General features: G+C 30.4%; 70 protein-coding genes and 2 pseudogenes (1 of these 72 running past the window's edge). 31 read left to right on the top strand and 41 right to left on the bottom strand.

Annotated elements, in window-relative coordinates:
- Window positions 1-26 precede the first annotated feature (26 nt).
- Genes pyrC through DZ68_RS0104110 form a run of 4 tightly spaced genes read right to left on the bottom strand, consistent with a single transcriptional unit; the run spans window position 27 to window position 1,857 of the window.
- The gene (pyrC, locus tag DZ68_RS0104125; RefSeq protein WP_162147226.1) at window positions 27-995 is read right to left on the bottom strand and encodes a dihydroorotase; all 969 of its coding nucleotides are present in this window, start codon (window positions 993-995) and stop codon (window positions 27-29) included.
- Between the two features lie 9 nt (window positions 996-1,004).
- Window positions 1,005-1,409: a type II toxin-antitoxin system VapC family toxin gene (locus DZ68_RS0104120; RefSeq protein ID WP_024787380.1), complete on the bottom strand. Its 405-nt coding sequence runs from the start codon at window positions 1,407-1,409 to the stop codon at window positions 1,005-1,007.
- Window positions 1,396-1,608 (bottom strand): hypothetical protein, encoded by a 213-nt coding sequence (locus DZ68_RS0104115; protein WP_024787379.1) that lies wholly within the window; start codon window positions 1,606-1,608, stop codon window positions 1,396-1,398. Before DZ68_RS0104115 ends, DZ68_RS0104120 begins: the two co-directional genes overlap by 14 nt.
- Window positions 1,609-1,617: 9 nt before the next feature.
- On the bottom strand, window positions 1,618-1,857 hold the full coding sequence (locus DZ68_RS0104110; protein ID WP_024787378.1) for a DUF493 domain-containing protein: 240 nt from the start codon (window positions 1,855-1,857) through the stop codon (window positions 1,618-1,620).
- A 56-nt stretch (window positions 1,858-1,913) separates the two neighbouring features.
- On the opposite strand from DZ68_RS0104110, the pseudogene DZ68_RS11340 reads away from it, so the two are divergent.
- A pseudogene (locus tag DZ68_RS11340) lies at window positions 1,914-3,487 on the top strand (transporter substrate-binding domain-containing protein); the annotation flags it as partial.
- A 114-nt stretch (window positions 3,488-3,601) separates the two neighbouring features.
- Window positions 3,602-4,135 (top strand): GGDEF domain-containing protein, encoded by a 534-nt coding sequence (locus DZ68_RS11335; protein ID WP_369792401.1) that lies wholly within the window; start codon window positions 3,602-3,604, stop codon window positions 4,133-4,135.
- Here the strand turns inward: DZ68_RS11335 and DZ68_RS0104095 are convergent.
- Window positions 4,123-5,979 carry a ribonuclease J gene (locus DZ68_RS0104095; protein ID WP_024787376.1) on the bottom strand — a complete coding sequence of 619 codons (1,857 nt, stop codon included), beginning with the start codon at window positions 5,977-5,979 and terminating at the stop codon, window positions 4,123-4,125. The two genes, DZ68_RS11335 and DZ68_RS0104095, sit on opposite strands and share 13 nt — an antisense overlap.
- Window positions 5,948-6,667 (bottom strand): 16S rRNA (adenine(1518)-N(6)/adenine(1519)-N(6))-dimethyltransferase RsmA, encoded by a 720-nt coding sequence (gene rsmA / locus DZ68_RS0104090; protein WP_236617344.1) that lies wholly within the window; start codon window positions 6,665-6,667, stop codon window positions 5,948-5,950. Before rsmA ends, DZ68_RS0104095 begins: the two co-directional genes overlap by 32 nt.
- 110 nt (window positions 6,668-6,777) lie before the next feature.
- On the opposite strand from rsmA, the gene hisF reads away from it, so the two are divergent.
- Genes hisF through DZ68_RS0104065 form a run of 5 tightly spaced genes read left to right on the top strand, consistent with a single transcriptional unit; the run spans window position 6,778 to window position 9,999 of the window.
- On the top strand, window positions 6,778-7,539 hold the full coding sequence (gene hisF, locus DZ68_RS0104085) for an imidazole glycerol phosphate synthase subunit HisF (RefSeq protein WP_024790751.1): 762 nt from the start codon (window positions 6,778-6,780) through the stop codon (window positions 7,537-7,539).
- 14 nt (window positions 7,540-7,553) lie between these two features.
- Window positions 7,554-8,027 (top strand): hypothetical protein, encoded by a 474-nt coding sequence (locus DZ68_RS0104080; protein ID WP_024790750.1) that lies wholly within the window; start codon window positions 7,554-7,556, stop codon window positions 8,025-8,027.
- A gap of 41 nt (window positions 8,028-8,068) precedes the next feature.
- The gene (locus tag DZ68_RS0104075) at window positions 8,069-8,626 is read left to right on the top strand and encodes a purine-nucleoside phosphorylase (RefSeq protein ID WP_024790749.1); all 558 of its coding nucleotides are present in this window, start codon (window positions 8,069-8,071) and stop codon (window positions 8,624-8,626) included.
- A complete protein-coding gene (gene rlmN, locus DZ68_RS10000; protein WP_035908141.1) occupies window positions 8,619-9,662 on the top strand; it encodes a 23S rRNA (adenine(2503)-C(2))-methyltransferase RlmN in 1,044 nt (347 codons plus the stop codon). The genes DZ68_RS0104075 and rlmN overlap by 8 nt, the downstream gene beginning before the upstream one ends.
- Window positions 9,655-9,999 (top strand): DUF3343 domain-containing protein, encoded by a 345-nt coding sequence (locus DZ68_RS0104065; RefSeq protein ID WP_024787370.1) that lies wholly within the window; start codon window positions 9,655-9,657, stop codon window positions 9,997-9,999. The genes rlmN and DZ68_RS0104065 overlap by 8 nt, the downstream gene beginning before the upstream one ends.
- Here the strand turns inward: DZ68_RS0104065 and DZ68_RS0104060 are convergent.
- Genes DZ68_RS0104060 through DZ68_RS10435 form a run of 5 tightly spaced genes read right to left on the bottom strand, consistent with a single transcriptional unit; the run spans window position 9,992 to window position 14,816 of the window.
- Window positions 9,992-10,807 carry a hypothetical protein gene (locus DZ68_RS0104060; RefSeq protein ID WP_024790748.1) on the bottom strand — a complete coding sequence of 272 codons (816 nt, stop codon included), beginning with the start codon at window positions 10,805-10,807 and terminating at the stop codon, window positions 9,992-9,994. The two genes, DZ68_RS0104065 and DZ68_RS0104060, sit on opposite strands and share 8 nt — an antisense overlap.
- A 1-nt stretch (window position 10,808) precedes the next feature.
- Window positions 10,809-11,228 carry a MarR family winged helix-turn-helix transcriptional regulator gene (locus tag DZ68_RS0104055; protein WP_024790747.1) on the bottom strand — a complete coding sequence of 140 codons (420 nt, stop codon included), beginning with the start codon at window positions 11,226-11,228 and terminating at the stop codon, window positions 10,809-10,811.
- 48 nt (window positions 11,229-11,276) lie between these two features.
- Window positions 11,277-12,008 (bottom strand): TIGR01458 family HAD-type hydrolase, encoded by a 732-nt coding sequence (locus DZ68_RS0104050; protein WP_024790746.1) that lies wholly within the window; start codon window positions 12,006-12,008, stop codon window positions 11,277-11,279.
- Window positions 11,989-12,747, bottom strand: coding sequence for a diaminopimelate epimerase (gene dapF, locus DZ68_RS0104045; protein WP_024790745.1), 759 nt, complete (start codon window positions 12,745-12,747; stop codon window positions 11,989-11,991). The genes DZ68_RS0104050 and dapF overlap by 20 nt, the downstream gene beginning before the upstream one ends.
- Entirely contained in the window at window positions 12,747-14,816 is a 2,070-nt protein-coding gene (locus DZ68_RS10435; protein WP_024790744.1) for an EAL domain-containing protein, read from the bottom strand. Before DZ68_RS10435 ends, dapF begins: the two co-directional genes overlap by 1 nt.
- Window positions 14,817-14,854: 38 nt before the next feature.
- Between DZ68_RS10435 and kdsA the strand changes: the two are divergent.
- From kdsA to nusB, 3 genes and pseudogenes are all read left to right on the top strand, one after another.
- Window positions 14,855-15,652 (top strand): annotated as a pseudogene (gene kdsA, locus DZ68_RS0104035) (3-deoxy-8-phosphooctulonate synthase); the annotation flags it as partial.
- Between the two features lie 33 nt (window positions 15,653-15,685).
- Complete coding sequence (gene ribH, locus DZ68_RS0104030; RefSeq protein WP_024787363.1) at window positions 15,686-16,156, top strand: 6,7-dimethyl-8-ribityllumazine synthase; 471 nt, start codon at window positions 15,686-15,688, stop codon at window positions 16,154-16,156.
- A complete protein-coding gene (gene nusB / locus DZ68_RS0104025; RefSeq protein ID WP_024790742.1) occupies window positions 16,157-16,579 on the top strand; it encodes a transcription antitermination factor NusB in 423 nt (140 codons plus the stop codon).
- Here the strand turns inward: nusB and DZ68_RS0104020 are convergent.
- Genes DZ68_RS0104020 through ruvC form a run of 3 tightly spaced genes read right to left on the bottom strand, consistent with a single transcriptional unit; the run spans window position 16,557 to window position 18,096 of the window.
- Window positions 16,557-17,030 carry a host attachment protein gene (locus DZ68_RS0104020; protein ID WP_024790741.1) on the bottom strand — a complete coding sequence of 158 codons (474 nt, stop codon included), beginning with the start codon at window positions 17,028-17,030 and terminating at the stop codon, window positions 16,557-16,559. The genes nusB and DZ68_RS0104020 overlap by 23 nt on opposite strands.
- Window positions 17,031-17,056: 26 nt before the next feature.
- Complete coding sequence (locus tag DZ68_RS0104015; protein ID WP_024790740.1) at window positions 17,057-17,638, bottom strand: trimeric intracellular cation channel family protein; 582 nt, start codon at window positions 17,636-17,638, stop codon at window positions 17,057-17,059.
- Entirely contained in the window at window positions 17,632-18,096 is a 465-nt protein-coding gene (ruvC, locus tag DZ68_RS0104010) for a crossover junction endodeoxyribonuclease RuvC (protein WP_024787359.1), read from the bottom strand. The genes DZ68_RS0104015 and ruvC overlap by 7 nt, the downstream gene beginning before the upstream one ends.
- 169 nt (window positions 18,097-18,265) lie before the next feature.
- Here ruvC and dnaA point away from each other — a divergent pair, with 169 nt between their 5' ends.
- From dnaA to DZ68_RS0103960, 9 genes are all read left to right on the top strand, one after another.
- Window positions 18,266-19,576: a chromosomal replication initiator protein DnaA gene (gene dnaA, locus DZ68_RS0104005; RefSeq protein ID WP_024787358.1), complete on the top strand. Its 1,311-nt coding sequence runs from the start codon at window positions 18,266-18,268 to the stop codon at window positions 19,574-19,576.
- Between the two features lie 120 nt (window positions 19,577-19,696).
- Window positions 19,697-20,749 carry a DNA polymerase III subunit beta gene (gene dnaN / locus DZ68_RS0104000; protein ID WP_024787357.1) on the top strand — a complete coding sequence of 351 codons (1,053 nt, stop codon included), beginning with the start codon at window positions 19,697-19,699 and terminating at the stop codon, window positions 20,747-20,749.
- 39 nt (window positions 20,750-20,788) lie between these two features.
- On the top strand, window positions 20,789-23,065 hold the full coding sequence (gene gyrB / locus DZ68_RS0103995) for a DNA topoisomerase (ATP-hydrolyzing) subunit B (protein ID WP_024790739.1): 2,277 nt from the start codon (window positions 20,789-20,791) through the stop codon (window positions 23,063-23,065).
- Window positions 23,066-23,073: 8 nt separating this feature from the next.
- Entirely contained in the window at window positions 23,074-23,301 is a 228-nt protein-coding gene (locus tag DZ68_RS0103990) for a hypothetical protein (RefSeq protein ID WP_024790738.1), read from the top strand.
- Window positions 23,285-23,695, top strand: a complete 411-nt coding sequence (locus DZ68_RS0103985) for a PIN domain-containing protein (RefSeq protein ID WP_024787355.1) — start codon at window positions 23,285-23,287, stop codon at window positions 23,693-23,695. Before DZ68_RS0103990 ends, DZ68_RS0103985 begins: the two co-directional genes overlap by 17 nt.
- The gene (gene queF / locus DZ68_RS0103980; protein WP_024787354.1) at window positions 23,692-24,078 is read left to right on the top strand and encodes a preQ(1) synthase; all 387 of its coding nucleotides are present in this window, start codon (window positions 23,692-23,694) and stop codon (window positions 24,076-24,078) included. The genes DZ68_RS0103985 and queF overlap by 4 nt, the downstream gene beginning before the upstream one ends.
- Window positions 24,079-24,311: 233 nt before the next feature.
- Window positions 24,312-25,655 carry an FAD-dependent thymidylate synthase gene (locus DZ68_RS0103970; RefSeq protein ID WP_024787353.1) on the top strand — a complete coding sequence of 448 codons (1,344 nt, stop codon included), beginning with the start codon at window positions 24,312-24,314 and terminating at the stop codon, window positions 25,653-25,655.
- Complete coding sequence (locus DZ68_RS0103965; protein WP_024787352.1) at window positions 25,655-26,041, top strand: Hpt domain-containing protein; 387 nt, start codon at window positions 25,655-25,657, stop codon at window positions 26,039-26,041. Before DZ68_RS0103970 ends, DZ68_RS0103965 begins: the two co-directional genes overlap by 1 nt.
- 1 nt (window position 26,042) lies before the next feature.
- Window positions 26,043-26,930: an RsmB/NOP family class I SAM-dependent RNA methyltransferase gene (locus DZ68_RS0103960; protein ID WP_024787351.1), complete on the top strand. Its 888-nt coding sequence runs from the start codon at window positions 26,043-26,045 to the stop codon at window positions 26,928-26,930.
- Here DZ68_RS0103960 and DZ68_RS0103955 read toward each other — a convergent pair.
- Genes DZ68_RS0103955 through DZ68_RS0103945 form a run of 3 tightly spaced genes read right to left on the bottom strand, consistent with a single transcriptional unit; the run spans window position 26,927 to window position 28,245 of the window.
- Window positions 26,927-27,157, bottom strand: a complete 231-nt coding sequence (locus tag DZ68_RS0103955; protein ID WP_024787350.1) for a hypothetical protein — start codon at window positions 27,155-27,157, stop codon at window positions 26,927-26,929. The genes DZ68_RS0103960 and DZ68_RS0103955 overlap by 4 nt on opposite strands.
- A 22-nt stretch (window positions 27,158-27,179) precedes the next feature.
- A complete protein-coding gene (gene coaE / locus DZ68_RS0103950) occupies window positions 27,180-27,749 on the bottom strand; it encodes a dephospho-CoA kinase (protein WP_024790737.1) in 570 nt (189 codons plus the stop codon).
- A 1-nt stretch (window position 27,750) separates the two neighbouring features.
- The gene (locus DZ68_RS0103945; RefSeq protein ID WP_024787348.1) at window positions 27,751-28,245 is read right to left on the bottom strand and encodes a spermidine synthase; all 495 of its coding nucleotides are present in this window, start codon (window positions 28,243-28,245) and stop codon (window positions 27,751-27,753) included.
- Between the two features lie 94 nt (window positions 28,246-28,339).
- Here DZ68_RS0103945 and DZ68_RS0103940 point away from each other — a divergent pair, with 94 nt between their 5' ends.
- From DZ68_RS0103940 to DZ68_RS0103905, 8 genes are read left to right on the top strand one after another with little or no spacing between them, the layout of a single operon-like run.
- Complete coding sequence (locus DZ68_RS0103940; protein ID WP_024787347.1) at window positions 28,340-28,561, top strand: hypothetical protein; 222 nt, start codon at window positions 28,340-28,342, stop codon at window positions 28,559-28,561.
- 46 nt (window positions 28,562-28,607) lie between these two features.
- Window positions 28,608-29,681, top strand: coding sequence for an epoxyqueuosine reductase QueH (locus DZ68_RS0103935; protein WP_024787346.1), 1,074 nt, complete (start codon window positions 28,608-28,610; stop codon window positions 29,679-29,681).
- Window positions 29,682-29,701: 20 nt separating this feature from the next.
- The gene (gene fabZ / locus DZ68_RS0103930; RefSeq protein WP_024787345.1) at window positions 29,702-30,142 is read left to right on the top strand and encodes a 3-hydroxyacyl-ACP dehydratase FabZ; all 441 of its coding nucleotides are present in this window, start codon (window positions 29,702-29,704) and stop codon (window positions 30,140-30,142) included.
- Window positions 30,142-30,903 (top strand): acyl-ACP--UDP-N-acetylglucosamine O-acyltransferase, encoded by a 762-nt coding sequence (gene lpxA, locus DZ68_RS0103925; RefSeq protein ID WP_024787344.1) that lies wholly within the window; start codon window positions 30,142-30,144, stop codon window positions 30,901-30,903. Before fabZ ends, lpxA begins: the two co-directional genes overlap by 1 nt.
- On the top strand, window positions 30,887-32,113 hold the full coding sequence (clpX, locus tag DZ68_RS0103920; protein WP_024787343.1) for an ATP-dependent Clp protease ATP-binding subunit ClpX: 1,227 nt from the start codon (window positions 30,887-30,889) through the stop codon (window positions 32,111-32,113). Before lpxA ends, clpX begins: the two co-directional genes overlap by 17 nt.
- A complete protein-coding gene (locus DZ68_RS0103915) occupies window positions 32,103-33,128 on the top strand; it encodes a rod shape-determining protein (RefSeq protein WP_024787342.1) in 1,026 nt (341 codons plus the stop codon). The genes clpX and DZ68_RS0103915 overlap by 11 nt, the downstream gene beginning before the upstream one ends.
- Window positions 33,121-33,858: a rod shape-determining protein MreC gene (gene mreC / locus DZ68_RS0103910; RefSeq protein WP_024790736.1), complete on the top strand. Its 738-nt coding sequence runs from the start codon at window positions 33,121-33,123 to the stop codon at window positions 33,856-33,858. The genes DZ68_RS0103915 and mreC overlap by 8 nt, the downstream gene beginning before the upstream one ends.
- Window positions 33,848-34,387: a hypothetical protein gene (locus tag DZ68_RS0103905; protein WP_024787339.1), complete on the top strand. Its 540-nt coding sequence runs from the start codon at window positions 33,848-33,850 to the stop codon at window positions 34,385-34,387. The genes mreC and DZ68_RS0103905 overlap by 11 nt, the downstream gene beginning before the upstream one ends.
- Here DZ68_RS0103905 and DZ68_RS0103900 read toward each other — a convergent pair.
- The 13 genes from DZ68_RS0103900 to dcd all read right to left on the bottom strand — a co-directional run bounded on the left by DZ68_RS0103900 (window position 34,384) and on the right by dcd (window position 44,049).
- On the bottom strand, window positions 34,384-35,079 hold the full coding sequence (locus DZ68_RS0103900) for a YaaA family protein (protein ID WP_024787338.1): 696 nt from the start codon (window positions 35,077-35,079) through the stop codon (window positions 34,384-34,386). The genes DZ68_RS0103905 and DZ68_RS0103900 overlap by 4 nt on opposite strands.
- Window positions 35,076-36,458 carry a Do family serine endopeptidase gene (locus DZ68_RS0103895; protein WP_024787337.1) on the bottom strand — a complete coding sequence of 461 codons (1,383 nt, stop codon included), beginning with the start codon at window positions 36,456-36,458 and terminating at the stop codon, window positions 35,076-35,078. The genes DZ68_RS0103900 and DZ68_RS0103895 overlap by 4 nt, the downstream gene beginning before the upstream one ends.
- 139 nt (window positions 36,459-36,597) lie before the next feature.
- A complete protein-coding gene (gene ribE, locus DZ68_RS0103890; RefSeq protein WP_024787336.1) occupies window positions 36,598-37,200 on the bottom strand; it encodes a riboflavin synthase in 603 nt (200 codons plus the stop codon).
- Complete coding sequence (locus DZ68_RS0103885; RefSeq protein WP_024787335.1) at window positions 37,200-38,126, bottom strand: tRNA-dihydrouridine synthase; 927 nt, start codon at window positions 38,124-38,126, stop codon at window positions 37,200-37,202. Before DZ68_RS0103885 ends, ribE begins: the two co-directional genes overlap by 1 nt.
- Window positions 38,101-39,021 (bottom strand): hypothetical protein, encoded by a 921-nt coding sequence (locus DZ68_RS0103880; protein ID WP_024787334.1) that lies wholly within the window; start codon window positions 39,019-39,021, stop codon window positions 38,101-38,103. Before DZ68_RS0103880 ends, DZ68_RS0103885 begins: the two co-directional genes overlap by 26 nt.
- On the bottom strand, window positions 39,018-39,380 hold the full coding sequence (gene dksA, locus DZ68_RS0103875; RefSeq protein WP_024787333.1) for an RNA polymerase-binding protein DksA: 363 nt from the start codon (window positions 39,378-39,380) through the stop codon (window positions 39,018-39,020). The genes DZ68_RS0103880 and dksA overlap by 4 nt, the downstream gene beginning before the upstream one ends.
- Before the next feature lie 114 nt (window positions 39,381-39,494).
- Window positions 39,495-39,926 carry a 23S rRNA (pseudouridine(1915)-N(3))-methyltransferase RlmH gene (locus DZ68_RS0103870; RefSeq protein ID WP_024787332.1) on the bottom strand — a complete coding sequence of 144 codons (432 nt, stop codon included), beginning with the start codon at window positions 39,924-39,926 and terminating at the stop codon, window positions 39,495-39,497.
- Window positions 39,860-40,522, bottom strand: coding sequence for a thiamine phosphate synthase (locus tag DZ68_RS0103865; RefSeq protein ID WP_024787331.1), 663 nt, complete (start codon window positions 40,520-40,522; stop codon window positions 39,860-39,862). The genes DZ68_RS0103870 and DZ68_RS0103865 overlap by 67 nt, the downstream gene beginning before the upstream one ends.
- On the bottom strand, window positions 40,522-41,370 hold the full coding sequence (gene accD, locus DZ68_RS0103860) for an acetyl-CoA carboxylase, carboxyltransferase subunit beta (protein ID WP_024787330.1): 849 nt from the start codon (window positions 41,368-41,370) through the stop codon (window positions 40,522-40,524). Before accD ends, DZ68_RS0103865 begins: the two co-directional genes overlap by 1 nt.
- 1 nt (window position 41,371) lies before the next feature.
- Window positions 41,372-42,061: a suhb gene (locus DZ68_RS0103855; RefSeq protein ID WP_024787329.1), complete on the bottom strand. Its 690-nt coding sequence runs from the start codon at window positions 42,059-42,061 to the stop codon at window positions 41,372-41,374.
- Window positions 42,058-42,795 (bottom strand): thioredoxin fold domain-containing protein, encoded by a 738-nt coding sequence (locus DZ68_RS0103850; RefSeq protein ID WP_024790735.1) that lies wholly within the window; start codon window positions 42,793-42,795, stop codon window positions 42,058-42,060. Before DZ68_RS0103850 ends, DZ68_RS0103855 begins: the two co-directional genes overlap by 4 nt.
- Complete coding sequence (pyrF, locus tag DZ68_RS0103845; protein WP_024787327.1) at window positions 42,795-43,487, bottom strand: orotidine-5'-phosphate decarboxylase; 693 nt, start codon at window positions 43,485-43,487, stop codon at window positions 42,795-42,797. Before pyrF ends, DZ68_RS0103850 begins: the two co-directional genes overlap by 1 nt.
- Before the next feature lies 1 nt (window position 43,488).
- Window positions 43,489-44,049: a dCTP deaminase gene (gene dcd, locus DZ68_RS0103840; protein ID WP_024787326.1), complete on the bottom strand. Its 561-nt coding sequence runs from the start codon at window positions 44,047-44,049 to the stop codon at window positions 43,489-43,491.
- A gap of 76 nt (window positions 44,050-44,125) precedes the next feature.
- On the opposite strand from dcd, the gene accB reads away from it, so the two are divergent.
- Both accB and DZ68_RS0103830 read left to right on the top strand, forming a co-directional pair.
- A complete protein-coding gene (gene accB / locus DZ68_RS0103835) occupies window positions 44,126-44,572 on the top strand; it encodes an acetyl-CoA carboxylase biotin carboxyl carrier protein (RefSeq protein WP_024787325.1) in 447 nt (148 codons plus the stop codon).
- Window positions 44,569-45,903 carry an acetyl-CoA carboxylase biotin carboxylase subunit gene (locus DZ68_RS0103830; RefSeq protein ID WP_024787324.1) on the top strand — a complete coding sequence of 445 codons (1,335 nt, stop codon included), beginning with the start codon at window positions 44,569-44,571 and terminating at the stop codon, window positions 45,901-45,903. Before accB ends, DZ68_RS0103830 begins: the two co-directional genes overlap by 4 nt.
- On the opposite strand, the gene DZ68_RS0103825 is transcribed toward DZ68_RS0103830, so the two are convergent.
- Window positions 45,887-46,591, bottom strand: coding sequence for a DUF3108 domain-containing protein (locus DZ68_RS0103825; RefSeq protein ID WP_024787323.1), 705 nt, complete (start codon window positions 46,589-46,591; stop codon window positions 45,887-45,889). The two genes, DZ68_RS0103830 and DZ68_RS0103825, sit on opposite strands and share 17 nt — an antisense overlap.
- A gap of 37 nt (window positions 46,592-46,628) precedes the next feature.
- On the opposite strand from DZ68_RS0103825, the gene DZ68_RS0103820 reads away from it, so the two are divergent.
- Window positions 46,629-47,549: a D-2-hydroxyacid dehydrogenase gene (locus DZ68_RS0103820; RefSeq protein ID WP_024787322.1), complete on the top strand. Its 921-nt coding sequence runs from the start codon at window positions 46,629-46,631 to the stop codon at window positions 47,547-47,549.
- Here the strand turns inward: DZ68_RS0103820 and DZ68_RS0103815 are convergent.
- The 10 genes from DZ68_RS0103815 to secG form a co-directional block, all read right to left on the bottom strand.
- Window positions 47,546-48,343: a mechanosensitive ion channel family protein gene (locus DZ68_RS0103815; RefSeq protein ID WP_024787321.1), complete on the bottom strand. Its 798-nt coding sequence runs from the start codon at window positions 48,341-48,343 to the stop codon at window positions 47,546-47,548. The two genes, DZ68_RS0103820 and DZ68_RS0103815, sit on opposite strands and share 4 nt — an antisense overlap.
- A 64-nt stretch (window positions 48,344-48,407) precedes the next feature.
- On the bottom strand, window positions 48,408-49,115 hold the full coding sequence (locus DZ68_RS0103810) for a glucosaminidase domain-containing protein (RefSeq protein ID WP_024787320.1): 708 nt from the start codon (window positions 49,113-49,115) through the stop codon (window positions 48,408-48,410).
- A gap of 7 nt (window positions 49,116-49,122) precedes the next feature.
- Window positions 49,123-49,695, bottom strand: a complete 573-nt coding sequence (locus DZ68_RS0103805) for a ribonuclease HII (RefSeq protein ID WP_024787319.1) — start codon at window positions 49,693-49,695, stop codon at window positions 49,123-49,125.
- On the bottom strand, window positions 49,677-50,642 hold the full coding sequence (locus DZ68_RS0103800; protein ID WP_024790734.1) for an ATP-binding protein: 966 nt from the start codon (window positions 50,640-50,642) through the stop codon (window positions 49,677-49,679). The genes DZ68_RS0103805 and DZ68_RS0103800 overlap by 19 nt, the downstream gene beginning before the upstream one ends.
- Window positions 50,643-50,660: 18 nt before the next feature.
- Window positions 50,661-51,701 carry an MFS transporter gene (locus DZ68_RS0103795; RefSeq protein ID WP_024787318.1) on the bottom strand — a complete coding sequence of 347 codons (1,041 nt, stop codon included), beginning with the start codon at window positions 51,699-51,701 and terminating at the stop codon, window positions 50,661-50,663.
- On the bottom strand, window positions 51,683-52,084 hold the full coding sequence (locus tag DZ68_RS0103790; protein WP_024787317.1) for an HIT family protein: 402 nt from the start codon (window positions 52,082-52,084) through the stop codon (window positions 51,683-51,685). Before DZ68_RS0103790 ends, DZ68_RS0103795 begins: the two co-directional genes overlap by 19 nt.
- A complete protein-coding gene (gene pyrE / locus DZ68_RS0103785; RefSeq protein WP_024787316.1) occupies window positions 52,084-52,692 on the bottom strand; it encodes an orotate phosphoribosyltransferase in 609 nt (202 codons plus the stop codon). The genes DZ68_RS0103790 and pyrE overlap by 1 nt, the downstream gene beginning before the upstream one ends.
- Window positions 52,693-52,718: 26 nt before the next feature.
- Complete coding sequence (gene frr, locus DZ68_RS0103780) at window positions 52,719-53,273, bottom strand: ribosome recycling factor (RefSeq protein WP_035907071.1); 555 nt, start codon at window positions 53,271-53,273, stop codon at window positions 52,719-52,721.
- 11 nt (window positions 53,274-53,284) lie between these two features.
- Complete coding sequence (locus DZ68_RS0103775; protein WP_024787314.1) at window positions 53,285-54,211, bottom strand: polysaccharide deacetylase family protein; 927 nt, start codon at window positions 54,209-54,211, stop codon at window positions 53,285-53,287.
- Window positions 54,208-54,504: a preprotein translocase subunit SecG gene (secG, locus tag DZ68_RS0103770; RefSeq protein WP_024787313.1), complete on the bottom strand. Its 297-nt coding sequence runs from the start codon at window positions 54,502-54,504 to the stop codon at window positions 54,208-54,210. The genes DZ68_RS0103775 and secG overlap by 4 nt, the downstream gene beginning before the upstream one ends.
- A gap of 53 nt (window positions 54,505-54,557) precedes the next feature.
- On the opposite strand from secG, the gene DZ68_RS0103765 reads away from it, so the two are divergent.
- Window positions 54,558-54,607, top strand: the beginning of a protein-coding gene (locus DZ68_RS0103765) for a class I SAM-dependent methyltransferase (protein WP_024787312.1). Its footprint extends 613 nt past the window's final position; 50 of the gene's 663 nt are visible here — the first part of the coding sequence; it begins with the start codon at window positions 54,558-54,560; its stop codon lies off the right edge, out of view.

Here is a 54,607-nt window from a genome sequence, read left to right as displayed (position 1 = left end):
CAATCATTCATTCCCTATATTGGGGCTTAAGAAACCACTTTATATTTAAAAATTTTTCCTGCAAACATCGGTTTAATTTCACCCACAATATATGGGGCTGTCCATTCCTCTTTTATTAATTTTACTTTTTTCTCCGGCACATCAATATTGAAATTTTCTCTTGCATTGTTGCTTACAAATTTTTGAAGTGTTTCTATATCTTCTTCAAAAAATTCGGCAAGTGCCGGAAGTATTATAGGGGCGCTGAAAATTCCCGCTGCACCTTTTAATTTGTTTTTTATCGGATGAGGGGCCGAATCGCTTCCAAACATAACTTTTTTATGACCGGATTTTACAAATTTTTGGATTGCATTCCTGTCTTTTGGAGTTTTGACAACAGGCTTGCAAAAATAATGGGGATTTAGCATTCCACCTGCAACCTCATCAAGCGTTAAAAGAAGATGATGAAGCGTGATGGTCGCATACAAATTCTCATATTTATCAAGCAAATCCAATGTTTGGGCAGTTCCGACATGCTCCATTATAATTTTTAATTTTGGAAAATCACGGGCCAGTTTTTCATAAACTGGAATAAATTCTCTTTCCCTCTCCATTACAAATCCGTGGGTTTCACCATGAATACTGAGAGGAATTCCAAGTTCCTGCATCATTTCAAGTACCGGATAAACCGTTTCAATTCCCCTGACACCGCCTTCACTGTTAGTTGTAATTCCGGCGGGATAAAGTTTTACAGCAAAAATAAACTCTTTTAATTCTTTTAATTCTTTTTCTGAATATTCTCTCATAAAAACATTCATTAAAGGAGTAAAATCTTTGGAACTGCTTAAAATTTTCTCTTTATATGAAAGAAGTCTTTCCTTATTATCAACGGGCGGTACTAAATTCGGCATAACAACTGCCGCTGCAAACTGACTTTCAGTGTAAGGTAAAACATCTTTTAATATTTTGCCCTCTCTTAAATGCAAATGCATATCAATCGGAGTATTTAAAATCATTATTATCCTTTATTTTACAATTTCAATTTCTATATTATAAAATTTTTCTAAATTTTTAAAATCAAAATCAAATGTAATAATCTTTTTACAAAACTTATTTGCCGTTTCTAAATGAATAAAATCATTAATATTTCTACATTTATTTAATTTTATACATTTTTGATAAGCATTTAAAACATCATGTTTATTAAAAGTAAATTGACAAAATTTAGAATAAAAATCAATATGTTCCCTACATTCATTAATAATTTTTAGTTTTGATAAAGTAAAAATATATTCACTTATTACAAGAGAAGAAATTACAAACTCATCGTGTTCTAAGGCATCTTTTATCAATTTTTCAGCCAATAAATATTTTTCTTCATCTTGATTTAGCGTATTATAAATTAAAACATTAGTATCAAAATAAATCATTATTTACCTCATTTTCCATACCTTTATAATATGAAACTTTGGGTTTAACTCTTTTTTTAGTAATTTGTTTAAATTCTTCTAAATCATTTTTATTTTCATTCTTTGGAAAAATTAAAATTTCAATTTCTTTTCCAATATATTCTTTTGGTATATGAATAATTAATTTTTCTTTATCTGGCTTTACAATTTCTCTAATCATTATATACCTTTACAAAACAAATTTTATATCTTTATGTTTATTGAGACGCTTAAAAAATTCATTTCTTTCTTCCTCACATGTAACATAAACCTCAAATTTTTGTGAGTGGTATTTTCCGTGCGATTTTGAATCTTTAATTTCACATTCCTGGTTGTTTATACACTCTTTTACGGCTTTTTTCATTTTTTCTTTATCTTCTCCAATAATAGTATATCCCCATATTCTCGGATATTCTATCTTTTTTTCCATATTACTCCTTTAATTTTATATTAATTTATTATATAATTATATCATAAAGGGGAGAGATGCCTGTAATAATCTTGTTTATATTACTTTCAATTCTTAGCGCCGAAAATATTACACTGGATTTAAAATGGAAAAACGCTTTTCAGTTTGCCGGTTTTTATATGGCCAAAGAAAAAGGATTTTACAAAAAATATGATTTAAATGTAACTTTTAAAGAACTTAGTGATAATAATCCTATAAGCGATGTTTTAAATAACAAAGCTCAGTTTGGAATTGCAAATTCCTCTTTAATTTATTATAAACTAAAAGGAAAACATGTAGTTGCCCTTATGCCTGTTTTTGAGAATACCCCTATTGCAATTGTTTCAACCGACCCTAAAGTAAAAACACTTAAAGATTTAAAAAGAAAAATAATACATACCCCTAAAATGGCATTTTATAACATCGCTATCATCGGAATGTTAAAAAAAGCCGGTATAGACTTTAAAAAAATTAAAATTACCAATAAGATTTTTAGCGAAACAGATTTAAAAAAAAAGGGTGTTTATATTATTTACATAACCGACCAATTATATTGGCTTGAAAAAACAAAATTCCATACAAACTCTTTTCGCCTTTAAATGAAGGCATCGATGCTTATGGTGATGTATTGTTTACATCCGAAAGTTATTTAAAAAATAATCCCAAAACAGTTAAAAATTTTGTAAAAGCCACCAAAAAAGGGTGGGAGTATACAAAAACCCATATAGATGAAACTGTAAAAACAATTCTCAGAAAATACAATACACAGCATTTCACTTATAAAAAATTAAAAAATGAAGCATATAAAACTATCCCGTTTTTATCGGAAAATTATCTTTTTAACAGAGACAAAATAAATCAGCTTAAACTATTATACCAGTTAATTTTTAATATAAAAAACGATTTTGATTTTTTTGATTTTGTATATTCCCCTTATATCACAGAGAAAACAGAAAAAACCTTTATAGAAAACAACCTCATTCATTGTATATCCACTTCAACCTGGCCGCCTTTTAATTTTTTACAAAATAATGAATTAACGGGAATATCTATAGATTTTTGGAAAAATATCAGTAATAAAATCTATCTAAAAAAATTTTGTGAAATTGCACCTGATTTTACGACTGAATTAAATAAAGTAAAAAACAAAGAAGCAGATGTTATTCCAAATACAACCGATACCCCGGAAAGAAAAAAATACGCTATTTTTACAAAGGCATATGTAAGTTATCCCATTGTGATAGCTACAAAAAACAATGTAAATGTTATTTTAAATATGGAAGATTTATATAACAAAAAAATTGCCGTAGGAAAAAATTATACGGCATATGAATTAATTAAAAAATATTATCCAAAAATCAAAATTGTTCCTGTAAAAGATTCCGAAGAAGGTTTAAAACTTTTGGAAAAAGGGGAAATTTTCGGAGTTATTGATATTTTCCCCACACTGGCATATTATATATCCAAACATAAATATTTAAATATTTCTATAAAAGGAATAACACCTTTTTCTTTCCCTCTGAAATTTATGATAAGAAATGATTACAACACATTAAAAAATATTTTAAATAAAGTTATAAACGATATTCCAGCAAAAGAAAAAGTAAATATATTAAATAAATATGTTTCGGTAAACATTTATGAAGGAATACCATACGAAAAAGTAAAAAAAAGATATTTAATAGGTGCTGTTATAATAGCAAGCTTATCGTTAATACTGGTTTTATTGGTAATTTTGTTTTTTAAAATAAAAAAAATAAAAAACAAATTGGAAATAATTGCAACTCATGACAAACTTATTACAGAAATTTATAACAGACTGGAAATGAACAAAAGATTAATTGAGGAAATTGAAAGAGCAAAAAGATATAAAACACCGTTATCTATCATTTATTTTGATATAGACTATTTCAAAAAAATTAATGACACTTATGGACATGAAAAAGGTGATTTTGTTTTAAAAGAAATTTCTAAACTTATAAAAGAAAATATTAGAAAAACAGATATATTTGGAAGGTGGGGAGGTGAAGAGTTTTTAATCATATTACCTTCCACCAAAGCAAAAGAAGCGGTTAAAATTTCTGAAAAATTAAGAAAAATTATACAAGAGCATAATTTTGACGGTTTAAATGTTACCATATCTTTCGGTATAGCTGAATTAAAAGAAAATGACGATAATATTTCAATAGTAAACAGAGCCGACAGAGCTCTTTATAAGGCAAAAGAAAAAGGAAGAAACATAGTTGTTTACATAAAATAGACAACAGGCACTATTGTAGGGTATTTTTTGGTTTTTCTGAAAACATGTTTTCTTATCACATTTCTGAGTTCATTTTCAAAAATTCTGTTTTTTTCATATACATAATCTTTCGCATGATCAATATAATTTACCAAAATATCTTCCATTTCTTTGGCAAATGCTTTATCCTGTCTGTCCGCGATAATTCCGTATGTTGTAACTCTCGGCCTTCCTATAAGTTTTTTATTTTGCCTATCTATTTGGGCAACAACCATAATAATCCCCTCATTTGCTAATTTTTGCCTGTCCAAAACAATATCTGTTTCAATCTGTTCGTTTATCTGGTTGTCAATATATATTTTTCCTGTTTTTACAGATTTTACCTTTCTGACCCTTTTTGGAGTTATTTCCCATTGTTCGCCGTCTTCCATTATAAAGATATTATTTTCATCCAATCCTGTTGTAAGAGCAGTTTCCCTGTGTTTCATCCTGTGGTTGTATTCTCCGTGAACCGGAAAAAAATATTTGGGCTTAACAAGCCTTATCATCAATTTTTGCTCTTCCTGAGAAGCATGTCCGCTTACATGTATTTCACTGAATTGTTGATAAGCGACTTTTGCGCCTTTTTTCATTAAAAAGTTTATCAGTTGGGAAACACTTGGCTCATTACCGGGTATGGCCCTTGCACTTAGCACAATCTGATCACCTTCTTTTATTTTAACGTGTCTGTGCTCGTCTATAGCCATTCTGTATAATGCACTCATGCTTTCCCCCTGGCTTCCAGTTGTTACAATCAATATTTCATTGTCCTGATATTTCCCTATTTCATAAGGGTCTATAAATATATCCCTTGGAAGTTTGATATAACCTAAATCCATTGCTACGTTTAAGTTCTGTTCCATACTTCTTCCGATAATACAAACTTTTCTTCCGTGTTTTATACCCCTTTCAATTGCCTGATAAACCCTGTGTATGTTGGAAGAAAATGTTGACATTATAACCCTGCCTTTGCTTTTCAAAAACAGATCGTCAAATGTGTTTCCAACTATGCTTTCACTCGGGGTAACACCCGGTTTATATGAATTTGTAGAATCGCTGAAAAGTGCAAGCACCCCTTTTTCACCGTAATATGCAATCCTGTTTAAATCAGGGGCGTATCCGTCAATCGGTGTATGGTCGATTTTAAAATCCCCGGTATGTATTACTGTCCCCGCCGGGGTCTGTATGGCAAGCGAAGATGAATCAATAATAGAATGTGTCATATGAATCCACTCTACTTTAAAATCCCCTATTTGAATAGGATGCCTTTTTTTTACGCTTCTGAAATAACTTTTGTATTGCAGAATTTTATGTTCTTTAAATTTGTTTTCTATCATGGCAAGAGGCAAACTTGTTCCATAAATTGGAAACTGCATTTCTTTAAAAAGATATGGCACGGCCCCTATATGGTCTTCGTGACCGTGTGTTATTATAAGCCCTTTTATTTTATGCCTAATTTCCCTTAAATATGTAAAATCTGGAATTAAAATATCAACTCCGTGCATATCCTCGCTCGGAAAACTCATCCCGCAGTCAATTATAATTGCACTGTGTTCTGTTTCAAGTACTGCACAGTTTCCCCCTATTTCATCAAGTCCGCCAAGCGGGGTAAACTTAATCCATCTTTTTGTATTTTCATTTATTTTATTAAATGTATTAAGCCTTGATTGGTGAATTTTTTCATTTTCATTAAAAGCTTTGTTCAAATCTTTAAACCATACAAAATTTTTTGGATCTGCTTTTTTTTGTGCAGATTTTAAATTTTGTTTTTGATTGCTGTTTTTATTATTCTGTTTACTGAGATTTTGGTTTTTGTTTTCTTCCATTCTTACTCCTTTCCTTTAGCGCGGAAAAGAGCCGGAAAAAAGTTAAGCCGTCTACCTGGTGAGGTCTTAATTTCGGATCAAGTTCAAAATCTTTCAAATTCAGCCCTGTTGCAGATAAATTCTTACTGAGTGTTTTTCTGGGATTACTAAATGCAATTTTTAAAAATTTAGCAAACTCTTCATCATAGTTTTTTTTAAATTTTTCAAATAAAATTACACTGCTTGTCACCTTCGGAGCAGGAACAAACGCCCCGGGAGGTATATCAAACAATTTTTTTACTTTTGCAACACTGCTTGCCAAAACAGCCAAAGAAGAATAATTTCTATTGCCTGTTTTCGCACTGAATTTATCTGCCACTTCCTTTTGAATTAAAACCAAAATATTTTTTGCGTTTTTATCTTTAAGGGCTTTTAAAATTATATTTGTTGCTATATAATATGGTAAATTTGCAATCAAATCATAATTTTCTTCAGCTAAAAAACCCTTTTTCCAAAATTCAAGAACATCACCACAAATTAGATTTAAGTTCGGAAATTTATCTTTTAAAATTTCACACAAATCTTTATCAATTTCTATTGCTGTCACTCTTCTTTTTTCCAGCAACTTTTCCGTTAAATCGCCTAAGCCAGGCCCAATCTCTATAATTAAATTTTGAGTATTGGGCATCGCTTCGACGATTTTTTCCAAATAATATTTATCTTTTAAAAAATTTTGACCAAATTTTTTCTTTGCTCTGATTATAACATATCCTTTTTATAATGTAAAGTATGTTAAAATTATAACAAAAAAGGTTTTTTATGGAATATTTTGCAAAAAGAATAATTCCCTGTCTTGATGTTAAAGAAGGAAGGGTTGTAAAAGGGGTAAATTTTGTAGGCTTGCGCGATGCCGGTGACCCTGTTGAAGCTGCAATAAGATATAATGATGAAGGAGCGGATGAACTGACTTTTCTTGATATTAACGCAAGCCATGAAAAAAGAAAACCTATAATTGATATTATCAAAAACGTGGCAAAAGAAGTTTTTATTCCTTTAACCGTGGGAGGGGGTATAAGCGAACTTGATGATATTTATAATTTATTAAACGTGGGATGCGATAAGGTTTCAGTAAATTCAGCCGCTGTAAAAAATCCGGATTTTATAAATGAAGGGGCAAAAAGATTCGGAAGCCAGTGTATAGTAGTTGCAATTGATGTAAAAAAAGTAGCGCCTCAAAAATGGAATGTTTTTATAAAAGGAGGCCGCGAAGACACAGGACTTGATGCTATTAACTGGGCAAAGGAGGTAGTAGACAGAGGTGCGGGGGAAATACTTTTAACATCAATGGATACAGACGGGACAAAAGCAGGATTTGATATTCAAATAACGGAAATTATTTCAAAAATGCTCAACGTACCTGTTATTGCCAGCGGAGGGGCAGGAAAAATGGAGCATTTCAAAGAAGTTTTTGAACACTCGGCAGATGCTGCATTAGCAGCAAGTATTTTTCATTTTAGAGAAATAGAGATAATGGACCTTAAAAAATATTTACAGCAAAACAATATAAGCGTGAGAATTTAAATGGAGAATGAAAAATGAAAAATGAGCTTTGCTCATCTGGCCGCTTAAAAAGCGGCTATAATGGAAAATGGAAAATAATTTTATTGTTACCTTTAATTTTAAATGCTTTTAATGTTAAATTTATAAAAATAGAAAAAAAATTTATTATTCCAAATGAAGATGCAGTTTTAATTCAGACAAAAGAAAATTTAATATTTCCTTTTAAATTTTACAGAACAAAAAACGGTTATATTATAAAAGATACCAGAGAAATTGAAAATTACCTGAATAATAAATTTTACGCCCCGAAAGACGCAAAATTTAAATACATTAAAATTGCTGTTGTTGATATGGACCAATTTCAGTATCAAATTATTAAAAAACTATCAAACATTTATAAATCATGTAAAATAAAAAATATTATTTTTTTAAATCCGGACGAGGAAAAAATTGTTTTAAAACCGACAGAAATAAAATTAAGATATAAAATTACATTGGATTGTAAATAAATGTTTCACGTGAAACTATTTATAATAAATGGAGAATAACAATGAAAAATAAAAAATCGGTAATTATTTCAGCCGGAAATCAAGAATTTTTTAATTTTGCTTATCCTATTGGTATAGGACTGATAGAAAGTGCTGTAAATTTGACAAGATTATGTCTTTTTGACAAACCTGATATTATAATATTCATAGGCAGTGCCGGAAGTTATGGAAAAATAAAACCTTTTGAAATAATAAAAACAAAAACCGCTTCAAATATAGAACACTGTTTTTTAAATCAAAAATGTTACACACCGATTGAAAATGTAATTTCTCTTTCTGTTTCACGTGAAACAATTATAAATTCATCAAATTATATAACAACAAGTAAAAAAATTTCAAAAAAATATCTTTCATTGAATATTGATGCTGAAAATATGGAATTTTTTTCCGTACTTAGAGTGGCAAAAGAATTTAATATTCCCGCAATTGGCATTTTTGTAATTACAAATTACTGCTTTAAAAATGCACATAAAGAATACAGCCAAAATATAAAAAAAGCAAAAGAAAAATTAATTAAATATCTAACTGATGAAAAAATAATAAAGGAAATTAATGCTTAAAAAACAGTTTATGGATTATTTACCTGAAGAACTGCTCGAAATGGGAATTGAGCCAAAATTCAGAATAAAACAATTATACCAGTGGATATACAGAAAATATACAGATGAATTTGAAAAAATGCAAAATATTCCAAAACTTTTAAGAGAAAAACTTTCAAAAGAATTTATGATAAATCCGTTTGAACTTATAAACCATGAAATTTCAAGTGATGAGACAGAAAAATTTTTATTTAAGTTAATTGACGGAAGAACGGTGGAAACAGTTCTAATTAAAATGAAAGAGAACAAATATACAGTATGTGTTTCAACTCAGGTGGGATGCAAAGTAGGCTGTGCTTTTTGTTTGACTGCAAAAGGGGGATTTGTCAGAAATTTAAGTGCAGGGGAAATTGTCGGACAAGTCTGGTGGATGAAAAAATTTAAAAATTTTGATGAAAACAAAGCACTAAATGTTGTTTATATGGGTATGGGCGAACCTCTTGATAATTATAATAATTTAATAAAAGCAATTAAAATTATTTCACATCCGGACGGGATGAATATTTCAACAAGAAGACAAACTGTCTCAACTTCCGGTATTGCACCAAAAATAAAAAAATTGGGGGAAGAAAATTTAGGGGTTAATTTGGCAATTTCCCTTCATGCTGTTGATGACGAAACAAGAGAAAAACTAATTCCTATGAATAAAGCATATAACATCAAAAGTGTTATAGACGCCATTAAAAAATTTCCTGTCGATAAAAGAAAAAAAGTTATGTTTGAATATTTAGTTATTAAAAATGTAAATGATGACATCAATGCCGCTAAAAAATTGGTAAAATTATTAAACGGAATTCCAAGTAAGGTTAATTTGATTTATTTTAACCCCTATCCAGGAACAGATTTTAAAAGGCCTGACGAAGAGAGTATGAAAAAATTTCAAGATTATCTGATAAATAAAGGAATTATGTGCACTATAAGAAAAAGTAAAGGAATGGATATTTCAGCTGCCTGCGGTCAACTGAGAGAAAAAAAATTAAAGGAAAAAAATGGCTGAGCTTAAATATTTAGCAGATGGAATCAGACTTCATTTAAAAGAATTTTATTATAAATTAACACATGATAATCTTAATGAGTATTATTATTTTCATTTTGATTCAATTGAATCAGGGTTAAAAGCTGAAAAAATTTTACAAAAAGAAAATATAAAATCAATTCCTGTCCCAAATGATATTTTTAAAGATTGCGGGGTGGCAATTCTAACAAAAGAAAAAGAAAAAATAAAAAATATTTTAAAAAACAGAGATATAAATTATGAAATTTATAAATATGAGAATAAAAAGCCTGTAAAAATAGAAGGAAATATAGAAGCTAAAAGCTGCAGGGTTAGTTAAATATTTCTATATCCGCCCTGTTTTTAAGCCTGTCAAAATATGTTTTTAAGATAACTTCCTGTTTTTGCTGGGCCAATTTTGAATAAATTAAATTTTTTACTTTTTCCAAAGGCATTGTTTTTTCACCTTCTTTTTTCACAACATAAAACATTGAGTAATTTGCCCCGTCGTTAAAAATCGGGGAATATCCGCCTTCTTTTATATCTTTTAAAATAAAAATAAGCGATAAAGGCATATTATCAGAATTTAAAACCAAATTTTTGGTACTTATCAAGGGATTGTTTATTAACGGATTTTCTTTTATCTTTTTTAAAAGTTCAGGATTATTGGCGGAATATTTTATAACCTGAATGGAATCAAAAATAGTAAAATCTTTTTTATGATTTTTATAATAATCCGTTATTTCGCTTGGTGCGATTCTAAGTTTGGTCTGAATAATCTGCTCAAACAATTTTCTTTTCAAAAGATTGTTTTTTATCTGTTTTCTTAATTTATTTAGTTCACCTTTTTGGGTCAATATATTTTTAAACTGAAACAAATCCATACCGTTTTGTTTTGCAATTTTCTCCATTTCATTTTCTATTTCAAAATCGTCTACATTTATTCCTCTTTTTTTTATTTCACTTTCGATTAATTTTTGATCAATCAAAACAGACAAAGCCTTTTCTTTAGAGAGATTACTGTTTTTGGCAAAACTGTTTAACTCATATGAAGTAATGGGCTCACCCTCCACATTGGCAATAACTTTATCAACTGTTTTGGCATTTAGACCCATAATCAACAATGCGATTAATAAATATTTTTTCATTTCATTCCTTCATTATTTTTTCTATTTTTTCCAATGTTTTAAACAAACACTCGATTTTTTCTTCCGGTATATTTTGTTCTATTTTTTTTCTAAATTCCAAAGCTTTTTTATCAACTTTATTTAAAATTTTTCTGCCTTTTTCTTTTAATATTAATTTATAAGAACGTTTATCTATATTTTCCTTTTTTATTAAATCTTTTTTTTCCAACGCAATAATAAATCTTGTTATGGCTGCTTTATCTTTATTTAAAATATCCGCAATTTCAGAAGGCGTTAAATTTTTAATGCTTATCAATTTAAGAAATGCATATTGCTCACTTGATATACCAAAATCTTTAATTTCCTTGTTAAAAGCTTTTCTTAAGGAATTGAGTGTATTGGATAATTTAAGAGCTATAGAATTTTCTATATTAAAATGCATAATTTCCCTTCGTCAATTTACTTAGAATTGTATCAAAAACAGAAAAATTTATAAAACTCTTACTATTTCTTTTATTGATTCAATTAAAAAGTCCGGTTTTGCTTTTTTCAAATCGTTTTTTTTAAATTTGCCTGTTTTTACCAAAACAGTTTTAATCCCGCATTTTTTAGCACCTGTTATATCGCTTTCAATATCATCTCCTACCATTATTACCTCGTTTTTATTTAATTCCATATCATCTATTGCTTCATTAAAAAATTCACAGCTTGGTTTTCCAAGTATTTTAGCCTCAATTTCGCTTGAATATTCCAATGCATTTACAAATGCCCCTGCATCAAGTGACAACCCGCCGTTATCTTTAAAATATCTGTTTTTATTCGTTGCCAGAAATTCGGCACCGTCCATTATTTTTCTAAAAGCAATATTCAAATTGTCATAAGAAAAATTTTTATATGCGTCCGCTATTACCACACTGCCCTCACCTTTTAACTCTTTTAAATATTCTTCCGCCTCGTCCGTTGCTATTATAAATGCTTTTTTGCCATGGTTAATTAAATATTTCTTAACTGCGTAAAGGGCTGTAAAAATTTCTTTTTTTTCAATATTGAATCCAAAATTTTTAAGTTTTTTATAAATTATTTCAGGTGTGTTTCTTGAAGAATTGGACAAAAATCTGATTTTATATTTTCTTTTTAAATAATCTATTGTCTCTATCGCCCCGTCAATTACTTTATTTCCTTCATATAAAACCCCTCCTATATCACATAAAATCCCTTTCATTTCTTCCCTCCAATACCGCAGTAAAACACTGTTTTACTTTTCCTTTTAAATAAAGTCTGTCATTATTTATAATAATTTCAAGCTCTTCCTTGCTTTTTGGATAAACCTTTAGACTATCCTTTATTAAATTATTATCTCTCGCAACCAAAAAGCTTGCACACATACCCGTACCGCATGCAAGTGTTTCATCTTCAACACCTCTTTCATAAGTTCTTACAAAAAGTTTATTATCCTTAACTTCGGCCCAGTTTACATTTGCATTATATTTTTCCCTAAGTTTTCTGGCTAAGTTTTTATCAAAATTATTTATGTTTTCCAAAATCACAATATGAGGAACCCCTGTATCATATATTGTAAATTTTTTTCCAAAATCTTCATATCTTTCAATAAATTTATAAGGACTTAACTGTGTTTTTACAATATTTCCTTCTACCTGCGCCTCTATAACTCCTGCAAGGGTTAAAAACCGCATTTTATTGTCTGCGAGATTATTATAATACGCATAATGAGCGGCCGCCCTGCTCCCGTTCCCACACATTTCAGCCTCACTTCCGTCTGAATTATAAAACTGCCATTCAAAATCATATTTGTCATGAGGTAAAATTACAATAAGACCGTCCGCTCCCATCCCTTTAAATCTGTCACATAAAGCTTTTGCCAAATTACTTCTGTTTATTTTTTTAAATGTGTGAAAAATTACAAAATCGTTTCCACTTGCATTATATTTATTTACAACCATTAAAATCCTTTTAGAAATTTTTCTTCAAATTCTTCTGCGTTAATCGGGGGAGAATACAAATATCCCTGAATAATGTCAACACCTTCCAATAATAAAAATTCCTTTTGTCTGTTTGTTTCAACCCCTTCTGCGACAATCGATAAATTAAGGACTCTTCCAAGTAAAATAATAATTCTCACTATTTCTTCGTCATCCCTGTCTATACCTATATCTTTTACAAAAGTTTTATCTATCTTCAACTCTGTTAATGGAAATTTTTTAAGGTATGATAAAGATGAATAATCCGTCCCAAAATCGTCAATGGAAATTCCTATTCCCAAATTTCTCAGCCTGTTTAAACCACCAACACTTTTTTGTGGATTTTTCATTATACTCTCTTCCGTGACTTCTAAAATCAAATTTTTAGAATCAAAATTATTATCGTTTAAAATAGCTTCTATTTGATTTATAAAATTATTGTCCTGCAAATCTATCATAGTAATATTGCAGCTGATTTTCCCGGGATTATATCCCTCTTCCTGCCATTTTATATATTGATTGACAGCTTTTTTCAGCACAATTAAATCAATATTCTTAATTAATTTTTTTTCATATGCGATTTGCAAAAATTTATCGGGAGTTAACAGACCTTTTTTGGGATGATTCCATCTTATCAGCACTTCACTTCCGTATAAGTGTTCATCTTTTGAAACTTTCGGCTGAAAATAAATATCAAACTCTTCATTTTCTATTGCTTTTATTAAATCCCTTTTTAATTCGGTTTTTTCTTTAATTTTTTCACCCAACTCTTTTTTATAAAATTCAAAATTCCCTTTACCTTTTCTTTTTGCTTCATACATTGCCATATCGGCATATTTAATCAAATCATTCAAATCTTCGCTGTCAACCGGATAAACAGAAACACCTATGCTCGAATCTATATTAATTTCTTTAGTGTTTATTAAAATTTTTTCTTTTATGGCCTTTTTAAGCCTGTCAATAACAATTAAAACCTCATCAATTTTATTATAAGGAATAAAAACAAGAAACTCATCCCCGCCGAATCTGATTAAAATATCGTCTTTTCTTAAAACATTTTTTAATCTTTTTGAAATTACCTTTAATAAGATATCTCCGTATTTATGTCCCAAAGTGTCATTAACTTCTTTAAAGTAATCCAAATCTATAAACAAAACGGCCAGTTTTTTATTTTCCCTTTTAATTTTTGCCTGTAAGATTCCAAATACATATTTTAAATAATTTCTGTTAAAAAGTCCCGTTAAATTGTCCGTAATGCTTTTTTCTCTTATTTTTAACTGTTCTTTTTCAATTTCTTTTTCATAATCCAAGAACATTTTTTGAACTATTTTTGCCAGAATATATGAAATAATTAAAGAAACAAATAAAATTAAAAAACTGAAAATTTTTAATTTTTTACTCATTTCTTTAAATAACTGCTGCTGTTTTTTTTGAAGTTTCACCAATCTTTTATTCAAAAAATTAATATATACCCCGCTTCCCACCAATGCGTCAAACGGTTTGAAAACTTTAACATAAGAAACTTTCCACACAGGCTTTTTGTTAAAATTGTATCCCAAATATTTTACATATGTCCCGCCGGGATGTTTTTTGGCTTCATTTACCAAAAGCTGAAACACTTTTATTCCGTTTCTTGTTAAATTCCATCTGTTTATTTTCATTAAACCATGATCGGGATGATATAATGTGTTTCCGTAAAAATCCAAAATAAAAATATAACCTTTATTGGGCCATCTGAAATTATCAAAAATTTTCACTATTTTTTTTAAAATTTTCTGTTTACAAATATTTTTTGAAATATGCTGTTTATTACATTTTTGAATTTCTTCATTATATATTGTGACTAAAATATTATAAGCTATATCAACCCTGATTTTGGTAGTTGTTTTAAGGTCTTTGAAAAATTCTTTTTGAGTTTGAATCTGCTGTTTTTTAAAATAACCCTCAAGCGTGATAAAAACAGAAACATAAGAAACAACAACCGCAAAAAGTGTCATTAAAATAGGCAATAAAAAAATCTGCAAAGATATCTTTTTAACTTTTTTGGTCATTCAGCTCCTTTTTATTATGTTATAATCATACCAAAAAAAGGCGGTTTATGATATTAATTTCAGGACCTTGCGTAATAGAAAGCAAAGAACAGATTTTTAAAATTGCGGAATATCTAAAACCATACAAAGAAAAATACGATTTTTATTTTAAAGCAAGCTTTGATAAAGCCAACAGAACTTCATTAAATTCCTATAGAGGCCCCGGAATTGACAAGGGGCTTGAGATACTAAATGCAGTAAAAGAAAAATTCGGATACAAACTTTTAACTGATGTTCATGAAACATGGCAGGTTCAAAAAGCAGCTGAGGTTGTGGATGTTCTTCAAATTCCGGCGTTTCTTTGCCGCCAGACGGATTTACTTGTAGAAGCAGCAAAAACAGATAAAATAGTTAATATTAAAAAAGGCCAGTTTATGAATCCGGCCGATATGAAATATTCTGTTTTAAAAGTGCTTGAAACAAGAGGGATAAAAGAAGCCGCATACGAAAATTCAAAAAAATACGGTGTATGGTTAACTGAAAGAGGCACCACATTCGGATATGGAAATTTAGTGGTTGATATGAGAAGTCTGATTATTATGAGAAATTACGCACCTGTTGTTTTTGATGCAACACACAGCGTTCAGATGCCAGGCGGCGCCGGAGGAAAAAGCAGCGGTAAAAGGGAATTCGTGCCATATTTAAGTAAAGCTGCCGCAGCAGTTGGGGTTGACGGATTTTTCTTTGAAACACATTACAATCCAGATGAGGCTTTAAGCGACGGACCTAATATGATTACACCTGAAATATTAGAAAATATTTTAAAAGACTTTGATTGTATAAAGAAATGCAAATAAATTAATAATGGAAAATTAAGAGAAAGGAACAGCATGAAAGTAATTGAAGGAAATTTACAATTAAAAGGTAGCGAAAAAATTGCAATAATAGCAAGCAGATTCAATCATTTAATTACGGACAGATTAGTAGAAGGGGCAAAAGATGCATTTTTAAGAAACGGGGGAAAGGAAGAAAATTTGAGCCTTATCTTGGTTCCAGGCGCATTTGAAATTCCGTTTACCCTAAAAAGAGCGCTAAAATTAAATAAATTTGACGGAATTGTTTGTGTGGGGGCGGTGATCAGGGGGGCAACCCCTCATTTTGATTATGTGGCGGCGGAAGCCACAAAAGGAATAGCAAATACCACCTTACATTCAAACACACCTGTGACATTTGGCCTCTTAACCACAGATACAATAGAACAGGCCATAGAAAGGGCAGGGACAAAAGCCGGAAACAAAGGTTTTGAAGCAATGACAGGACTTATTGAAATGATAAATTTATATAAAAATTTAGGAGAATAAATGGCCACAATCACACATGCAAGAGAAGCCGTCATTCAAACATTATATGCAAAAGAAATGGGAAATGACGATGCTTTTAACCAATTTGAAGAAATATTAAAGGATAAAAAAGTAAAAGATGCAAAAGCAGGATTTGCCAAAAAATTATTAAAAGGAATAACCGAAAATTTAGACAAAATAGATGAAATAATAAAAAATCATTTAATAGACTGGGATTTTGAGAGACTTGATAAAGTTGACAAACAGATTTTAAGACTTGGCGTTTATGAAATACTTTTTACCGACACACCTTATCAGATAGTTATAAACGAAGCGATTAAAATAGCCAAAAACTTCTCAGAAGACAAATCAAAAGGTTTCATTAACGGCATCTTGGATAAAGTGGCAAAAGAGAAAGAGATTATTTTAAAATCTCTGGCTTAAATTCTTCAGGTAATTTATTTTTATCTGTTTTTAAGAGATCTTTTTCAACTACTCTGAAAATTTTATCTTTATTTTTAAGTTTTTCCAAAATATCTTTAGCATAAATTTTAGGAAGTGATAAAAATACTTTTTTTTCTCCAAGTTCATTTATTATTAAATCAATATCTTCTGCCACATCTTTTACGGCTTCATTGATAATTTCCTGTTTTAGGGTGTGTTTTTCCCCGCTTGTGGCTCTGTCTAAAAATCCGGGCTTATATGTTGTTCCGGTTGTGTCTGTAATTAAATCCTGAAGTTTTTTATGTGATTCGACCACATCTATACCCCTTACAAAATCAAGTTTGATTTCTTCAGGTTTTAAACCGGCTTCGGCTTCCGGTGTTCTTGGAGAGGCAATATATGCTTTAATTTCTCCAAGTCCTGCAACTATAACTAAATCTCCTACTTTCATATTACTCCTTTTTTTTTAAATTATACTTAAATTTTTGGCAAATGCCAATCATAAACATATGCAAAAATTCTTAAAATTATTCCAAAAATAAAAATAAACGGTATCAAAAAATTATAATTAAAAAAATAAATTATAAAACCGATAATAATGCTGACGCTTCCGTAAAATTTTTCTTTTAATATAAAGGGAACCTCATTTATCATAATATCTCTTATCATCCCGCCGCCCACAGCTGTTATTAAAGCCAAAAAAACAACACCGAAAATATTAAACCCCGCATTTATTGCCGCTAAAGATCCGGAAATAGAAAAAGAGGAAAGCCCTATCGCATCGCTTAAAATAAAAATGGTTTTATTTTCAATATTTTTTTGATGAAATTTTAAATAAATTCCTATAATTACAACTATTAAAACCATGCTCCCTGCAAAAGAATTATTAAAAGCAAAAATATTTCTGTGAGTCAATAAATCCCTGATAATCCCTCCCCCGAGCGCTGTAAAAAAAGCGCTTAAAATTATTCCAAGCATATCAAGCCTGTTTTTAACGCCTATTATAAATCCGCTGACTGAAAAAGCTATTATACCTATAATATCCGCTATTTCTAACATTTTATCCTCTGAGCGTGGGTAATTGCCACAGCAATTGCATCAGTAATATCAAAAGGTTTGATTTCACTTTTTATACCCAGAATTTTTTTAACCATAAATGCAACCTGCTCTTTTGCGGCTTTTCCGTTTCCTGTTACAGCCCTTTTAACCTGGAGTGGGGTATATTCAAAAAAATTACCATGGATTTGCAAAATCCTAAGACTCAAAGCCCCTCTAAACTGGGCCAGTTTAAGAACGGTTTTCGGGTTAAACGCATAAAAAATATTTTCTATTGCGACATCATCTATATCATTTTGATATATATCATCAATCCCTTCTATAAGTTCGGACAATTGATACTGTAACTCTTTTTCTTTTATTTTTATAATTCCCGCATCTATCAGATGAATTTTTGGCTTTGTTTCAATAATTGCATATCCGCATCTGATGGTTCCGGGATCGATTCCCAATATTTTCATTATTTCCTTTCACAATTAATTCAGTTTTTATTCACATCTTTTTCACAATGTGAATAACTTATATAGACATTTATTTTAGGTTATGATAAAATTAAATTCACATAAATTTTCACAAATTTTTCAACATGTGAATAAAAAAATTTTCACAAAATTTATACAAAGGTTTAAATTGAACTTATTTGAAAAAATAAAAAAACACTTAAAAAGTGAAAATCCTGTGAATTATAATAAATTTTTAAAAAATTTAACACTCGATGAAGAAAATTCATCTTCATCGCATCTGATAATCAAAGCCGCAAATATTTTCATAGCAAGTTATATAAAAAGAAAATTTTTAAATAAAATAATTTCGCTTTATGAAAAAGAAACGGGAATAAAACCCAATATTGAAATTATAACCGGAAAAATAAAACCTAAAATTACAAATATTGAAGCCGCCCCTTCCCTTACCCAAATCAGTGTCCTGATTCCCGAATATACGTTTGAGAGTTTTATAGTTGGACCCTCAAACCAGTTTGCATACACAGCTGCAAAAAGTGTAGCTGAAAACCCCGGAAAAAATTACAACCCGCTGTTTATATACGGAGGCGTCGGACTCGGAAAAACACACCTGCTCCAGGCAATTGGAAATTACCTTAAAAACAGACTCAATGTATTGTATGTAACCAGCGAACAGTTTATGAATGAATTTATAGAAAACATAAGAATGAAGACACCTGAGAGATTTCATGAAAAATACAGAAACTGTGATGTGCTGCTTATCGACGATGTTCAGTTTTTTGCGGGGAAAGAACAAACCCAGGAAGAATTTTTCCATACATTCAATGAACTGTATAATCAAAAAAAACAAATCTGCCTAACAGCGGACAGACCTCCCAAAAAGCTTTATGACCTAGTAGACAGACTCAGAAGCAGATTTGAAGCCGGACTGATAGTGGATATCCAACCTCCTGAACTTGAAACAAAAATAGAAATAATAAGAAAAAAATGCGAATTAAACGGAATTTACCTTCCTGATGAAATAATAGAATATATTGCTACAAAACTCGATTCAAATATCAGAGAAATTGAAGGGATGATTACAAAAATAAATGCAATGTCCAAAATTCTCGGAGTAAACGAAATTACTCTCGATTTTGCAAAACAGGCGTTAAAAGAACATATAAAAGATAAAAAAGAAAATATTACACTCGAAGATATAATAGAATTAATTGCAAAAGAATTCAATATAAAACCAAGCGAAATAAGTTCAAAAAGCAGAAACAGAAATATTGTTCAGGCAAGAAGATGCGCCATTTACCTTGCAAGAGAATTTACCCAGGAATCAACTCCTAAAATTGCTAAATATTTTGGTCTCAAAGATCACAGTGCGGTAAGCCATGCTATAAAAAGTTTTAACAAAAAATTAAAAGAAGACGGGGATTTCAGAATGAAAATAGAAGAGCTCAAAAGTAAAATACAACTTAAAAAAAGTGAATAATGTGAACAAAAAAAATTTCACATTCACCAAGAAAAATTAGATATAATGGTAAAAAATAAAGTTTTTCACATATTAACGCTGCTTACTATTACTATTAAAGAAATTTAAAAAGGAGAAACAATGCATATCAAAATTGAAAAACCGTTAATGGAAAGCATATTATCAAATATAATGGGTTTTACTGAAAAAAAAGACAACACCCAGATAACATCACATATTTTATTAGAAGCAGACGAAGAACTGACGATAAAAGCTACAGATAAAGAAATAGGAATAAAACTATCAACAGAATGTGAAATATTAAAAAAAGGCAAAACAACATTAAATGCTAAAAAAATAAATGATATCGTAAAAGCCCTTAAAAACAAAGAAATTGAAATAATTTCCGAAAATGACAAAATAACAGTAATCCAAGACACCTCCGTATATAAGTTAATTTCATTCGATCCTAATCAATTTCCTGAATTTCCGACAACAGATAATTTGGAAGCAATAGATATAAATATAGATGAATTTCAGGATGCAATAAAAAAAATTTATCCGGTAATCGATACAAATAATCCGAAATATGAATTAAACGGTGCTTTATTTGATTTAAAAGAAAAATCAAATTTTGTTTCAACCGATACAAGAAGACTTGCTGTTTATTATTCAAATGCAAAAGCAAAAGAAAATAAAATAATAGTACCTAAACGTTCAATTGCAGAAATTAAAAGAATTATAAGAGATGATATGCAGATTTTTTATGACGAGACTTATTTAATTTTAAAAAACAAAAACATATTCTTTTTCACCAAACTGATAAATGGAAAATTTCCTACTTATGAAAAAATTATACCAAAAAATCTGATATATAAATTAAAAATTGATAAAAATGAATTTCTTTCCCATTTAAAACAGATAAGTATAGTATCCACAGAGGTAAAAATTACAATAAGAAAAGACAAAATTGAATTTGAAAGTATATCAGAAGAAAGTATGCAGGCTAAAACAAGTTTTGATTACAGCTGTGATATAGAAGAATTCACATTTGCCGTCAACAGCAGATATATAATAGATTTTTTAACGGTAATAGATACGGAAGAATTTATTTTGGGGTTAAACGAACCAAATATTCCGTTTATCTTAAACAGTGAGAATTTCCTGACAATAGTAATGCCTCTTAATATATGATATAATATTAATAAAATAAATATATTTTAAAGGTTATATATGGGTGAATACAAAGCTAAAAATATAAGAGTTTTAAAAGGACTTGAAGCTGTCAGAAAAAGACCTGGAATGTATATCGGGGATACCGGTGTAAGAGGTCTTCATCATCTGGTTTATGAAGTGGTTGATAATTCAATAGATGAAGCGATGGCAGGATATGCTAATAAGATAAAAGTAAAAATTCTTAGAGACGGCAGTGCGGAAATAGAAGACAACGGAAGAGGAATTCCCGTTGATATACATCCGGACGAAAAAATACCGGCAGCCACCGTTGTTTTAACGGTACTTCACGCCGGAGGAAAATTTGACAATAAAACATATAAAGTTTCGGGCGGACTTCACGGGGTAGGGGTGTCTGTAGTAAATGCCCTAAGTAAAAAACTGATAATGACTATTAAAAGAAACGGAAAAATATATAATCAGGAATTTGAAAGAGGCAAACCCGTAACCGATTTAGAAATAATAGGAGATACAAACAGAACAGGTACATCAATAAGATTTTGGCCTGATGATGAAATATTTGAAACCACTGAATTTAAAAGCGAAATTTTAAAAAAAAGACTAAAAGAATTAGCTTATCTTAATCCGAATATAACTATTTATTTTGAAAATGAAAATGACGGCGTTAAAGAAGTTTATCATTATGAAGGCGGAATAAAAGATTTTGTAAAAACTCTTACAAATAAAGAGTGCATTACAGATGTTATTTATACAAATGACCGTTATGAAGATGAAGAAAAAGCATTGGATTTGGAAATTGCTTTATGTTATGACAGCGGTTATGATGAAAAGGTTTTAAGTTTTGTAAACAATATTAAAACACCGGAGGGAGGAACGCATGAAAGCGGATTTAAAGCGGGGCTCTCTAAAGCGGTGATTAATTATATAAATAAAAATATGAAACTTAAAGACAATATAAAAATTACAGGTGATGATGTAAAAGAAGGAATCAATGCAATAATCAGCGTTAAAATGAGCGAGCCTCAGTTTGAAGGACAGACAAAAGGAAAACTTGGAAGTTCTTACGTAAAACCGATTACACAAAAAGTTACTTATGAATTTTTAACAAGATATTTTGAAGAAAATCCCAATGACGCAAAAATAATAGCGGATAAAGCAATAGCAGCATCAAGAAGTAGACTTGCCGCAAAAAGAGCAAGGGATCTGACAAGAAAACAGGCAAAAGTCGGTATCGGAACGCTTCCTGGAAAATTAGCGGACTGCCAAAGCAAAGATGCAGGTGAATCCGAATTGTATCTAGTTGAAGGAGACAGTGCAGGAGGTAGTGCAAAACAGGGACGTGACAGGGTTTTTCAGGCAATCCTTCCTCTTAGGGGAAAAATTTTAAATACTCAAAAATCTACGGATGCCAAGGCTCTGAGTTCTGAAGAGATTAAAAATATAATTACCGCACTTGGAACAGGTATAGGGGCTGATTTTGACATAGAAAAAATCAGATACAATAAAATTATTATAATGACCGATGCGGATGTGGACGGAAGCCATATCCAAACGCTTATTATGACATTTTTCTTTAATCATTTAAGAGAAGTAATCGAAAACGATTATTTATATATAGCCCAGCCTCCTTTATACAGATACAAAAAAGGTAAAATTGCAAAATATTTTAAAGACGAAAAAGAACTGAATGAATTTTTAATTGAGCAGGGTATAAATTCCATAGATATCACAGGAGTGGGAAAACCGGAACTCAAAGAATTACTCAAAAATGCGGCTTATTATAAACTGCTGCTTGAAAAACTTTCAATCAGGTTTAATATTCCTGAAGTCATAAGATATTTGGTAGAGCATGATTCAATTGAAGGTTTGGAAGAGTATTTAAAATCAATAGGATTTAATATTATTTCAAGTCATAACAACCATTTTTATATTCAAACAACAAGAGGACTTGAAGAGATAACAATTGATGAAAAACTTCTTAATCATCCTTTGTTTATAGAAGCTAAAAAAATTTTTAATAAATTAAAAGAATATAAAGATTTGATTGAAGGTGATTATTTGGAATTATTGGATGAGGTGGTTGCCAAAGCAAGAAAAGGTGCTAATATACAAAGATATAAAGGTTTAGGAGAAATGAACCCAGAACAGCTTTGGGAGACTACAATGAATCCTGAAAACAGGGTATTGGTGCAGGTAACTATGGAAGATGCCGAAGAAGCGGCCAAAAAATTTGAACTATTTATGGGAAGTGAAGTAGCCCCAAGAAGAGAATATATCCAGGCTAATGCAAAAGAAGTTGAAAATCTGGATGTGTAAGGAATAAAATGCAAATTTATTATAAAAATGGAAAATTGTTAATAGAAATTGATAAAGATATAGGTAATATTGAAGATATTATTGAATATCTAAGAATAAAAGAAATTTTTTATAAATCTAATAAATTAGATGAACAAGAAATTAACAAATTTTCTAATGAAATAAATGAAAATTATTATCGAAATTTTTTAAAAGATTTATTGGAAAAAAGAAATATTTATGAAAATAATAATTGATACAAATATTATTTTTTCTTCTTTGCTTTCTTCAAATGAAAAATATTTGAAATTATTTTTAAATAACAATTTTTATGCCCCTAATTATTTAGTGTATGAGATTTTTAAATATAAACCCAAAATAATAAAATATTCAAATTTAACTTTAAGAGAAATAGATGAGTTTTTTGCATTTGTATTAAAAAAAATCTATTTGGTAAATGAGGAAACATTATCAACACAATCGTTAAAAAAATCATATGAATTATGTAAAGATATTGACAGAAATGATATAAGTTTTGTAGCATTAACAATTGAATTGAATGGGCTTTTATTAACAGGGGATAAAAAACTTTTTAATGGATTAAAAAATAAAAAATTTAATAAATTAATTACTTTAGAGGAGATTTTATGAAATACGGAGAAAAAGAGATTGTTGAATTTAATCCTGAAAATATGGAAATATGGCCGAATAAAAACAAAAAAAATTATTTAATTAAAATCACCTTGCCAGAGTTTATGTGTAAGTGTCCAAGAAGCGGATATCCCGATTTTGCAACAGTTTATCTTGAATATATTCCTGATGAATGGGTGGTTGAGCTTAAAGCCCTAAAGCTTTATATAAATTCTTTTATGAACAGATACATTTCACATGAAGACAGTGCAAATGAAATTTTTGACACGCTTTATAACAAACTGAAACCAAAATATATGAAAATTACAATGGATTTTAATCCGAGGGGGAATGTTCATACCGTTATTGAAATAGACAGTGAAAAAATTAATAAAGAAAAATAAAAAATTTTATTATTTTTCCTCTTTTTTATCAGCAAATATATATAATTATTTAATTATGTCTACAAAGCTTTCTTATAAAGAATATCAAAATTTTAATACTATAGATAAAGAAGGTAGTGATTTTACTGAATAGCTATTTGAATATTGGATTTAAGTATTATATTAATTTTTTTAATTTTTAAAAAAAATGTTACAATATAAAAAATTAATAGTGTTTTTATTAAAGGCAGACAATGAAAATAACGGCTCTAAAAACTAATTATAAACCGACAGATATCGCAGTGGGGAGTGCCAGAAGCTGCTATTTTGGAAAGCATATAATAACTCCGGAAGGTGCTGCTAATTGGGATAAAAAAAATGAACTATTAAATTCCATTTTTAAAGCGGGGCATCATACAACGCTTATGCATTATCATTTTACTTTTTTAATTGAGGGAATGAGCAGGCTTTTAATCTGGAGATTACTTCATTCGCACCCTTTTTATAATTCCGAACAAGTCTCTCAAAGATATGCAAAAATGAAAATAGATAATTTTACATATCCAAAAAATGCCAATAAAGAAAAATGGCAAAAATATTATGAAAAAATGTTTTCTTATTATGAAGAATTAATTGAAAAATTAACTCCCGTTATAGAAAAAATACTTCCAAAATTTCAAAAAAAATCGGCTAAAAAAAAAGCACAGGAATTTGCAAGATATCTTTTGCCAATGGGTATGAATGCCCATCTTTACCATACAATAAATGTAATAACAGCCCTAAGGTATATCACAGCCGCAAAAGCAATCCCAGAAGCTAAAGATGAAGCAGCTGAATTTACAAATCAGTTAAAACAGCAGATGCTAAAAATAGATGAAAATTTGGCACCTTTAATAGAATTTGCAGAAAATGAAAAAGCAATTTTTCCAGAAATTGATATAGAGAAAATAAAAGAAAAACATAATATAAAAGAAAAAGTTAAGATTTTTGATATTGTGGATTATGATTTTAATTTAAATGCAAATTATGCCGGTGTTATGAGGCTTAGCAGTATGTATTTAGATGAAAGTATACTTGGAAGCTTTAATTCATATATAAAACTATCTCTTTCAGCCGATGCTCAAAATCAAAGACACCGCCGCTCGCCTGCTATTAGACCAAAGTTAGAGGATATTTACAAAATAGATTATTATATTCCACCGGTAATAGAAAAATTTGCAAAAGATTTATATGAAGAAGCTATAAATTATGCGTATGATTTTTTTGAAAAAGAAAGAGAAATTTTAGGCTTTTCTGAAGCCTCTTACGCACTTTTAAATGCTCATAATATTGAAATAATTGAGCATGATGATTTTAATGAATTTGCCCATAAGGCTCAAATGAGACTTTGTTATAATGCCCAGGAGGAAATTTTTGATATAGTATATAATCAGGTTAAACAGTTAAAAGATGCCGGAGTAAAAGCTGCTAAAAATTTCTTACCTCCTTGTGCAATAAGGTATAAAGAAGGTTTAAGGCCTGTTTGTCCCGAAGGTGATAGGTTTTGCGGTGTAAAGGTTTGGAAGCTGGATTTTGAGGATTATAACAGGATAATTTAGTGGGCGTTAAAGATTATTTATATTCTGAATTTGACAGCGAAATTGTAGATGAATTTTTAATGCTTTATGATATTATTGAAGATAATCTGGATCTTTTATTAGAAGAGTTATACACCAATCCGGAAGCTGTAAATGATCTTTTTAGAATGTTTCATAATTTAAAATCTGCCACGGCTTATTTAAAACTTAAAAGAATTTCAAATTATGCCCATTTAATTGAAGATATTTTAGACAAAGTAAGAGGAAAAGAAAAAATTCCAAAAGATGTAATTGAGTGGCTTTTTGATGCAACAGCTCAAATTCACAAATGGTATGATGATATTGAAAACAATAGAGAATTAAGTAATGCTGATATGAGCATATTAAAAAAACTTCCAAAGGTTTAAATTGCAAAAAATATTTGAAGAAAGAATTAATAAAATAAATCCTGAAATTTTAAAAGGTTTAAAAGAAAAAAAAGAATTTTCTTTTAGGATAAACAGGCATAAAGCCGATTTAAAAGTAATTGAAGAACTTAAAAAAGAAGGATTTTCTCCTAACAAAGTTGAATGGAATAAATATGTTTTTACGCTGCCAATTGAAGAGCGTAAAAAAATAACTAAATCTTCTGTTTATACACAAAATAAAATCTACATTCAAAACCTTTCATCAATTATAGCAGCGATTAGTTTAGATGTAAATGAAAATGACTGGGTTTTAGATCTTGCAGCAGCTCCAGGTGGAAAAAGTTTAATTTTTAGCGAAATTGCAAAAAAAGTCAGTGCGGTTGAGCCTGATAAAAAAAGATTTTTTAGAATGAAAAGAAATTTTAAAGAACACGGTGCAAAAAATATCCAAACATATAATAAAGACGGGAGATTTGTTTATAAAGCAACGGGTAAAATGTTTGATAAAGTGTTTTTAGATGCACCGTGCAGTTCAGAAGCACATATTGATGGAGAAGTTACATGGTGGAATTTAAAAAGGGTTAAAAGATTTTCAAAACTTCAAAAAGAACTTATAATTTCCGCTTTTAACTGTTTAAAACCGGGTGGTGAAATGATTTATGCAACATGTACTTTTTCTCCTGAAGAAAATGAAGAAAATATAGACTTTTTATTAAATAAATTTTCAAATGCCGAAATTTTGGAAATTAATTTACCTATTGATAATATTCAAGAAGGCATAACTAAATGGGAAGATAAAGAATTCAATAAAGAAGTAAAAAAGGCAATAAGAATACTTCCCACCGATGCTTATAGCGGTTTTTTCTTTTGTAAAATAAGAAAAAATTAATCTTTTTTAAATTTTTCTTTTGCCGCTTTCAAAGCACTTATTACATCATCTATATTTTCATATGGAATGTGTGCTTTCCAATCAGGTTTATCTCCATTAATTGAAATACCAATACTTACAACCGGTTTACTTCCTTCTCCGTAAGGTTCTTCTATATGAGTTATGCTAATAACCCCTTCTTTTGTATGTGCAAGTGGAAATTCTGCTATAGGTATTGTTTTTTTCATATTCCTCTCCTTTTTTAATTCATTATACCATATTTAAAAATTTTTCAATTTCTTTTTGCAAATGTTTTAAATCTTTAGAGTTATCTATTACAAAATCAGCTTTAAGTTTTTTTTCTTCAATATTCATTTGATTGTTTATAATTGATAAAGCCCCTTTTTCATCTACTTTATCCCTCTTTATTACTCTTTTTATTTGAAAATCTTTTGGGGTATATACAACTAAAACTTTGTCAAACTCAGGATAATTTTGTTTTTCAAAAAAAAGTGGCAAGTCTACAAAATAAACAACACCATCTTTTTCATATTTTTTGGCAAGTTCTAATACCCGTTTTTTTACTTCCGGCAAAATTATATCTTCAAGTGTTTTTAATTTATCTTTGTCGTTAAAAACTATTTTTCTAAGCTCTTTTCTGTCATCTGTTCCAAAAATTTTTTTTATCTGTTCTTTTTTTGTGTTAAAAACTTTTCTGCTTATTTTATCTGCATCTATTATTTTATATCCGTAAAGTTTTAGTAAAGATGCAACGGTGCTTTTGCCAGTACCTATGCCTCCTGTCAAAACAATAGCGTTTTTAAATTTTTCATTTTTCATTTTATAATTTTATAACGTCTTTTATTTCTTCAAAAATATGTTTTGGCATTACAAAAGAAGCCAAATGAATGTCAGTATGATAATAATATGCATTTTCTACAAAATCGCTTCTGTGTCTAATGATATCGGCTGTAGGATGAGGTTTTTTGCTTGCAAATACAAGTGGGTAAATTTTATTTTCTTCAATGTAATAATATGGAAGCACTATATAAAAAACTTTGCTTAAATTTTCAAACAAAGCCTTATCTGTTAAACTCTCAGCTGTAGTAATATATATGCCTTTGTCGTTTAGTTTTTGATATATCCTTATATAATCTGTGGGTGTATCTTCTATTATAAGATCATATTTTTCTTCGCTGTCTTCATTGAAAATATCAAATTTAGCAGTTATTATTTTTTTAAACTCATTATTAAATTCACTTGGAGCTAAAACCTTAGTGCCCTCACTAACACATGCTCCAACAAGTGCCATCATCTCTTTTTTAATTTCACTCATTTTAATCCTTTTTTGGCTTAATATAGCAAAAAAATTTGAAATTTCAAAAAAATTTAGATATATTAAGACAAAAATTATCTTAAAAGGAGAAAAAATGTATACAGTTGATATTGAAAAAAGATGCGGATGTGTAAAAAAAGACACTAGCTTAGAACTTCCAAAAACTTTTAAGGATAAAAAAGAAGCGGAATTTGAAGCACTGAAGTTAGCAAATTATATGAATGCCAATTATTGTAAAAAACACAGGTTTTTTGTTAATGAAGAAGGGAATAATTTTACAATCTGTGTAGAACTTTCCTGTCCTAAAATTAGTTAAAAATTTAACATTGACATTTGTAATTAAACATTAATAAGGTTTTTTTATGGTTGTACATTTATGCTGCAGTGTGGATGCCGGATATTTTATAAAAAGGCTAAAAGAGGATTATCCGGATGAAAAAATTACAGGCTATTTTTACGACCCGAATATCCATCCATACAGCGAATTTAAATTAAGAAGTATGGATACAAAAAGAATTTGTGAAAAATTAGGGGTTGAATATATTGAGGGTAAATATGATTATGAAAGCTGGTTAAAGGCTGTAAAAGGGTATGAAGAAGAGCCTGAAAAAGGAATTAGATGTTCAATATGTTTTGACCATTCCCTTGAAGCAACAGCTAAATTCGCCAAAAAAATAGGGGAAAATAAAATAACAACTTCACTTCTTATGTCTCCGATGAAATCCCAGGAGCAGCTGTCATCAATCGGAAAAGCGGTAAAAAGAAAATATGATGTCGATTTTTTAGTGGTTGATTACAGGAAAAAAGGCGGTACGCAAGAGCAGCAGTTATATGCAAAAGAAAATCAGCTTTACCGTCAGGATTACTGCGGATGTATTTACGGAATCTGGCAGCAAAAACAAAATCAGGAAATTATTGATGAGCTTATTTCTCCATATCCATTTCAGATACTTCCAGCAAGTATAGAAGAGAGGTTAAATTTTTATGAAAATAGAATGAAGTTTGAAGAAAAAGGAGTTGAATATAAAATTGAAAAAGAGAGCTTTTTAAATTACAGACTGCTTCGTCAAAGTGTAAAATTTAAAGTGAAAAGTGAAATAATTTATAGTTATGTTTTATTTTATTCATATTTAGATAGAAAACAAAGGGTTAGAATTGAATATATTAAAAATGGAGTTGGATATGCAAACAGGGTAAATATTATATTTATCCCAATTAAAAAAGTAAATGAAATTTTGAATAAATATTATAAAAATGTAAAAGAGCTTTTTTTAAAACCGTTAAATATAAAAGAAGAATTAAAAATTAGAAATATTATTACAAACACACCGTTTAATCTATCGCCTATAATAGTTTTAGATAAACTGACGGATAAAACAATTGATATAAAAATAGAAGCTAAAATATATCCTGACACACGGGAAATTTTGATATAATTTTTAAAAAAAGGAAAAGAATGGTTTACAATATTAATGAAATTCAGGAAATGCTTCCACACAGATATCCTTTTTTATTGGTAGACAGAATTACCAGTGTAAAAACAGGAGAATATGTGGAAGGTTTTCTTAATATTTCTATTACAAATGCTGTATTTCAGGGGCATTTTCCTGGCCATCCCATATATCCAGGTGTTTTAATAATTGAAGGTATGGCTCAAACCGGAGCAGTTTTGCCTTTTACTGTAATGGATAAAAAAGAGTTAAAAAACAAAGTTGTATATTTTATGAGTATAGATAATGCTAAATTCAGAAAACCGGTAAGACCAGGGGACAGATTGGAATACAGGGTTTCAACTGTTAAACAAAGAGGGAAAATCTGGATGCTTCACGGGGAAGCATATATAGATAATGAAATTGTAGCCGAAGCAGATTTAAAAGCTATGATAATGGATAAATAATGAATAATATAAAAGGCAAAATTGGTAAAAACTGTAAAATAGGAGAGGGTGCAATAATTGATGAATTTGTAGAAATAGGGGATAACTGTATAATAGACCCATATGCCGTAATTACGGGATATACAAAAATAGGAAATAATAATCATATATTTTCCCATGCAGTTATAGGAAGTATTCCTCAGGATTTAAAATATAACGGTGAAAAAACCTATCTTGTAATAGGTGATAATAATAAAATCCGTGAATTTACTTTAATAAATCCAGGGACCCAAGGCGGAGGCGGAGTGACAAAAATAGGTAATAACAACCTTTTAATGGGATATGTTCACGTGGCGCATGATGTAATAATAGGAGATAACTGTATTTTGGCAAATGCGGCAACTTTAGCCGGGCATGTGGTTTTAGAAAACAATGTTGTAATCGGGGGCATGACTCCGATTCACCAATTTGTAAAAATAGGAGAATTTGCCATGATAGCCGGTGCGAGCGCTTTAAGTCAGGATATTCCTCCTTATTGTTTAGCTGAGGGAAACAGGGCAAAACTAAGGGGTCTTAATATTACAGGGCTTAGGAGAAAGCTTGAGAACAGAAACGATATAGATGAACTTAAAAAAGCTTATAAAGAACTGTTTGAAAGCGGAAAATCGTTAAAAGATGTAGCAAAAAAAATACTGGAAAATAATCACAATAAATATGTAAAACATTTATGCGAGTTTGTATTAAATTCAAAAAGGGGAATACCGTATGTTAGAAAAGTGTAGTTTTTGTGGAAGTGTTGAGAGTGAAGATAACCCTCTTTTGGCAGCACCGGACAATAAGGCTTTTATTTGTAAAAACTGTGTAATAACCGCTTATGAAATTATAATGGGGGCCGAGGAAAAGCAGGATAAAAAAAATAAAAAAAGCGAGCAGATAAAATTATTAACTCCAAAAGAGATAAAATCCCATTTGGATGAATATGTAATTGGTCAGGAAAGAGCTAAAAAAATTGTTTCAGTTGCTGTTTATAACCATTATAAAAGAATACTTTACGGTGAGAATCAGGATGTAGAAATTCAAAAATCAAATATTTTGATGATAGGGCCTACAGGAAGCGGTAAAACATTAATAGCAAGAACTCTTGCAAAGCTTCTTGATGTTCCTTTGGCAATAGCAGATGCAACTTCTTTAACGGAAGCCGGGTATGTAGGTGAAGATGTTGAAAATGTTTTATTAAAATTAATTCAGGCTGCCGACTGGGATATTGAGAGGGCCCAAAGGGGTATTGTATTTATAGATGAAATTGATAAAATTTCAAGACTTTCTGAAAACCGCTCCATTACGAGGGATGTATCCGGAGAAGGTGTCCAGCAGGCGCTTTTAAAAATTATAGAAGGAAGTATAGTAAACGTTCCCCCTCAGGGTGGAAGAAAACATCCGAACCAGGAGTTTATACAAATAGACACAAGCAATATTTTATTTATATGTGGCGGTGCATTTGATGGACTGGGTGATATTATAGAAAAAAGGCTTGAAGGTTCAACCGTTGGATTTTTGGGAAATGCAAAAGCAAAAATGAAAAAAGATGATATTTATGCATTAGTTGAGCCAGAAGATTTAGTTAAATATGGTTTAATTCCAGAACTTATTGGAAGACTTCCGGTAATTGCAACATTAAGGGAACTTGATGAAGATGATTTAATTAGAGTTTTAACTGAACCAAAAGATGCACTAATTAAACAATATCAAGCTCTTTTTGCACTTGATAATGTTAAACTTACTTTTGAAGAAGACGCTTTAAGGGCAATTGCCAAAAAAGCCATTCAAAGAGGCACAGGAGCCAGAGGGCTCAGGGCAATTCTTGAAGAAGCAATGGTTGATGTTATGTTTAATTTGCCTGAATACAGGGGATATGAAATAATTATTACAAAAGATGTAATAGAAAAAAAGAATGAGCCTATTCTTATAAAAAGGAATAAAAATGCTAAATAAATTATTGGGGCTTTTCAGCAGTGATTTAGCAATTGATTTGGGTACTGCAAATACGCTTGTAAGCATTAAGGGAAAAGGTATAATTATCAACGAGCCGAGTGTTGTAGCCATTCAGGATGATAAACATAAAAGAAAGGTTTTGGCTGTAGGTCTCAAAGCAAAAGAAATGGTCGGAAAAACTCCTAAAAACATAGTGGCAATAAGACCTATGAAAGACGGGGTAATTGCCGATTTTACTGTAACTGAAGAGATGATAAGACATTTTATTCAAAAAGTTCACAACAGAAAAACCCTGATTCGTCCAAGAATTGTAATCTGCGTGCCTTTCGGATTAACCCAGGTTGAAAGAAAAGCCGTTAAAGAGTCTGCCATGAGTGCGGGGGCTAGGGAAGTTTATTTAATAGAAGAGCCGATGGCTGCTGCAATCGGGGCAGGGCTTCCTGTAAAAGAGCCTCAGGGAAGCATGGTAATTGATATAGGCGGCGGTACGACAGAAATAGGTGTGATATCTTTAGGCGGTTTGGTGGTAAGTAAATCAATCAGGGTCGCAGGAGATAAGTTTGATAAATCCATAGTTGATTATATAAATAAAAAATATAACCTGATTATAGGTGAAAGAACAGCGGAAGAAATTAAAAAAGCAATAGGAAGTGCCGTTAAACTTGAAGAGGAATTGACTTTGCAAATTCAGGGTAAAAACAGAATTTCCGGGCTTCTTGAGACTATTACAATTACAAGCGAAGATATCAGGGAAGCTCTTAAAGAGCCGGTAAAAGATATAGGTGAAGCTGTAAAAGAAGTTTTGGAAGATACCCCGGCTGATTTGGCAGGGGATATTGTAGAGAACGGTATTGTAATGACTGGAGGCGGAGCCCTTCTCAGAGGGATTGATTCATATATAAGCGATTTGGTTAACCTTCCTGTATATGTGGCAGAAGAGCCTCTTTTAGCCGTTGCAAAAGGTACCGGAAAAGTGCTTGATGAAATAGAACTTCTTTCAAGTATCAATGAGTAAAAAATTAATTTTAATTATAAGCTTATTATTAGCTTTTTTCTTTTCTTTTCTTTTTAAGGATTTTATAATTGAATCTTCTTTATATGTCGGGAACAGTGTTCTTTTTATAAAAAATAAAATTTATGAACAAATAAATGAGCATTTTAATCAGGCGGAAAAAATTAAAAATCTTGTTGAAAAAAATGAACTGCTGGTAAACAAAATAAATAATCTGGAAGCTAAAATTAACTCTTGCAGAGATTTAAAATATTTTAAATATATAAATAAACCCAATCTGACATTTGTTTATACCCTCTCTTATGCCTCAGTGCCTGATTTCAGTAAAATTTATTTAAATTATCATAAAAAATTAATTAAGCCTAAAGGATTGGTTTATAATAATTTGGTTTGCGGGGAGGTTATTAAAAACATAGGAAATTATTCACTGGCTATTCTTAATTCAAATGAAAAAACAAGATATACCGTTTATATAGGAAAAAATGAAATTCCAGGTATTTTTTACGGAAAAACAGATACATTAAAATATATTCCCAAATTTAAACATATAAATGTAGGGGATGAGGTTGTTACAAGCGGGCTTGACGGTATTTTTTACAAAGGTGCGAAAGTTGGTATAATAACTGAAATAATACAAAAGAAACTTTATCAGGAGGCAAAGGTAAAGCTTTTTTATAATGATTTACATCCGGAATTTTTTTATGTAATTGAAGGAGGTAACAATGGAAATTGAAAATACATTAAAAAAAATGGGCCTGGTGATTGAAAAATTGGCTGGGAAGGTTGATGAATTAGATAAGAGGGTTTCTAAATTGGAAGAAAAATCAGGAGACGTTGAAAAAAAGTTCTCAAGCAAGGATTTTCAGACTCAAACCCAAACTCAGACGAAACATTCTTCAAGCAGTTCCTTAAGTGGTTTTGGAAATAGTTTTTTGGGCTCCCTTACAGGTTCAATGGCCGGGATGGGACTTTATCATTTATTGTTTGATCATTCCGTTACCCCCGAAAATTTTGGAGAATCTCTTGGAATGGATACAAATGAGATAAATGAAACAACCGGTAATAATTTTGATTATATTGATGAAAGACTGGGTGAAATTGATAATAAACTTGATGAAATTGATCAAAAACTGGATGAAAATAATTCAGCTAACAGTGATGATATAATGGATAATGATTATTATGAAAGTTATGAAAATAATTTACCTGACAATGATTTTGACAGCGGATTTGACGATTTTGACGGAATTGATGATGTTTAAACTTCGCAGACTATTTCTCTAATTCCTTTTTTTTCTGTTATTTCCATGATTTTAATATCAGGAAAATTTATTTTTAAAAGTTCATTAATGTTTGAAGGTTTATTTACAGCTATAATTCTTGTAAGTTTGCCTCTGTAAGCCTTGGCAAAATGGCTAACTATTTTATTGTTTTTTATAAATTTAAAAGTAACTGCGTTTTTCGGTTTATATATTTTTTCATAAAATTTGGCTCTTAAATCTATAAATTCTTCATGTTTGTTTATTTCATCCAGAATAGGGGTAAATATTTCCTTATGCATTTTATAAATATCAAATCCCGGTTTTGCCCCCTGTTTAAGTGTATAAAAAGGTATTAAATCTTTTGCGCTAATTACTCCAAAAAGATTGGAAAAAATAAACAGATTGTCATCTATATAATTTTGAGATTCTTTATCCAGGGAAGGATAGTCTAAATGTTCAAACGCAACCCCTGAATATCTTAAAATCGCTTTTTTTGTAGGACGTGTAAAAACTGAAGATTTATCATCACCAAAATTTTTCGTATCTGTATTCTTTTGCAAAAACTCATCATACTTTTTAACAATTTCAACTCTTTTTTTATATATTTCAGGGAATATAAAAGAGTCTTTATTAATAGGAGAAAAATCTCTCCCCTTTGTTTTTCTTTCGCTCGGGGCTAATAAAATTTTCATAACTGAATTATGAATATTGAATTTTCTCTTTTTAATTTAAGTAGTGCATCACCCCTGTCCAATCCTTTTAACAAAGTTTTCAATTCATTTATTGAGTGTATTTCAACCCATTTTCCCGTTTTTACAGTTTTAACCGCAAGTATAATGTCGCCTTTTTGAACGCCCACCATTGAAGGATAAGAATTTGGATTGACATTGTCTACTTTTACTTCATTTTTTTCTTCTTTCAAAGTAAGGCCTTCAAGCAGTTTAATATTTTGAATTTTTTCTTTTTTTACTTTTAGAGCTTTTAATTTTGCCTTTAGTGTTATATATTTTCCGTTTCTGTATACGGTTAAAGTAATTTCGGCCCCCGCTCCTTTAAATGCTATTTTATTTCTAAGTTCGCCTGCATTTTTAACTTTTTCACCGTCAACAGCCACAATAATATCCCCAGGTTTTATTCCTGCTTTACTTGCAGCGGAATTTTTTTGAACCTTGTTTACAAGTACACCGTGGTCAATTCCGTACAGTTTTGCCTTGCTTGAATCTATATTGCTAATCATAACCCCAAGGTAGCCTCTTACTACTTTCCCTTTTTCAATAAGTGAAGTTGCTACAAATTTGACCATATTGCTTGGAATTGCAAAACCTATTCCGTTATTTCCGCCGCTTTTTGTAATTATTGCGGAATTTATCCCTATAAGCCTTCCTTTTAAATCCACGAGAGCTCCCCCGCTGTTTCCGGGATTTATGGCCGCATCGGTTTGAATGAAGTTTTCATAGGAATTTAGTCCAATCGAAGTTCTGTTTTTTGCGCTTATAATTCCGTGTGTTACACTCTCTCCGAGTCCGAAAGGTTCACCTATAGCCAAAACAACATCCCCCACTTTTACTTTGTTTGAATTTGTAAAAGTGATAGGATGTAAATTTTTTGCTTCTATTTTTATAACTGCAATATCTGTTGCCGGGTCGCTTCCTATAAGTTTTGCTGTATATTTTTTCCCATCAAATGTTTTTACTATAATTTTAGTCGCTCCCGATACAACATGGTTATTTGTAACAATATATCCGTTTTTGGAGATAATCACGCCGCTACCGAGTGCATATTCTTTCTGTTCTTTCGGAGTGTTTGGAACATTTCCGAACGGTCCGAAGAATCTTTTAAAAAACGGGTCGTTGAAAAATCTTCTGAACTGATCGGGAATTTTTATTTTTACTATTTTAGTGGTGGAAATGTTTACAACGCTAGGGATTACTTTTTTTACTACCGGTGAAAAGGACATAACCTGATTTTGATTAGGCGCAACTCTGTTTAATGTGGAATTGTCACTTTTTATATTGATATTTCCTGCCAACAGGGCAGCTGCTAAAAATGAGCTTAATATAATCTTTTTCATAACCTCTCCTTAAAAGTTTTTGTTTTCATAAGTATAAATCTTTTTTATTAAAAAGAGGTTAAAATATTAAATTTCTTAAACTTTTCTTAAAAATTAACATTCAATTTAACATTTAACATTCATCATTTAACATTTAATATTACCACCAGGCCAAAACCTCATCGAAATTATTATTTTCTTTTTTAAACATATTATATATATATCTTGCAAACAAATCTGTTTCTATATTTACCCTCCTATGAATTTTATATTCTCTAAATAGAGTGTTTTCAAAAGTATGGGGAATAATAGTCAGTCTAAACCTGTCAGAAAAAACATCATTTATTGTAAGGCTGACCCCGTCTATTGCAATAGAGCCTTTTTGGGCAATATATTTCATTATTTTAGGGTCTGTTTTTATTATTACATCATAAGAGTTTCTGTTTTTTTTAATTTCAAGTATTTCTCCAACTGCGTCAATATGCCCCTGAATCAGATGTCCGTCTATTTTGTCTCCAAAACGCAACGCCTCTTCTAAATGAACTTTTTTTCCGCTTTGGTAATTTTTAATTGCAACTATTTTTTGGGTTTCAGGAGAGAGTTCTACTTCAAATCCGTCACTAAAAATTTTGGTAACCGTAAGACATGCTCCGTTTACCGCTATTGAATCACCTGTTTGCGGTTGTAATTTTGAAATTATACTTAGTTTGTTATTGCTGAAATTTTTTATTTTTCCTATTTCTCTTATTACTCCGTTAAACATTAAAAATACTCCTCAATTAGCTTCATCGCTTCATTAAAATCAGTAACACTATTTATTTTACTTCTAAATTCGCTTGCTTTTTCTATTCCTTTTGAATATCCGTGCGCATGCTTTCTAAATAAAATAACGCCGTAATCTCTGTAAAAATTATGCATCTGTTTTAAATGTTCAATTATTACTTCTTTTTTCTGCTTAGGTGTAATATTACCGCTTTGTTTCATTTCAAGAAAAATCCAGGGTTTTCCGATAGCACCTCTTCCAATTGAGACGCCTTTTGCACCAGTGTATTCCAAAACATATTTGGCTTTTTTGAAATCGGTAATGTCTCCGTTTGCAATTACCGGGATATTTACGGCTTTCACCACTTTTTTGATTTCTTCATAATTACTTTTGCCTTTGTACATTTGTGTGATCGATCTTCCGTGAAGAGTTAAAAATTTAATTCCCAGATCTTCTAGCATTTTAGCCCTCTCTACCGCCACGCTTCTCTCAAATCCAAGCCTTATTTTGGCACTTACAGGTTTTTTGGAAGTATTGACAATTACTTTTATAATTTCTTTTAAAAATTCTTTATTTTCATCTTTTAGCAAAATTCCTCCAAATCCGCTTCTTCTGGCTTTTTTTACGGGGCATCCCAGGTTTATGTCAATTCCGTCAATTTCATCTATTTCATTAATAATTTCTACAGCTTTTCTTGCGTTTTCAGTGTTATTAGCGGCAATTTGTACAAAATAAGGGGTTTCAATTGGGGATTTTTGCATCATTTTTTTTGTTTTTTCATTATTATATACAAAAGCGTTTACATTTATCATTTCAGAAAATGTCAAATCACATCCGAATTTTTTAACGACGCTTCTGAATGGAAGGTCGGTATATCCTGCTAAAGGAGCCAAAAAAAATTTAGGATATTGCCTGAAGATATTCATCAACGTCTATTTTGACTCCGCATTCTTTTAATTTTAAAATATATTCAAAAATTTTAAGTGAATGCTCTTCAATAATTTCTTTTGCTTTTTCAATATGCTCATATTTTAATGCTAAATAAGCACTTCCGTAAACAAACGGAAATATTATTTCAAGTTCCTCATCAGGCGTTCTTGAGCCGTAAAGTGCTTTTGCTATTTTTATTTCTTCAAATTTAGAGAGTTTGGCAATTTCAAGCAGTTTTTTTAAATCTTTATCATTTATATGCGAAAGTATTATCTCTTTTGTTAGGGGATATTTATATTTTAAAATTTCTTCGATAGGGGCTTTTTGGGCAAAAATTTGAAAAGCTTCTTTTTTAAGTTCTTCATTTTTAAATTTTCTCAACACTTCTTTTGCATAGTTTCCATCTTTTTTGAGTCTGTTTTTTATATTTAAAATATACCACGGATTGTTTTCACTCAGTTTATATTTGCTGATTTCTATAACCTTGCCGTTTTTAAGTTTTTTCAAATCTTCTAAAAATTCAAATTTTTCACTAGGATTTGGTTCTATATTAAGCCCGTTGATGTTTTTTACAAAATTGTTGCAGTATTTAAGAACTTTGACTTCTTTTAAACTGTTTTTATAAAGAATTTTGTTTTTAATATTATTTATTATTATTTCTATATCTTTTTGTATGTTTTTTTTATAAAAGAAGGTTTGTAAATGTATAAAAACAAAAAAGAGAATGGATAAAATATAAAAAATTCCTAAAAACAGTGCTATCCATACGGCATTAGGCAAAGAGATATTAATTCCAAATATTGAAAAGACGGTAGATGAATTATCCTGTATATAAACAAAAAGAGTCATTAATGCAATAAAAATAAGACTGAAAACGGAATATTTTTTCATTTTTTGTTTTTTCCTTCTTTTTCAACTATTTCTCTACATATTATACAATATTTTGCATAAGGTTTTATTAAAAGTCTTTCTTTATTTATAGGTTCTTCGCACATTTCACATATTCCGTATGTGCCTTCTTCTATTTTTTTTAGGGCAATATTTATTTCTTCAAGTTCGTTTTTCAGTGTTAAATAAATTTGCTGTTTTCTTCCGCTGTCCATTGCACTTGTAGCCTCATCGCCTTCGTCGCATACATCATCACATGAAAGTTCTTTTATTTCGTTTGTAATGTCATCAAGAATTTTAATAATTTCTTTTTTTCTTTCAAGCAGTTTTTCTTTAAAAATATGATTGTTATTCATTGTCATTCTCTCTCCTTTTTATTTCTTAATTAAACTTGGCTTCTTAGCAACTCATAACTCACAACTCACCACCCCGCCGCTTTTCAAGCGGCCGGGCAAGCTCACAACTCACCATTTTCACTATTTATGATACGGATGATTGTTTTTTATACTGAGAGCTCTATAAATTTGTTCAAATAAAACAATTTTTGCTATTTTATGACTCATAGTTAAAGGACTCAGCGAAACATTAATCCCTTTTTTTTTGAATTCCTCGTCAAATCCCCACGCACCCCCTATAAAAAAGTTAATTTTCGGATATTCAAACATCTTTGAAAATTCAATTGAATCAATCAGTTTCCCTTCGGGTGTCAATATAATATTGAACCCCTCAGCTGTATATTTTTCAAAAATGTTTGAATATTCTCTTTTTGGATTATTTGTTTTGGAAAGATTTTTAGAATAGAGTGTTATATTTTTAACATCTGCAAAGGGGCGTGATTTTTTTATAAATTCTTCAATCTCTTTTTTATATTCTTCTTTTTTTTCAATCGAATAGACGTTAATTTGCATATATCACTTCCTATTACTTTTATGGCTGGAATTTTATCATAAATTTTTACTCCGCCTATAATTGCAACAGGATGATTTGAAAATTTTATAAGTTCTATTACTTTTTTTCCCAAAATATTTGATGTATCTTTTGTGGAAGTTTTTTTGTAAGCCCCAAGCCCTATATAATCAAGCGGCAGTTTATTGGTTTTAAGTATCTCTTTTTTATTGTGTGTGGAAAGACCAACAATTTTGGTTTTAAATTTGTTGTCTTGTAACTTGGAACTTGGAACTTGGCCACTAATATTCCCATTTTTTAAATTTAATATTACTTCTTTTTTTGATAGATTAAATCTTTTGCATAAATTTTCAAGGTCTTCCTGTCCTATGTGTATTCCGTCAGCATAAGGAAGAAGTTCTATTGCATCATTTATTATTAATGTTTTTTTCCACTGTTTTCTAATTTCACGGAGTCTGTTTAGTTTTTCTTCCAGAGAGGAATTTTTGTCTCTGTATTGTAAAAATTTTGCTTTGAGCCCTTTTGCCGTTTTGCAAAAATCTTTAATGGATAAATGATATTTTTGCAGCGTATCCCAGTCTAAGAGGGCATAAATCATTAACCGGCATTCTTTAGCGTATATTTTAATAAATCGGCAATACTCTGTTTTAATTTGTCTCTTTTTACAACCATATCTATTAACCCGTGCTCAAGTAAAAACTCCGCCCTTTGAAAGCCTTCCGGCAGATCTTCTCCGATTGTCTGTTTAATAACCCTAGGTCCTGCAAATCCAATCATTGCCCCGGGTTCTGCAATAATAAAATCGCCTAAAAATGCAAAACTTGCGCTTACTCCCCCGAAAGTCGGGTCTGTTAAAACAGAAATATACGGGAGATTATGTTCAGATAAACTTGCAAGTGCTGCGGATGTTTTAGCCATTTGCATAAGAGAAAATGTGCTCTCCTGCATTCTGGCGCCTCCGCTGGTGGATACAATAACCAAACCGCATTTTTTCTCAATGGCTCTCTTTACAGCCCTTACTATTTTTTCACCTTCAACGCTTCCCAGGCTTCCTCCCATAAAGTTAAAATCAAACACTACAAGCTGGGTTAAGATAGAATTAATTCTGCATTCTCCGCTTATTACAGAAGAATAGTTTTGTGTTTTTTTGTAATTTTCTTCTATTCTTTTTTTGTAGCTTTTTTTATCCACAAAATTTAGAGGGTCGTTCGGTTTTAAGTTTTTATCAAATTCAGTAAAAGTATCTTCATCGGCAAGTAATTTTATTCTGTCGTTTGCGCTCATTCTGAAATGATATCCGCATTTTGGACATGTGTTGTTTTGTTTTTGAACTTCTTTGTAAAAACTTATTGCGCCACAGGCGGGGCATTTTATCCAGTTGTTAGAGGTGTCTTCTTTTTTAGGCTGAGGTTTTTTAAATTTTTTCAAAAAATTACTGAATCCCATTTTATTCCTTTATTACCCTTAGAATTTCTTCCAAATCATTTTTTTTAGGTGCCATTATTATCAAACTCTCCTCAAAATACCAGAAATATTCGCTGTTATAAAATTTTGCGGCGGCAATATCGAATTCCCTTATTTCCCCTTTGTATATTACTGCTTTTGAAAATTCTCCGTAACACAGGGATAAACTGAGTGCACCAGGTGCTCTGAATTTTAAATTATGTTTATTTAATTTTGCGACAATTTCCGGATTTTTGTATGCCTTTTCAAATAAAACGACATCGTGTCTGTAATTTGACTGAAACGGTTTTCTAAATAAATTTTCAAATCTTTTGCCGTTTTTGTCTTTAACAAAATAATCACCGTTACTTAAATTTACAATAACAGCTGCTTCATCTTCAAGATAAACACTGCTTCCAAAATAGGGGATATGGTTTGAGACATTGTAACTTCCGTCAATCGGGTCAATTATAATTCTTTTATCTTTCCCGTTGTCTATAAACCCTCTTTCCTCTGAAAAAATATTTCCATAGTGGCTTAATGCCTTTATAAACATTTCTTCTGCCAAAAGGTCTATTTTTAAACTTCTGTCCCCTCCGTATCCTATTCCTTTGGCTTCAAAAATACCTTCTTCTTCGTGAAGGGCCCTTATGATTTTTAAACTTGCGCATAAAGTAGCATCGATAAAACTCATTTTTTACCTTTAACTAAACTCGGCCATTCAATAGAATTAAAATTTTCATCATATACGCTTGGTGTGCCTTTTGCCTGAAGTTCAATTGCCGCTCTTTTTGATTTTTCAAGCTCGCTGTAACATTTGTTGAGTTCTGTTTTTGAAGGTTTATAATTTTTCCATTCATTTCCGCCAAGCAAAGTTTCTTTAAATCTTTTTTGTCTTTCTTTATTTGTTCTTCCTGCTAAAATATAACAGCTCATTGCCCTTGCGTCTTTATGAAACGGCAAAGGGAACAAAATTACATGAACTCTGTAATTTTTTGCCAGGTTATTTTTTGTTTTCTGTTCCATCATTCTGCAAAACGGACACTCAGGGTCTGTAACAACATACAAATCTTTTTTACCTTTTCCGAAACTGAAAGAGATTCCCTCATTTACTATTTTTTTATTTACCGGAAAATTTGCGCTTAATGTGCTTCCGTTTTTATTGTTTAATATTCTTCCTATAACAGTATATTTTTTATCGGCTGTTATATAAATGTTTCCGGCTCCTCTTTTTGTTTGAATGTTTATTATATAAAATCCGTCTTTTTTTACACCTCTGACTTTGATAAGGCCTTTTTTAATATCCTGAGCGAGTCTTGGATATAAAATACTTGATTTTAAAACGGAATTTAATTCTTTTTGAGGTAACAGTTTATCGCTTGCAAATAGACTTATTGTTACACTTAAACTTAAAAATACTTTTTTCATTAATTCTCCTTGAGCTTTTTTAATATTTTTTCAACTTTTTGTTTTGGATTTTTATCCTGATAAACAGGTCTTCCCACAACTATAAAATTAACTTTATTTTCTTTTGCCGCTTTTATATCAGCAACTCTTTTTTGGTCTCCTGCATCTTCTCCAAACGGTCTTATTCCAGGCGTAAGTGTAATAAAATTATTTGAAGTGATGTTTTTAATTTCCTTGCTTTCCCAAACACTGCATACAACTCCATCAAGCCCGGAATGAAAAACTGTTTTTGCGAATTCTTTGGCTTTAATATCGATATCGTTTCCGTATATTTTTTTAAATTCATCGTTTGAAAAACTGGTCAGTGCCGTTACCGCCAAAACTAACGGTCTTTTTTCGAATTTAGAAATTCTTTTCATTACTTCTTTCATTGCTTTTTCACCTGCACTTGCATGAATATTGAACATATCAATTCCAAGTTTTGTGATTTCTTCTGCTGCATCAGCCATTGTATTTGGAATATCATACAATTTTAAATCTAAAAAAATATTATAGCCTAAGTTTTTTAATTTAAATATAAATTCGTTTCCGTCTCTTATATAGCTTCTAAAACCGACTTTAAGCCAAATATCATTTGCATATTCGCCAATTTCTTTAGCTAATTTTAAATTTTCTTCTTTACTCGATAAATCTAAAGCAATACAGAGTTTCATTTTATTTATCCACCTTAGGAAGGGTAATTCCTTTTTGCCCGTGATATTTTCCTTTTTTATCGGCGTAGCTGATTTCACACATTTCATCATCAGCACTATGAAAAATTAACTGTGCAATTCCCTCATTTGCATAAATTTTTGCCGGAAGAGGTGTGGTGTTGCTTATTTCTATAGTAATATGCCCTTCCCATTCAGGTTCAATCGGTGTTACATTTACAATAATCCCACATCTTGCATAAGTTGATTTTCCAACACATACTGCAAGTACGTCTCTTGGCATTTTAAAATATTCCACACTCCTGCAAAGTGCAAATGAATTTGGAGGAATAATGCAATCGCCTTTAATATTAACTACATTGTTTTCATCAAAATTTTTAGGGTCAACTATAGTGGAATTTATATTTGTAAAAACCATAAATTCATCGCTTACTCTTATATCATATCCGTATGAAGAAACTCCGTAGCTTATAGTGTTTGTGCGAACCTGTTTTTCTTCAAAAGGATTTATCATGCCAAATTCTTTGGCCATTGTCCTAATCCATTTATCAGATTTTACACCCATTGGCATCCTTTTTTGAATATTTAAAATTATATCAAATTTATGATATCATTTTAAAAAGGATTAAGGAGTTAATATTATGGATATTAAAACATTAAAAGAAATTGTAAAAATATTTGATAATTCAAAAGCCAATGTTTTGGAACTTGAAAATGAAAAATTTAGGATTTTTCTTGATAAATCTGTAAAAGCCGCTCCTGCCCAGACACCGGCACCGGCATTGGCTTTGGAAGAAACTCCTAAGGCTGTTCAAAAAGTAGAAGCAAAACCTAAGTGTGAAGTGGAAGGGGAGCTTATTACTTCTCCGATGGTCGGGACTTTTTATCAGGCTCCAAGCCCGGATTCCCCTCCTTATGTAAGAGTGGGCGATAAAATAAAAAAGGGAGATACGCTTTGCATTATAGAAGCTATGAAAATAATGAATGAATTGGAAGCCGAATTTGATTGTGAAATACTCGATATTTTAGTGGAAGACGGCCAACCTGTTGAATTTGACACTCCCCTTTTTAAGGTTAAAAAATTATGAAAAGAATTTTAATAGCAAACAGAGGGGAAATTGCCTTAAGGGCTATCAGGGCTATACATAAATTAAAAAAAGAAGCTGTCTCAATTTATTCTACGGCCGATAGAGATGCAGTTTATCTTAATTTTGCCGACGGGGGCGTTTGTGTGGGTGGTCCAAGAAGCAATGAGAGTTATTTAAACATACCCTCTATAATAAGTGCGGCAGAAATTACCGAATGTGACGCAATTTTCCCCGGATACGGATTTTTGAGTGAAAACCAGACGTTTGTAGAAATATGCAAAGCCCATAATGTTGCTTTTATAGGTCCGAGTCTTGAAGTTATGGAGCTTATGGCCGATAAATCAAAAGCCAAAGAAGTTATGAAAAAATCCGGTGTTCCCGTAATTCCTGGCAGTGCCGGGGCTGTAAAAGATGTTGAAGCTGCTAAAAAAGCGGCTGCTGAAATAGGATATCCTGTTATTCTCAAAGCGGCAAGTGGCGGAGGCGGAAGAGGAATGAGGGTTGTTGAAAATGAAAGTTATATAGAAAATGCTTTTTTGGCAGCTTCAAGTGAAGCCCAGAGTGCTTTTGGAGACCCAACTATTTATATGGAAAAATATATTGAAAAACCGCGCCATGTTGAAGTTCAGATTTTAGGCGACAAACACGGAAATGTTATTCATTTGGGTGAGCGGGACTGTTCTCTTCAAAGAAGACACCAAAAACTTATAGAAGAATCCCCGGCAGTTATTTTAGATGAAAAAACCAGGAATAAATTACATGAAACGGCTGTAAAAGCCGCTAAAGCTATAGGATATTATTCAGCCGGAACAATTGAATTTTTAGTAGATAAAAATTTAAATTTTTATTTTATGGAAATGAATACAAGGCTTCAGGTAGAACATCCGGTAAGTGAAATGGTAAGCGGAATTGATCTGGTTGAATGGATGATAAGAGTAGAAGAAGGTGAAAAAATACCTGAACAAAAAGATATAAATATAAAAGGGCATTCCCTTGAATGCAGAATTTTGGCCGAAGATCCTGATAAATTTATTCCAAATCCCGGAAAAATTCAAAAGCTTTATATCCCGGGAGGAAAAGATGTAAGGGTTGATACACATATATATGCAGGTTATATTATTCCACAATATTATGACAGTTTAATTGCAAAAGTAATTGTTTTGGGAAAAGACAGAAATGAAGCAATTGAAATTATGAAAGAGGCTCTGAGGGAATTTCAAATAAGCGGTATAAAAACTACAATACCTTTTCATTTAAAAATGCTTGAAAATGAAGATTTTCTAAATAATAACTATGATACTAAATATTTAGAAACTAAGGGACTTGTTTAAAATCAACAAGTTTTCCTTTCAAGTCCCCGATTTTTAATACATTTTTTACAATTCCTTTTAAAGTGACCCAGTTTTTTTGGTTTATAAGTAAATATAAAATTCCTTTATCCCCTGAAAAAACTTTATTATATAAATTTGCTTTTATACAAACGCCTTTACTCCCAAAAATATTTTGTTTACAAAAATTTACATCAACCCTTCCGTCACGCTTTCTTGCCCCTAACGCATAAAATGTATAAATTTTATTTTTGTCTTTGAGATATAACGGCAAATTAAAATAAAGGCTTAAAATATCCTGAGGCGCATAATAATCGAATTTTTCCTTTCCGTCAAATTTGTTATTAAAGTATTTTATCCTTGTAATTGTTTTCTTTTTATGGTCAAACAGATATATTCTTTTATATTCTTTATCCCCCCTTTTTCTGTATGTGATATATTCAAAAGGAATCAGTTTATTATTTTTAATTATTCCTATGCTTGTGTATTTTTGTATCATATGATGCGAAAGTACGGCTGCGAGCCCTTTTGTTTTTACTATTGTCTGAATTTTATAGTTTGTCTGATTCTTTTCAAAAAAACCCTGGGCTGCTGCAATTGTACCGAACCAGCCGTATTTTGCCTCGTATGTGGCAGTTAGTGTTTTAGAGTATAATGAAAAGAATAAAAAACATAGTAAAATATATTTCATAATTTGCCTTTTTTAGAAATTATATCAAAGGAAGAAATTGAAAATAGTATTTTTAGATGCATTAACTCTTGGGAGTGTAGATTTTGAAAGGTTTAAAGAATTCGGTGAGGTTGAAATTTATCAGACTACAGATAAAGATGAAACAATAGATAGGATTAAAAATGCTGATATAGTTGTAACTAATAAAGTTGTAATCGATAAAAGTGTTTTAGATAATGCAAAAAGATTAAAATTTATTCAAATTGCGGCAACGGGTATGAATAATGTAGATTTAGAATATGCCAAAGCTAAGGGGATAATTGTAAAGAATGTAGCGGGATATTCCACAAATGCGGTTGTTCAGCATACATTTTCCATGGTTTTGGCTTCAATAAACAAAATTTGTTATTTTGATAAATATGTAAGGAAAGAATATCCAAATTCAAAAATATTTACTCATATTCAAAACTGGTTTGAAATAAAAGGAAAAAAATGGGGAATCATAGGACTTGGTGAAATAGGAAAAAATGTTGCAAGAGCGGCTGAATGTTTCGGGGCCAAGGTTGTGTATTATTCAACAAGCGGGAAAAACAGTTCAAAAGAATTTAAAAGAGTTGGACTTGAAGAGCTTCTTAAAACTTCAGGAATAATAACAATCCATGCGCCTTTAAATAAAAATACCAAAAATCTTTTAAATTATGAAAAACTTTCGCTCATGCAAGAAGGAAGTATTTTAGTAAATGTGGGAAGAGGTGGAATAATAAATGAAGATGATTTGGTAAAAATTTTAAAAGAAAAAAATATTTTTGTCGGTCTGGATGTATTTGAAAAAGAACCTGTAAATATTGATAATCCGCTTTTAAAAAATAAAAAAGTTTTATTAACCCCGCATATGGCCTGGAGCAGCATTGAAGCGAGGGAAAAATTGATGGAAGGAATTTATAAAAATATAGAAAAATTTATAAAAAGCGGGGATTAAGCCGTTTTTTCTATGTGTACATCCATTTGAGGATACGGGATATTAATGCCTTTTTCATCAAATGTTTGTTTTATCGTTTCGAGCAGTTCGCTTCTTACCCCCCAATAATCGTCACTCTTAACCCAAGGTCTTACATTAAAGTTAACACTGCTATCAGCCAATTCTGCAAGAGCCACTGTCGGTTTCGGTTCTTTTAATATTTTAGGATTAGAATTTAAAATTTCTTCTAGTGTAGATTTAGTCAGTTTTAAATCATCTTCATATCCCACGCCTATCACCAAATCAATTCTTCTGATTTTTTCTCTTGAATAATTTATTATATTATTTCCGATTATATTGTTGTTAGGAATTATAATTACTCTGTTATCCCCTGTTTTCATAATAGTGTTGAAAATACCTATTTCATCAACAACGCCAGAAGTTCCGGCCGCTTCAACAAAATCCCCGATTTTAAACGGCCTAAGGAATAAAATCAATACTCCCGCACCGAAATTTGATATATTATCTTTAAGTGCCATACCTACAGCTAAACCTGCACCCGCAATTATTGCTGCAAACGAGGTGGTATCAACCCCTAATGTTCCAAGAGCCGTAATAATTACTAAAATAAGCAGACCGATATATGTTAAATTTCCTAAAAATTTTACCAGTGTAATATCTACTTTTGATTTTTCCAGAAGTTTTTTCACAATATTTGTAATAATTTTCGCAATCCATTTACCGATGATATAAATGGCAATGGCTCCGATGATTTTGATTCCCCACTGCATTGTCAAATTAATATATTTATCCATTTTATCTCCTTTTTAGGATTTAATAGCATTTTAACAAATTTAAATGATATTTAAATGACAAAATTTATTTGTCAAATTTTTCCCAGTGATTTTGGATTATCATTTTTTGAAGAAGTTTCACATATTCATCTCTTTTTTGGGAATATAATTCCATTGTAGTTGCAGCTATGAGACCGGTAAATTTTTTATTTTTTAATTTATAAAAATATCTTACATTTCTAAATTCTTTATAAGCCGGGTTTCTGTTTAGATTCAGCATATAGGCTTTTATGGAATCTTCGATGCTTGGAAAAATTTTTAATGAATAGTTTATATCAATGCTACTATATCTGTCTTTTGGAGAAAGGCCATTATTAGAATATTCCCAGTGTCCAAAGAGGTTGTTAGCTAACTTAACAAATCTGCTTTTTCCCCATCCGCTTTCTATTGCAGCCTGGGCCAGGGCGAGTGAAGGGGGTATTGTGTCTATTTTTTTTAAAAATTCATCTCTGTTCAGTATATTTTTTATTTTGTATTTTTTGGCCTTTTTAGCCAAAAAAGCAATTTTTTCCGGTTTTAATAAAAAGGCCGGGTCGTTAAATATTTTTATAATTTTTTTTCTTAAATTTAATATATTTTTGTTTTCTGTTTGAATTAAAGGCAGCATTATTTCCACAAATGCTTTTTTTTGTTCGTTAATATTTCTGATATTATAATACCAGTCCGGGAAAGCTGCGTTTAAAACAGTGAAAAGTGAAAAATTAAAAATTAAAAGTGAAATAATTTTTTTCATTGTACTCCTAAAAAAGTGTTGGTTCTAATGCTTTTAATTTATAGCTGATTCTGTGAATATCGCTAAATCCGAATTTTTTAATTTCTTCAATATGCTCCTTCGTTATATATCCTTTATGTTTGGCGAAATTATATTCGGGATATTTACCGGCAATTTTTATCATATATCTGTCTCTGCTTACTTTTGCCAAAATACTTGCTGCGCCTATTTCTTTAATTTTCAAATCCCCTTTTATTATAGTTTCTATTTGTTTAACACCAAAATTACTGTTTCCGTCAAACAGGTATTTGTCCGCTTTAATTTTTTCTTTTATTACTTTTAATGCAAAATTGATGGCAAAAGAAAGCCCTTTTTTATCTATTGTTTTATTGTCAATCCATACAATATGATAGATACTGGTTTCTTTTATTATTTCAAATAGTTCATCTCTTTTTTTAGAGGTTAATTTTTTTGAATCTGTTAACTCTTTATACCATTTTTCACTTTTTACTTTACATTTTTCACTTATTAAGCATCCAGCCACAACTAAAGGCCCTGCAATAGGTCCGCGTCCAGCCTCGTCTATTCCGCAAATCTCCATTGCCAAAACGGCTTTACCTCCACTTCAAAATTTTTATGTTTTATTTCAAGTTCGTTTGAAATTGTAATGATTTCAATTTTTTTTACATCATTTACTTTATTGAGTTTTTCCAAAATTGTGTTTTCATCTGCAAACGGCATTACAAGTATTCCCATCTCTTTTTGAGGCAAATAAAAATTAAGGGTATCTTTATAATAAATTTCTTTTTCATTTAATTCAAGAAAAACCATATTTTCAAATTTATGAAAAAAATTTTTTTTATTAGTTAAAATATTTCTGAAGGCAAAATTATAAGCAAAAAATTTTTTAGGAGATTTCGGTGCCTTATATTTTTCAACTTCATAAATAACCCTGTTTTTAATTAATTCGTTTGTTGTTTTATAAAAACTGTCTTTACTTATTTTTATTCTTTTTTTTAAAATCTGAAATATTTGATAAAGAGTCAGTTTTTCTCCGATATGGGCAAAAAAGAATTTTAAAATTTCTTTATTAAAAGGCAGTAGGTCAAACACATCTTTTAAATATTCTTCTTTAAAATAATCTTCCACAAAAGCGTTTTTTGCAAAATTTCCGTGTTTTAAAAATTTATCAAATGTGTTTGTTGGGGAATTTGATTTTTCGAAAGCGAAAAATTCTTCAAAATCAAGCGGTTTTAATTCTATTTTTTTAAAATTTTCAATTTCAATATTTTCAGAGCTTGTTATAAAAACTGTTTTATTAGCAGGGATTTTCACAGAAAAATCGAAATTTTCAAAAATAATTAAATCAGATGTTAATTCAAAGTTTTTTTCCCTGTAATCAGAAAAATCATAATATTCCCAGCTGCCTTTAAATTTTTTTAAAAAATTAAAAATTAAAAATGTTTTTCCCACCCCTTTAGGGCCGGTAATTAATGTATTTTCATAATTTAATTTTATTTTTCTGTCATATATTTTTTTGGGAAACATAAAAACCTTTTTGCTTAATTATAGCATAATTAAAAATCCAGCCATTGCTATCAGGCTTTCGTATAAATAAAGATTTTCCCCGTATAAAATTCCTGATATGACACTTCCTAAAAATGCGGCAAACCCGTAACCGATTCCTGCATAAAACTGCTGGGCAAGTGTTTTGTTTTTATAAATTCCAAAAAGATACAACATGGCAGATGTATGGAATATAGCAAAAGAAAAAGCATGAAGCAGCTGCGAAAGAGCTATTAACATTATATTGCCGGCAAACAAATATAGCATCAGCCATCTAATTGATGTTAAAAATATTGAAATTTTAATCCAAAAGAGAGGGGAGTGTTTTTTGATAAATTTATGTTGAATTAGAAAAATTAAAATTTCAGCAATTACCCCTATAGCCCAAAGCCACCCGTTTATCTCTTTTGAAATGTTATGATTTAAATTATAAATTGTAAAAAAGTTATAAAATCCCCCGAAACTAATCTGCATTAATATTAAAGCAAACCAGAATTTCCATGCAATAAAAAAATTTATCGGTTTGTTTTCTTTTTTTACATATTTGTCTTCCAAAAAATATAAAGCTGTAATATTGGTAAATATCATCAAAATAATAAAAATATAAATGAAATTTATTTTAAAATATGAAAATATAATCCCAAACAGCATAAATCCCAGACTTCCATACACTCTCGCTCTGCCGTAATTTTCTTTTAATTTTTCAACTGCAATTGTTTCAATATAAGGAAATATTATACTAAAGCATGCCCCTATCAGAAAAAAAGCGAAAGAAATTAAATAAAAATTTTTATTGATAAGTAAAAATGAAGCAAATATTGAAAATGTAAGCGCCGATAAAAATATTTTTTTATTTATTGTAAGTTTAAAAAACAAAAAAGGAGTTAAAAATCTGGCAATTGGAAGCATGGAAAAAAGAATTCCTATTTGAGCCGGTGTAAAATAAGCTGAATACATTTTTGGCATAAAAATTACATAATCACCGATTAATGCAAAAAAGAGGAAATAATATAAACTAAGGGCTATAAATTCTCTAAGCACGCTTTTATTGCTTTTTTATATCTGTTTTTATCAAACTCTGGATATGTAAAATTTCTTACTTTTTTACAAAAAGTGCTTGCCGGCCACCATGGGTCATTTATATATCTCGGCATTATGTGAAAATGGAGGTGGGGAACCATATTTCCGAATTCAGCAATATTTATTTTATCAGGATTAAGCAGTTTTATCATTGTTTTTTCAATATTTTTGACAGACTGCATTATTTGTATTATTTCTTTATCTTCCAAATCGCTGAATTCTTTTATATGTTTTTGTGTAATGATTCTAATGTAGCCAGGAATTTCATTAATCAAAATAACCCTAAAAAGGGTATTCTGAAAAATTATATTTTCATTTTCCGGATTACACAAAGGGCAGTTCACTAATTTCCTCTGCTGCCGGGTTTAACCGGTTTGCTTCCTGTTTTGCACATTGGGCAGTTTTCCGGTTCATAAACTTCAAAATCAAAGTCTTCTAAAGCAAAAAAAGGTTTGTTTTGGGGTAATTTACATTCCGGTTTTCTCTCGGTTTTTCCATTAACCCTTTTACAAACGCCTCTGTTGGCAATTGCCCCAAATCCTACTACCCTGCCGCCTCTTTTTTCAATTTCTCTTGCCGCTTCCATTGCGGATCCGCCGGTTGTAATAATGTCTTCACAGATTAATACTTTCTCATTTTCCTTTACTTCAAATCCTCTTCTTAAAGTCATTTTACCGTTAACTCTTTCGGTAAAAATAAATCTGACATCAAGAGCCCTTGCCAGTTCGTATCCGGCAAGCAGCCCCCCGATAGCCGGAGAACATACAGTATCTACTTTAACTCCGGCTTCAATTATTTTTTTTGCAAGTTCTTTTGCCAAAGTCTCGGCAACTTCTGGATATTCCAAAACTCTCGCGCTTTGAAGGTAATATTCGCTGTGTTTTCCGCTGCTTAAAAGAAAATGGCCTTTTAATAAAGCGGCGTGTTTTTCATAAATATCTTTTACATTCATTTTTTTATTTCCCATTTTCCATTAAATTATACTTTCATTACTTCATCAATTTTTTTATTTACTGTTTCATCAACTTTATTAACAAAACTATCGGTTATTTCCTGAACTTTATCGAGTCCTTTTCTTTCTTCATCTTCTGTTATTTCTTTGTCTTTAAACATTTTTTTGATTTTATCATTGGCTTCGCGTCTTACGTTTCTAATAGCGATTTTTGCTTTTTCTGCAAACTCTTTTGCTTTTTTGGCCTGTTTTTTTCTCTCTTCTTCTGTCATTGGAGGAAAGTACATTTTGATAACTTCTCCGTCATTGTTAGGATTTGCTCCAACATTGGCTTCTTGAATGGCTTTTTCTATATCTTTCATAATAGATTTGTCCCAAGGCTGAATTACAATGGTTGTTGCATCCACGGCATTTACGTTTGCAACCTGATTTAGTGGAGTTGGCGTTCCGTAATATTCAACTTTCACCCCGTCAAGAACATGAATAGAAACTTTTCCGGTTCTTAGTGTATTTAAATCTTTTTTTAATACATCTATACTTTTTTGCATATGCTCTTTGGCAAATTTAAAAACTTCTTCCATTTTTATCCTCCTTAATATTTTATTATCATTCTTGAAAAGATTTTATAATTATACCTTATGATAATCCTGTTTCTGAATCTTTTGAGCTTAAAATTCGGATGAAAACAGAATTTATTATTTTTAATTTTTATATGGTATTTCCAGCCGAAATCTGTTAAATAGATATTTATATATGGAATTTTATTTATCAGTTTTCCCGAAATTTCAGTAATTGAATTTTTATTTCTTTTAATTATCAAATTTTTTATATGGAGTCTTTTGAGCTTTAGTTTTTCTGCTATATTTACTTTTCCTGTCAGTGCGATTCTGTCCAAATCGTCAATCGGAGTGGTTAAATCAATTGCTCCGGGATTTTGATTTGCAATAACCTTAAAATATTTTGAAATTATTTTTTTTACCCTCTTGTCATATTCTCCATACGGATATGCATACATGTCGGGAACGTAACCGATTCTTTTTTTAAATAAATTAATAGCCTTAAGCGTATCCTGGTTTATTTCTTTATCGCTAAGTTTTGGCAGATGCGGATGAGCGTAGCTGTGGACTCCAAGTTCACCGTATTTTGCACATTCTTTTACCATTTTCCATGTCATAAAATCTCCCCATTTACCTTCAGTTGCCTTTGTATATACAAAAAGGGTAAAAGGAATATGGTATTTTTTAAATAAAGGCAGGCCGTTTTTATAAAAACTTTTATAATTGTCATCTATTGTAAAAACAACATAATTATCAATATTTTCTCTGTTTTTTAATTTTTTTACAAGGGTTGAAAGTTTGACAGCTTTGTAATTATTATTTTTTATATATTTTAAATATTTCTCAAGTTCTTTTGTTGAGGTGTTTGTATATGAATGTCTGAAATCATTTATTCTGTGAAGTACAAAAATATGGGCCTGGGCAAAAAGAAAAATAGGCAGAAAAAAAAGAAAAAATCTCATTTTACGGGAGCGGGAGGAACAGGGGTTGATTTTGGAAGTTTAACTTCACTTACAACAGAAGTATTTGCCTGTTTATTATACAAATATGTCAGTGTTAAAGTATTTAATACAAATAAAAATCCTAAAATTATTGTTGCTTTTGCCAAAAAGTTCATAGGACCTTTTGCCCCAAATACACTTTCATTTGAGCTTGAATATGCACCAAGCCCCATTGATTCGGATTTTTGTAATAAAACTAAAATTACTATTGCAATTACAAGTATTACTTGAACAATAAATAAAACAGATGTCATTTTTTACCTTTTTTGATAGAATTATAACAAAAATGAAAAATTAAAAGCGAAAAATGAAAAATTTCGATAAATATGCACATACATACCCGAAATATAATTTAAT

It is taken from the genome of Lebetimonas sp. JS085, from assembly GCF_000523295.1.
Taxonomy (GTDB): Bacteria; Campylobacterota; Campylobacteria; order Campylobacterales; family Nautiliaceae; genus Lebetimonas.
Note: the sequence above shows the minus strand (reverse complement) of the source record. Positions and strands in the feature narration are given on the sequence as shown.

Coding starts and splice junctions, on each gene's coding strand:
- pyrF (WP_024787327.1), bottom strand. CDS start 43,487: ATGAAACTCTGTATTGCTTTAGATTTATCGAGTAAAGAAGAAAATTTA.
- mreC (WP_024790736.1), top strand. CDS start 33,121: ATGAGTAAAAAATTAATTTTAATTATAAGCTTATTATTAGCTTTTTTC.
- DZ68_RS0103945 (WP_024787348.1), bottom strand. CDS start 28,245: ATGAGTGAAATTAAAAAAGAGATGATGGCACTTGTTGGAGCATGTGTT.
- DZ68_RS0103830 (WP_024787324.1), top strand. CDS start 44,569: ATGAAAAGAATTTTAATAGCAAACAGAGGGGAAATTGCCTTAAGGGCT.
- DZ68_RS0104075 (WP_024790749.1), top strand. CDS start 8,069: ATGAAAAATAAAAAATCGGTAATTATTTCAGCCGGAAATCAAGAATTT.
- DZ68_RS10435 (WP_024790744.1), bottom strand. CDS start 14,816: ATGACCAAAAAAGTTAAAAAGATATCTTTGCAGATTTTTTTATTGCCT.
- hisF (WP_024790751.1), top strand. CDS start 6,778: ATGGAATATTTTGCAAAAAGAATAATTCCCTGTCTTGATGTTAAAGAA.
- pyrC (WP_162147226.1), bottom strand. CDS start 995: ATGATTTTAAATACTCCGATTGATATGCATTTGCATTTAAGAGAGGGC.
- DZ68_RS0104060 (WP_024790748.1), bottom strand. CDS start 10,807: ATGAAAAAATATTTATTAATCGCATTGTTGATTATGGGTCTAAATGCC.
- coaE (WP_024790737.1), bottom strand. CDS start 27,749: ATGAAAAATGAAAAATTTAAAAACGCTATTGTTTTGACAGGAGGCATA.
- DZ68_RS0103900 (WP_024787338.1), bottom strand. CDS start 35,079: ATGAAAATTTTATTAGCCCCGAGCGAAAGAAAAACAAAGGGGAGAGAT.
- ruvC (WP_024787359.1), bottom strand. CDS start 18,096: ATGAAAATATTGGGAATCGATCCCGGAACCATCAGATGCGGATATGCA.
- DZ68_RS0104055 (WP_024790747.1), bottom strand. CDS start 11,228: ATGCATTTTAATATAGAAAATTCTATAGCTCTTAAATTATCCAATACA.
- DZ68_RS0104115 (WP_024787379.1), bottom strand. CDS start 1,608: ATGATTAGAGAAATTGTAAAGCCAGATAAAGAAAAATTAATTATTCAT.
- lpxA (WP_024787344.1), top strand. CDS start 30,142: ATGAATAATATAAAAGGCAAAATTGGTAAAAACTGTAAAATAGGAGAG.
- gyrB (WP_024790739.1), top strand. CDS start 20,789: ATGGGTGAATACAAAGCTAAAAATATAAGAGTTTTAAAAGGACTTGAA.
- DZ68_RS0103825 (WP_024787323.1), bottom strand. CDS start 46,591: ATGAAATATATTTTACTATGTTTTTTATTCTTTTCATTATACTCTAAA.
- accB (WP_024787325.1), top strand. CDS start 44,126: ATGGATATTAAAACATTAAAAGAAATTGTAAAAATATTTGATAATTCA.
- DZ68_RS0104065 (WP_024787370.1), top strand. CDS start 9,655: ATGGCTGAGCTTAAATATTTAGCAGATGGAATCAGACTTCATTTAAAA.
- DZ68_RS0103970 (WP_024787353.1), top strand. CDS start 24,312: ATGAAAATAACGGCTCTAAAAACTAATTATAAACCGACAGATATCGCA.
- pyrE (WP_024787316.1), bottom strand. CDS start 52,692: ATGAATGTAAAAGATATTTATGAAAAACACGCCGCTTTATTAAAAGGC.
- nusB (WP_024790742.1), top strand. CDS start 16,157: ATGGCCACAATCACACATGCAAGAGAAGCCGTCATTCAAACATTATAT.
- DZ68_RS0104050 (WP_024790746.1), bottom strand. CDS start 12,008: ATGAAAGGGATTTTATGTGATATAGGAGGGGTTTTATATGAAGGAAAT.
- DZ68_RS0103895 (WP_024787337.1), bottom strand. CDS start 36,458: ATGAAAAAGATTATATTAAGCTCATTTTTAGCAGCTGCCCTGTTGGCA.
- DZ68_RS0103850 (WP_024790735.1), bottom strand. CDS start 42,795: ATGAAAAAAGTATTTTTAAGTTTAAGTGTAACAATAAGTCTATTTGCA.
- DZ68_RS0103955 (WP_024787350.1), bottom strand. CDS start 27,157: ATGAAAAAAACAATACCTATAGCAGAATTTCCACTTGCACATACAAAA.
- DZ68_RS0103865 (WP_024787331.1), bottom strand. CDS start 40,522: ATGATTTATGCCCTCTTAGACTGGGATACGCTGCAAAAATATCATTTA.
- DZ68_RS0103805 (WP_024787319.1), bottom strand. CDS start 49,695: ATGGAGATTTGCGGAATAGACGAGGCTGGACGCGGACCTATTGCAGGG.
- DZ68_RS0104020 (WP_024790741.1), bottom strand. CDS start 17,030: ATGAAAGTAGGAGATTTAGTTATAGTTGCAGGACTTGGAGAAATTAAA.
- DZ68_RS0103855 (WP_024787329.1), bottom strand. CDS start 42,061: ATGAGTTTTATCGATGCTACTTTATGCGCAAGTTTAAAAATCATAAGG.
- DZ68_RS0103815 (WP_024787321.1), bottom strand. CDS start 48,343: ATGGATAAATATATTAATTTGACAATGCAGTGGGGAATCAAAATCATC.
- ribE (WP_024787336.1), bottom strand. CDS start 37,200: ATGTTTAACGGAGTAATAAGAGAAATAGGAAAAATAAAAAATTTCAGC.
- DZ68_RS0103940 (WP_024787347.1), top strand. CDS start 28,340: ATGTATACAGTTGATATTGAAAAAAGATGCGGATGTGTAAAAAAAGAC.
- DZ68_RS0103985 (WP_024787355.1), top strand. CDS start 23,285: ATGAAAATAATAATTGATACAAATATTATTTTTTCTTCTTTGCTTTCT.
- DZ68_RS0104095 (WP_024787376.1), bottom strand. CDS start 5,979: ATGGAAGAAAACAAAAACCAAAATCTCAGTAAACAGAATAATAAAAAC.
- fabZ (WP_024787345.1), top strand. CDS start 29,702: ATGGTTTACAATATTAATGAAATTCAGGAAATGCTTCCACACAGATAT.
- rlmN (WP_035908141.1), top strand. CDS start 8,619: ATGCTTAAAAAACAGTTTATGGATTATTTACCTGAAGAACTGCTCGAA.
- dnaN (WP_024787357.1), top strand. CDS start 19,697: ATGCATATCAAAATTGAAAAACCGTTAATGGAAAGCATATTATCAAAT.
- DZ68_RS0104120 (WP_024787380.1), bottom strand. CDS start 1,409: ATGATTTATTTTGATACTAATGTTTTAATTTATAATACGCTAAATCAA.
- queF (WP_024787354.1), top strand. CDS start 23,692: ATGAAATACGGAGAAAAAGAGATTGTTGAATTTAATCCTGAAAATATG.
- dksA (WP_024787333.1), bottom strand. CDS start 39,380: ATGACAATGAATAACAATCATATTTTTAAAGAAAAACTGCTTGAAAGA.
- clpX (WP_024787343.1), top strand. CDS start 30,887: ATGTTAGAAAAGTGTAGTTTTTGTGGAAGTGTTGAGAGTGAAGATAAC.
- DZ68_RS0103810 (WP_024787320.1), bottom strand. CDS start 49,115: ATGAAAAAAATTATTTCACTTTTAATTTTTAATTTTTCACTTTTCACT.
- dapF (WP_024790745.1), bottom strand. CDS start 12,747: ATGGTTGTAAATAAATATAATGCAAGTGGAAACGATTTTGTAATTTTT.
- DZ68_RS0103870 (WP_024787332.1), bottom strand. CDS start 39,926: ATGCAAATTAACGTCTATTCGATTGAAAAAAAAGAAGAATATAAAAAA.
- DZ68_RS0103885 (WP_024787335.1), bottom strand. CDS start 38,126: ATGAATATCTTCAGGCAATATCCTAAATTTTTTTTGGCTCCTTTAGCA.
- DZ68_RS0103905 (WP_024787339.1), top strand. CDS start 33,848: ATGGAAATTGAAAATACATTAAAAAAAATGGGCCTGGTGATTGAAAAA.
- DZ68_RS0103990 (WP_024790738.1), top strand. CDS start 23,074: ATGCAAATTTATTATAAAAATGGAAAATTGTTAATAGAAATTGATAAA.
- DZ68_RS0103880 (WP_024787334.1), bottom strand. CDS start 39,021: ATGAAAAAATATTCCGTTTTCAGTCTTATTTTTATTGCATTAATGACT.
- DZ68_RS0103775 (WP_024787314.1), bottom strand. CDS start 54,211: ATGAGATTTTTTCTTTTTTTTCTGCCTATTTTTCTTTTTGCCCAGGCC.
- secG (WP_024787313.1), bottom strand. CDS start 54,504: ATGACATCTGTTTTATTTATTGTTCAAGTAATACTTGTAATTGCAATA.
- DZ68_RS0103935 (WP_024787346.1), top strand. CDS start 28,608: ATGGTTGTACATTTATGCTGCAGTGTGGATGCCGGATATTTTATAAAA.
- ribH (WP_024787363.1), top strand. CDS start 15,686: ATGAAAGTAATTGAAGGAAATTTACAATTAAAAGGTAGCGAAAAAATT.
- DZ68_RS0103915 (WP_024787342.1), top strand. CDS start 32,103: ATGCTAAATAAATTATTGGGGCTTTTCAGCAGTGATTTAGCAATTGAT.
- DZ68_RS0104110 (WP_024787378.1), bottom strand. CDS start 1,857: ATGGAAAAAAAGATAGAATATCCGAGAATATGGGGATATACTATTATT.
- DZ68_RS0104015 (WP_024790740.1), bottom strand. CDS start 17,638: ATGTTAGAAATAGCGGATATTATAGGTATAATAGCTTTTTCAGTCAGC.
- DZ68_RS0104080 (WP_024790750.1), top strand. CDS start 7,554: ATGAAAAATGAGCTTTGCTCATCTGGCCGCTTAAAAAGCGGCTATAAT.
- accD (WP_024787330.1), bottom strand. CDS start 41,370: ATGGGATTCAGTAATTTTTTGAAAAAATTTAAAAAACCTCAGCCTAAA.
- frr (WP_035907071.1), bottom strand. CDS start 53,273: ATGGAAGAAGTTTTTAAATTTGCCAAAGAGCATATGCAAAAAAGTATA.
- DZ68_RS0103800 (WP_024790734.1), bottom strand. CDS start 50,642: ATGTTTCCCAAAAAAATATATGACAGAAAAATAAAATTAAATTATGAA.
- dcd (WP_024787326.1), bottom strand. CDS start 44,049: ATGGGTGTAAAATCTGATAAATGGATTAGGACAATGGCCAAAGAATTT.